We start from the raw sequence: 56,819 nt of genomic DNA, 5'->3' as shown, positions 1-56,819 counted from the left end.
CTCGCCCCCGCCGTCGGGCCCCCCCGCGACCGAGGAGCTGGACGACACGGTCTCCTCGATGCCGACGCCCAGGGCGCGCAGCGCCTCCGCCATCAGCAGGGTGTCCCGGGAGCGCAGCGGGCGGCGCAGCCACCCCGGCTCCGAGGCGAGCGCGGCCAGCACCAGAGCGCGGTTGGTGACCGACTTGGAACCGGGCACGGCGACGGTCGCGTCGACGGCTCCGCTCGCGTGCGGGGCGGGCCAGAGGTCAGGGTGCGCGGGGGTTTCGGTCATGCCCCTCACTTTAGTGGGCCTCGCAGATCACAGACCGAGCAGCCAGCGGCCCCCGCCGATCAGCGAGCACAGGGACACGGCGTGGAAGAGGAACAGCCAGAGTGCCGCCGGCACGTTCGTGAGCCGGGCGAGCTGGTCGGCGTCCGAGTCCGCGGCCTCCCCGTGCCGCCGGCGCGCCTGCAGTTCGAACACCGGGCGCACGCCGCCCAGCAGCAGGAACCACACCGCCGTGTACGCGAAGCCCGCCTGCACCTGCGGTCCGGTCAGCCACGAGACCAGGAGGAAGGCGCCGCCCGTGAGGATCACGGTCAGCGCCCCGTACACGTTCCTGATCATCAGCAGCATCGCCAGCAGCAGGGCTGTCGCCACCCACAGCAGGAGCGTGATCCGGCCGGTCGCCAGCAGCGCCGCCCCGCCCAGGCCCAGCAGGGACGGCGCGGTGTAGCCGGCGGCCGCCGTGAGGATCATGCCGAGGCCGGTCGGCTTGCCCCGGCTCACGGTGAGGCCGCTGGTGTCCGAGTGCAGCCGTATGCCCTGCAGGCGCCGCCCGGTCAGCAGCGCCACCAGTCCGTGGCCGCCCTCGTGCGCGATGGTCACGGCGTTCCGGGACAGCAGCCACAGGGGTCGCGGCGCCGTCGCGGCGAGCGCGGCCAGGGCGGTGACGACGACCAGCCACAGGTCGGGGGAGGGCTGGGTGCCGAGGATTTCGGACAGGACGTCGGCCGACAGGACGTCGGAGGACGGGTCTGCGGGGACGGCCATGTGCGGATCTGCTCCTCGGTGCGGCGGTGGTCGTGGCAGGGTTGGCAAGTATGTGCGGACGTTACGCGGCGAGTCGAAAGCCCGAGGACCTCGTGGACATCTTCGGGATACGGAAGTGGGAGCCCGAGGAGACCCTGGAGCCGGACTGGAACGTCGCCCCCACCAAAGAGGTGTACGCGGTTCTCGACCGTCCCCTGAAAGACGCGGAGTCGTCCCATCCGGTTCGCCAGCTGCGGGTCCTCAGGTGGGGCCTGGTCCCCTCCTGGGCCAAGAACCCCGAGGGCGCCGCCCGGATGATCAACGCCCGGGCCGAGACGGTCCACGAGAAGCCCGCCTTCCGCCGCGCCTTCGCCGCCCGCCGCTGCATCATCCCCGCCGACGGCTACTACGAGTGGGTGACCGGCGCGGACGAGCGGCAGCTGGAGGTCGAGGGCAGGAAGAAGCGGTCCCGCAAGCAGCCGTACTTCGTGCTGCCCGCCGACGGGTCGGTCTTCGCGATGGCCGGGGTGTACGAGTTCTGGCGCGACCCCGGCCTGCCGCCCGAGCACCCGCTGGCGTGGCGGGCCACCTGCTCGGTGATCACCACGGAGGCGGAGCGGGGCCCGCTCGGCGTGGCCCCCGCCGAAGGCCCCCGCTCGCTGGCCGACATCCACCCGCGGATGCCGCTGATGCTGCCGCCCGACCGGTGGGACGCCTGGCTCGACCCGGCCCGCACCGACACCGGCGAGCTGCGCGCCCTGCTCGCCCCGCCGCCGGAGGGCCTCATGCGGGCCTACCCGGTCGGCACGGCCGTCAGCAACGTCCGCAACAACGGGCCCGAACTGCTGACGGAGCTCGACGCTCCGGAAGAAGGCACGCTGTTCTGACGCGTTCCGACGGGTCCGACAGGTTCCGACGGGTTCCGGGGGGCCGGGGTGGAGGATGGGACCCGTGACCACCACCGAGACCATCCCCACCGGCGCCGGGGACGCCCGCATCACCTGGTACGAGGCCGGCGCCGGCGCCCGCTTCACGCTCGCGCTCGGCCACGGAGCCGGCGGCGGTGTCGAAGCCCGCGACCTCCGGGCACTGGCCGCCCGCCTCCCGGAAGCGGGGGCGACCGTCGCACTGGTCGAGCAGCCCTGGCGGGTGGCCGGCCGGAAGCTGGCGCCGGCGCCCCGCACCCTGGACACCGCCTGGCGGGAGCTGTGGCCCGCGCTGCGGGCCCCGGTCTGCCCGTCGTCGCGGGAGGCCGCAGCGCGGGCGCGCGGGTCGCCTGCCGCACGGCGCGCGCACTGGACGCGCACGCCGTGCTCGCGTTGTCGTTCCCGCTGCACCCGCCGGGCAGGCCCGAGAGTTCCCGCGCCGCCGAACTGCTGGACGCGGGCGTGCCCGCGCTCGTCGTGCAGGGCGCCAACGACCCCTTCGGCAGACCGGACGAGTTCCCGGCCGGCGGCCACGAGCTGGTGCCGGTCCCGTGGGCCGACCACGGCTTCGCCGTACCGAAGCGGGCCGCGATCACCCAGGAGGAGGCCCTGGACGTCATCACGGAGGCCGTCGCCGACTGGCTCCGGCGGCTCTGACGGCAGCCCGCCGGCCCCGTGCCCGGCGGCTCCCATGCCGTGCGGGCCCGCGCCCCGGCGGGCCCCCGGCGGCCCCTGTGCCGGGCGGCCCCGGCAACCCGGTGGGGCCGCGCCCCGGCGGCCCCATGCCCAGCGGCCCCATGCCCGGCGGGCCCCTGCCTCGGCGGGCCCCTGCCTCGGCGGGCCCCTGCCTCGGCGGGCCCCTGCCCCGGCGGGCCCCTGCCCCGGCGGGCCCCTGCCCCGGCGGGCCTGCGGCCGGCGGGTCCGTGGCCCGGTGGCCCGGCGGTGCGGCGGTGCGGAGTCCGCGGAGGGGTGGTGTCCGGCCCGTACGCGCGCAGGCGGCGCGCCCGACGCGGGGAAGGCCCGGCGAAGACCTCGGAAAGACCTCGGAAAGACCGGAGAAAGCACCGGCGAAGGCCGGACGAAGACCGGACGAAGGCCAGGCGCAGACCGGGGCGGGTGCGCGCCGCGGCCGACGGGGGCCGAAGGGCAGGGACGAGGGACGTGCGGCGGCCGACGGGCGGGGAAGCGCGGAGACCGGGCGGGGTGCCGCACGCACGAGGCCGCGCGAAGCCGCGCGGTGACCGGGACAGGACCGGGGCAGGACCGGGAGAGGAGGGGGAGAGGAGGGGGGAGAGGAGGGGGAAGAAGGGGCGGGGGAGACGAGGACGCGCGGCGGGGGACGGACCCGGCCGGCGTGACGGAGGTCCGCCCGGCCGGGCGGAGCCTGACGCGGTCTGGCGAGTATCTGCACGGAGCCTGACGAAGTCTGACGACACTCTGGCCGGACTCTGACGGGGACAGCCCGCGGGCCGGGAATGACCCGGGGAGCGGCGCTGTTGCATCCAGCGTCGGTCACATCAGAGTCAGGAGAGGGAGTCCGTCGCATGGGTTCGACCATCTGCCCGAACCGGTCACGCGCCGTGGAGCTTGACTGGACGGTGCTGCCGGCGCCCGCGGCTCCCACGGCCCCGGACGGCGCCGCACCCCTGAGGGCCGCCGCGACCCCTGCGACGCCCGCGCCGGATGCGGCGAATCGGAAGGGACGGTCGACCGATGGTCGACTATTCTCCGATTCGAGCGGGTCCGGACTCGGTCTCGCCGCGGCGCTGGAGGAGGTGGGTCCGGTCACTGGGACCGACACGGGGACCAACGGCCCCGAGGAGACGGACGGCGAGCGCAACGCGCGCTTCGAGCGGGACGCCCTCGGCTACCTCGACCAGATGTACTCGGCGGCCCTGCGGATGACGCGGAACCCGGCCGACGCCGAGGACCTGGTGCAGGAGACGTTCGCGAAGGCCTACGGCTCGTTCCACCAGTTCCGGGAGGGCACCAACCTCAAGGCGTGGCTGTACCGGATCCTCACGAACACGTTCATCAACTCGTACCGCAAGAAGCAGCGCGAACCGCAGCGCAGCGCGGCCGAGGAGATCGAGGACTGGCAGCTGGCCCGCGCCGAGTCGCACATGTCGACCGGTCTGCGGTCCGCGGAGTCCCAGGCGCTGGACCACCTTCCCGACTCCGACGTGAAGGAAGCCCTCCAGGCGATCCCGGAGGAGTTCCGCATAGCGGTCTATCTCGCGGACGTCGAGGGCTTTGCGTACAAGGAGATCGCGGACATCATGGGTACGCCCATCGGCACCGTGATGTCCCGGCTCCACCGTGGGCGCCGGCAGCTGCGCGGCATGCTCGAGGACTACGCCCGCGAACGCGGGCTGGTGCCCGCGGGCGCAGGAGAGTCCATGAACGACGGGAAAGGCTCGGGCTCATGAGCTGCGGAGAGCCGCACGAGACGGACTGCTCGGAGGTCCTGGACCATCTCTACGAGTTCCTCGACCGTGAGATGCCCGACAGCGACTGCACGAAGTTCGAGACGCACTTCGAGGAGTGCTCCCCCTGCCTGGAGAAGTACGGGCTGGAACAGGCCGTGAAGAAGCTGGTCAAGCGGTGCTGCGGCCACGACGACGTGCCGACCGACCTGCGTGCCAAGGTGATGGGCCGGATCGAGCTGATCCGCGCGGGCGAGGCCGTGCCCGACCACGACGTCGCCGCCGGCCCGCCGAAGGACGTACCGGCCGCGGCCCAGGAGTAGCCCGCCGCACACCTGCACCCCTCGGGGCGCCTCCCGCGTGACGACGCGGAGGCGCCCCGCTGTCGTACGCGGCGACGGGAGGCACGCGGGGCAGGAGGCACGCGGGGCGGGAGGCGGAGGGAGCCTTGCCGGTGCCGGGCGGTGTCCGCGGCCCCGGCGGGGGTGGACTTCCGCGGCCCCCGGTCCTCCACGCGGTCCCCGCCCGGCAAGCCCGCGGCAGGGCCGGTCCCGTGCGGCCTCCCGTGCCAGCGGGTGCCGCCGGACCGCGCCCCGGCCCTTCGGAGCCTGCCGGGTGCGCGTCACCCGAAGGTGCTAATCGGGGTCGTCCGGGCTTGGGCGGCGCACCCGCTCGTTAGCCTGGCCAGCCTGTGTGGCACTCGGCCGGCCGAACGGGAGGCGGAAGAGCGGTGGCGGGCATTCCCCTGGCGGCGCGCGGGTACATCGCGGGGGCCGCGGCCTGTGCCGCCGCCTGCGCGGCGCCCGCGTGCGCGCCGGGCTCCGGGACGCCGTGGGGCGCCGTCGCGCTGCTGGCCGCGCTGTACGCGCTGTGCGAGCGGGCCGCCCCCTGGGCGGGGACGTTCTTCCCCGTCCTCCTGGCCGCCGCGCTGCTGCTGCCGCCGCCGCCGCCGCGGCGCTCGCCGCCGTACCCGGAGCGCTGGTCTCGCCCGTAGGGCAGCTCCGTGCGCCGCGGCTCCGGCGGCTGTGGCGGGCCGCCCGGCTCGCCCTCGCCACCTGGACGGCCGCCCAGGCCGCCGCGCTGCTCGGCGGGCCCGCCGCCCTGGGCGGCGGCGCGGCCGCACCCGACCTCCCGTACGCGCTGGTGCCCGCCGGGGGTGCCGTGCTCGGCTTCTGCCTGGTGCTCGCCGCCCTCGACGGCGGTGTCCTCGCCACCGCCGAGCGGGTGCCCGTACGGAACGCCTGGCGCGGACTCCTCGTCCCCTCCCTCGCCCCGCACGCCGTGCAGGGGCTCGTCGGCCTCATGACGGCCGTGCTGTGGCGCAGCCCGTACGGATGGCCCGCCGCGCTCTTCGCGCTGCTGCCGATGTCCGTCTCCTGCTGGGCGTTCGCCCGGTACCACCGGGAGCGCGCCGCCCACCAGGCGACCATCCGCGCCCTCGTGCAGGCCGTCGACCTGAAGGACACCTACACGCGCGGGCACAGCGAACGCGTCGGCCGGGCCTCGGAGCTGATCGGGCGTGAGCTGGGCATGGACGAAGCCCGCCTGGAGACCCTCCGCTTCGCGGGCACCCTGCACGACGTGGGCAAGCTCGGCGTCCCCACGCGGATCCTGCGCAAGGACGGGCCGCTGACCCCGGAGGAGCGCCGGATCATCGAGCTGCACCCCGAGTACGGGCACGAGATGGTGCGCGGCATCGGCTTCCTCGGCGAGGCCCGCGCCGCGATCCTCCACCACCACGAGCGGCTCGACGGCACCGGCTACCCCTACGGGCTGCGCGGCGCGGAGATCCCCGAGCTGGCCCGGGTGGTCGCCGTCGCCGACGCCTTCGACGCCATGACGTCCACCCGCTCCTACAGCAGGTCCCGGCCGGTCCCCGCGGCCCTGGAGGAACTGGCGCGGTGCGCGGGCAGCCAGTTCGACCCCGCCATGGTGCGGGCCCTCGCGAACGCCCTGGCCCGCCACGGCTGGCAGACCGCCGTCACCTCCGACGAACCCGGCTCCCCCCTCGAACCCGCTCGCGGAAACGTCCCGCCTCCCCGGCCCCCGTCAGGCCCCGCACCCCCGCCGGACGCACCGCCGGCGGCGCGGGCCACCGGGCGGACCGCACCGGGGCGGCGGCAGTGAGCAGGCGCGCAGCCGCCCCGGGAGCCGTGCTCGCCGTGCACGGGGCCGCCGCCCTCGCGGGCGGGGGCTGCCTCGGATGGACGCTGTGGCACGGCGTCGCCCGGCCGGGGACCGCGCTGGCCTTCGGGCTGCTGGTCGCGATCGGCGAGCTGGCCAGGCCGCGCGCCCGGCCGCACCGGCGGGAGCCGGCGCCCCTCGCCGCCGCCGGGGCGCTGGCGTACGCCCTCCTCCCCGGGCACGGCGTCGCCCAGGCCGTGACCGTGGTCGCCGCGGGCGTCCTGGTCGGGGCCGTACCCCAGGTGGCGTGCGGCCGCGGGCAGCCCTACGGCGACCAGGCCGCCCGGCGGGTGCTCACCACCGCGTTCGCCGCCGTCTGCTTCCAGCCGCCCGCCTCGTCCGGCGCCCTGCCAGGGCCGACCGGGCACGTGCTCTTCCTGGTGCTCCTGCTGCTGCTCACCGCCCTGTGCGACGCCGTCCTCGCCGCCTACCTCGCCCGCGCCCGCACCGGCCACCCGTACCCGCCGCTGCTCCGCGACGAGCTGCGCGGGCTGCTCGGCATCGGGTCGGCGGTGTGCGCCACCGGCGCGGTGGCGGCGCTCGCCGTGGGCGTCGCCGGGCTGTGGGCGCTCCCCCTGCTGTGCGTGCCGCTGCTCGTCGCACAGCTCGCGTTCGGGCGCTACGCGGCCGTGCGCCGCACCTACCGCGAGACCATCGCCTCCCTGGCCCGGGCCACCGAGGTGGCCGGCTACACCCGGCCGGGCCACGCCCGGCGCGTCGCCGTGCTCAGCCGGGCCGTCGGCCGCGAGCTCGGCCTGTCCGGGGAGGACCTGACCGTGCTGGAGTACGCGGCGCTCATGCACGACATCGGGCAGCTGTCCCTCGTCGACCCCGTGCCGCAGGGGGCCACGGCCCTCCTGCCGGAAGCCGAGCAGCGCCGCATCGCCCTCCTCGGCGGCGCCGTCGTCCGCCGCACCGGTGTCCCCGCCGCCGTCGCCGTGGTCGTGGAGCGGCAGGCCGACCCGTACGGCGAGCAGCCCCTCGCCGCCCGGATCGTCCGCACCGCCAACGCGTACGACGACCTTTCCGGGGAAACCGCCCAGGGAGCCTTCCGTGCCCTGGAGCACCTCCGGCTGGACACGGCCCGGCACCACCACCCCGCGGTCGTGGAGGCGCTCGCCCGGGTCCTCGCCCGGGGCGGCGCGGCGGGCGGTACCGGCGGCGGCGACGGCATGGGAGGAGGTGCCCGCAGTGGTTCCGCGGACGGCGTCACCGGGCGGATTGCGGGGTAACCCATGGGTAATGAGCGGGCGTGCGACCGGGCATGGTTGGATGCCAGCAAGAGGGTGTCCGGGGGCAGAGACCTTCAGTGACCGGTAGGCGGGAATCGTGAGGATCTTCGGGAAGGTACGGCATCGGCCCTCCGCCTCGTGGCGGCAGGCCACCGACCGCGCGTTCACGCTGATCGGGGACGGGCGGTACGAGGACGCGGGCGCGCTGCTGACCCGTGCGGCGGACCTTGAGCCCTGGCTCTCCGAGTCCTGGTTCAACCTCGCCCTGCTGCACAAGTTCCGGCATGACTGGGAGCAGGCCAGGGCCGCGGGGCTGCGCGCCGTCGCGCTGCTGGACAAGGAGACCGGCGCGCCCGACTGGTGGAACGTCGGCATCGCCGCCACCGCCCTCCAGGACTGGCCGCTGGCCCGCCGCGCCTGGCAGGCGTACGGGCTGAAGGTGCCCGACAGGACGGCCCCGGGCGGCGAACCCGTCGGCATGGAGCTCGGCAGCGCCGCCGTGCGGCTGTCGCCGGAGGGCGAGGCCGAGGTCGTGTGGGGCCGCAGGCTCGACCCGGCCCGCATGGAGGTGCTGTCCATCCCGCTGCCGTCGTCCGGGCGCCGCTGGGGCGAGGTCGTGCTGCACGACGGCGTCCCCAACGGGGAGCGCACGACGTCCACCGGCCACAGCTACCCGGTGTTCGACGAGATCGAGCTGTGGGCGCCCTCACCCGTGCCGACCTGGGTGGTCCTGCTGGAGGCGGCCACCGAGGCCGACCGGGACGCCCTGGAGAGGCTCGCCGCCGACGCGGGTTTCGCCGCCGAGGACTGGTCCTCCTCGGTGCGGCTGCTGTGCCGCTCCTGCTCCGAGTCCCGGATGCCCAGCGCCGAGGGCGAGGGCGAGCACCTCGACCCCCACGACCACAGCGAACCGGGGCACCCCGGCCCGCTCGGGCACCGCACGTCGGGTGACCTGTGGGTGCCGGAGCGGGAGTGCGGCATCGCCGCGCCCGCCGGACTGGTGCGGGGCCTCCTCGACGGGTGGGTGGCGGACAGCCCGGACAGCCGCGAGTGGCGGGATCTGGAAGAGGTCTGCTGAGCACCGCCGCCGCAGCTCGCCGCCGCCCCGTACTCTGTACGGGCAGAAAAACCCGGTGACTGACGACGGAAGGCTCGGACGACCGACATGGCTCAGCAGGAGACCGATCAGCAGGGCGGCAGCAGCACCCTGCCCGTGGACGACGAGGGGTACGTCGTCGACACCGAGGACTGCGAGGAGCGTGAGCGGGCGCACCGCGAGCGCGGCACGTCCCGCCCCATCACCGTGGTCGGCAACCCCGTGCTCCACAAGGAGTGCAAGGACGTCACCGAGTTCGACGACGCGCTGGCGCAGCTCGTCGACGACATGTTCGCCAGCCAGCGCACCGCCGAGGGCGTGGGCCTGGCCGCCAACCAGATCGGCGTCGACCTGAAGGTCTTCGTCTACGACTGCCCCGACGACGAGGGCGTGCGGCACGTGGGCGTCGTCTGCAACCCCCGGCTGGTCGAGCTGCCCCCGGAGCGCCGGGTCCTCGACGACTCCAACGAGGGCTGCCTGTCCGTCCCGACGGCGTACGCCTCGCTGGCCCGCCCCGACTACGCCGAGGTCACCGGCCAGGACGTCAAGGGCAACCCGATCAAGGTGCGCGGCACGGGCTACTTCGCCCGCTGCCTCCAGCACGAGACGGACCACCTCTACGGCTACCTCTACATCGACCGCCTGTCGAAGCGGGACCGCAAGGACGCGCTGAAGCAGATGGCGGAGGGCACGCCCCGCTACCCGGTCGTGTCGAACGGCTGAGCCGCCCGCCTGCGCCCGACGCGGGAAGGTCCCCGCTCGCCGTGCTTGCGAGCGGGGCCCTCCGCATGTCCGGACGTGCCGGTCAGAAGTCCTCGTCCAGGTCCACCGAGCCCTCCACGGCCACCTGGTAGGCGGACGGGCGGCGCTCGAAGAAGTTGGTGAGCTCCTGCACGCCCTGGAGCTCCATGAACGCGAACGGGTTCTCCGAGCCGTACACGGGGGCGAAGCCGAGGCGCTGGAGGCGCTGGTCGGCGACGCACTCCAGGTACTGGCGCATCGACGCGGTGTTCATGCCGGGCAGGCCGTCGCCGCACAGGTCGCGGGCGAACTGCAGCTCCGCCTCCACGGCCTCCTTCAGCATGTCGGTGACCTGCTGCCCGAGCGCGTCGTCGAACAGCTCCGGCTCCTCCTTGCGGACCGTGTCGACCACCTCGAACGCGAAGCTCATGTGCATGGTCTCGTCACGGAACACCCAGTTCGTGCCGGTCGCCAGGCCGTGCAGCAGGCCCCGGCTGCGGAACCAGTACACGTAGGCGAAGGCGCCGTAGAAGAACAGCCCCTCGATGCACGCGGCGAAGCAGATCAGGTTCAGCAGGAAGCGGCGGCGGTCGGCCTTGGTCTCCAGCCGGTCCAGCTTCTCCACCGAGTCCATCCACCGGAAGCAGAACTGCGCCTTCTCGCGGATCGACGGGATGTTCTCCACCGCGTCGAACGCCGCCGCGCGCTCGTCCGGATCGGGCAGGTAGGTGTCCAGGAGCGTCAGGTAGAACTGGACGTGGACGGCTTCCTCGAACAGCTGGCGCGAGAGGTACAGGCGCGCCTCGGGCGAGTTGATGTGCTTGTACAGCGTCAGCACCAGGTTGTTCGCCACGATCGAGTCGCCCGTCGCGAAGAACGCGACGAGGCGGCCGATGAGGTGCTGCTCGCCCGGCGTCAGCTTCGCCAGGTCGGCGACGTCGGAGTGGAGGTCGACCTCCTCGACGGTCCAGGTGTTCTTGATGGCGTCCCGGTAGCGCTCGTAGAAGTCCGGGTAGCGCATGGGGCGCAGGGTCAGCTCGAAGCCCGGGTCGAGCAGGTTCCGGGTGCGTTCTGTGGTCACTGGCATGCCTCGCAGGACTCGGGGTTCTCAAGGGAGCAGGCGACGGCGTCGGGGTCGGCGGGGGCCTGCTGCACGGGGATCGGGGTGGCGGACGCGGCGCGGGCGATGCGGGTCGCCGGACGCGAGCGCAGGTAGTACGTCGTCTTCAGGCCCTGCTTCCAGGCGTACGCGTACATCGACGACAGCTTGCCGATGGTCGGCGTCTCCATGAACAGGTTCAGCGACTGCGACTGGTCCAGGAACGGTGTGCGGGCGGCCGCCATGTCGATGAGGCCGCGCTGCGGGATCTCCCACGCGGTGCGGTACAGCGCCCGGATGTCGGCGGGCACCCAGGTGAAGCCCTGCACGGAGCCGTTGGCCTCGCGCAGCGCCTCGCGGGTCTGCGCGTCCCACACGCCGAGCTTCTTCAGGTCGTTCACCAGGTACGAGTTCACCTGGAGGAACTCGCCGGACAGCGTCTCGCGCTTGAACAGGTTGGACACCTGCGGCTCGATGCACTCGTACACGCCGGCGATGGAGGCGATCGTCGCGGTGGGGGCGATGGCCAGCAGCAGCGAGTTGCGCATGCCGGTGGCGGCGATGCGCTCGCGCAGCGCCGCCCACCGCTCCGGCCAGGAGAACTCGACGCCGTAGTGGTCGGGGTGCAGCACACCGCGGGCGGTGCGGGTCCTGTCCCAGGCGGGCAGCGGGCCGTGCCGCTCGGCGAGGTCGGCGGACGCCTCGTACGCGGCGAGCATGATCCGCTCGGCGATCCGGGTCGACAGGGCGCGGGCCTCGGCGGAGTCGAAGGGCAGCCGCAGCTGGAAGAAGACGTCCTGGAGGCCCATGGCGCCCAGGCCCACCGGGCGCCAGCGGGAGTTGGAGCGGGCGGCTTCCCCGGTCGGGTAGAAGTTGATGTCGACGACCCGGTCCAGGAAGGTGACGGCGGTGCGGACGGTCTCGTCCAGCCGCTTCCAGTCCATGTCCCCGTCCGCCACGAAGGCGCCCAGGTTCACGGAGCCGAGGTTGCACACGGCGGTCTCGCCGTCGTCGGTGACCTCCAGGATCTCCGTGCACAGGTTCGAGGAGTGGACGGTGTGGCCGGGCTCCGCGGTCTGGTTGGCGGTGCGGTTGGCGGCGTCCTTGAAGGTCATCCAGCCGTTACCGGTCTGCGCGAGGGTGCGCATCATGCGGCCGTACAGGTCGCGGGCCGGGATCGTCCTGCGGGCCAGGCCCCTGGCCTCGGCCGCTCGGTAGGCGGCGTCGAACTCCTCGCCCCACAGGTCGACCAGCTCGGGCACGTCCGACGGGGAGAACAGCGACCACTCGGCGTCGTCGTTGACGCGGCGCATGAACTCGTCGGGGATCCAGTGCGCCAGGTTCAGGTTGTGGGTGCGCCGGGCGTCCTCGCCGGTGTTGTCGCGCAGCTCCAGGAACTCCTCGATGTCCGCGTGCCAGGTCTCCAGGTAGACGGCGGCGGCGCCCTTGCGGCGGCCGCCCTGGTTGACCGCGGCGACCGAGGCGTCGAGGGTCTTCAGGAACGGCACGATCCCGTTGGAGTGGCCGTTGGTGCCGCGGATCAGCGAACCGCGGGCGCGGATGCGGGAGTACGACAGGCCGATGCCGCCGGCGTGCTTCGACAGCCGGGCCACCTGGTGGTAGCGGTCGTAGATCGAGTCGAGCTCGTCCCGCGGGGAGTCCAGCAGGTAGCAGGACGACATCTGCGGGTGGCGGGTGCCGGAGTTGAACAGCGTGGGGGAGGAGGGCAGGTAGTCGAGCCGGCTCATCAGCCCGTACAGCGCGCAGACCTCCTCCAGCGCGCGGGCGGACTCGTCCTCGGCCAGCCCGCACGCCACGCGCAGCATGAACTGCTGCGGGGTCTCGACGACCTTGCGGGTGATCGGGTGGCGCAGCAGGTAGCGGGAGTACAGCGTGCGCAGCCCGAAGTAGCCGAAGCGGTCGTCGCCCTCCGGGTCGACCGCCGCGTCCAGCCGCTCGCCGTGGAGCCGTACGAAGTCGGCGGTGCGGTCGGCGACGAGCCCCTCGCGGTGGCCGACGGCGACGGACGCGGTGAAGGACACCGCGCCCTGGCCCGCGGCCTCCTCGGCGATGGTGCGGGCCAGCAGCCGGGCGGCGAGCCGGGAGTAGGCCGGGTCCTCGGAGATCAGGCCGGCGGCGGCCTCGGTGGCGAGCTCCCGCAGCTCCGCTTCGTCCGATCCGGCGTGGCGGCCGCGCAGCGCGGCGGCGGCGACCCGGCCGGGGTCGGCGTCGGGGAGGTCCGCGGTGAGGTCGGTCAGGGTCCGCAGGAGCGCGGTCCCGGGCGCGTCGGCTTCGGTGGCGGCAGGGGCCGCTGAGGCCGGATCCGCGGGCGCGATGGTCACGTGGGGCTCTCCCTCGCTCGGCTGGGGCGCCGCGGAGCAGGGGAGCGGGCCGCACCTCCCCGGCCCGGGGCGTGCGTGGCCGCGTCCACCGGCCCATTCCGCGAGGCCCGGACGTCTGGGGCACCCGGGCCGGACGGTCCGGGCGCACTGTCGGCAGGTCATCGGACTGCCGGGTGCACGAATGGGCACCCTTCACACCGTTGCGGGACAGTTCCGGATTCGCACCGGATTCCCCTGCGGCGACAGCGAGGATGAGCATACATGTGGGGGGCGCCTGATGCGGCACCCCCCACATGTAGTGGATACGTGTCAGAGAGTCAGCCCGTAGGTGAGCAGCGGCAGGCCCGGGAGCGGCTCCCAGTCCCGGTGCGGTGTCCGGGTGAAGCCCAGCCTCCGGTACAGCCGGTGGGCCGCGGCCGCCTCCGGCACCACGGACAGCACGAGCCGCTCGCACCCCTCCTCGCGGGCCCGGTCGGCGCACGCCCGGACGAGCGCCTCGCCGACGCCGCGGCCCTGGGCGCCGGCCGCCACGGCGAGCACCCGGAACTCGCCCTCGCCGGGCCGCGCGATGTCGGCCCAGGCCCCGCCGGCCGTCGTGAACGTCACCCCGCCGAGCACGGTGCCGTCGGCGTCGGCGGCGACCAGCACCTCGGCCTCGCGGGCCCGCCGCCCGACGTCCCGGAGCACGTCCAGGTAGTCGTCCTCCTCGCCGTAGGCGAGGAGCCCGCCGTCGAGGTAGGCGCGGGCGCTGATCTCACCGACGGTCCCGTACTCGTGCGGCCGGGCGGGCCTGATCGTGAAGTCCATGGGGCCAGTCTGGCCCAGTCGGCCGCGGCCGCGCGTGCCCCTTACCTGTGATGCGATGCGTATGGCCGTGGTGTCATGACTCCGAAGACCATCAGTTTCCGCCCGGACTCGGACACCCGTCGCGCGCCGGAGGGGCTCGCCGCGCTGCGGGACATGACGGCGTCGTACGGGCGCGGTCGTGCTCGTCGAGCAGATGGCGGCCGTCGGTCCCGCGCGGCTCGGCGACTTCGCCGGACGGGTCGAACCGCAGGAGTGGGATGACATCGAGCGTGCGGTCAAGCTGGTCCTGGGCCTGAGCTGACGTCGCGGCCACGCACGCCGGAAGGCCGCCGCGCCGCCCCGTCGCCGGGGGGTGCGGCGGCCCTCGGACCGTCGTGCCGTGCGGGGCTCAGTGGCCGGCGCCCGCCTTCGTGAGGTCCTTGCGCACGTCGGGGTCGCCCGCGTCGGCCGTGTAGTCGGCGGCGGCCGTCTCGTCGACGCCCTCCGGCGCCTTCAGCGCCCGGAACACGAAGGTCATCGCCACGGTGACCACGACGTTCAGCACGAAGGCCGTCAGACCGATGTAGCCGATCTCGCCGATGCCGGGGATCGCCGCGGAGGAGCCGGCGAAGTGCGCCTGCGTCGGGCTCGACACGTTGTACGCGCTCCACGTGCCGTACACCATGCCGACCGCCCAGCCGGCGATCAGCGCCCAGCGGTGGAACCAGCGGGTGAACAGGCCGCCGACCAGCGCGGGGAAGGTCTGGAGGATCCAGATGCCGCCCAGCAGCTGGAAGTTGATGGCGACGGTCTTGTCCATGGTGAGCACGAACGCCAGCGCGCCCACCTTCACCAGCAGCGACACCACCTTCGACACCTGGGTCTCCTGCTCCGGTGTGGCGTCCGGCTTCAGGAAGTCCCGGTAGATGTTGCGGGTGAAGAGGTTCGCGGCGGCGATGGACATGATGGCGGCGGGCACCAGCGCGCCGATGCCGATCGCGGCGAACGCCACGCCCGCGAACCAGTCGGGGAACATGTTCTCGAACAGCTGCGGGATGGCGAGCTGCCCGTTCTGCACCTGGATCCCCGCGGCGATCGCCATGAAGCCCAGCAGCGCCAGCAGACCCAGCATCACCGAGTACAGCGGCAGGATCGTGGTGTTGCGGCGGATCACGTCGCGGCTGCCGGACGACAGGGTCGCCGTGATCGAGTGCGGGTACATGAAGAGCGCCAGCGCCGAGCCCAGCGCCAGTGTGGCGTACGTCCAGTGGCCCGCCTCGCCGGGGATCAGCCCGCCCTTGCCGGACTCGGCGTACTTGTCGGCCGCCGCGCCGAAGACGGCGTCGAACCCGCCCAGCTTGATGGGGATGTAGACGATCGCCACCGCGATGACGAGGTAGATCAGCGCGTCCTTCACGAAGGCGATGAGCGCCGGGGCGCGCAGGCCCGAGGAGTACGTGTAGGCCGCGAGCACACCGAAGGCGATGAGCAGCGGCAGGTCCTTGATGAACCAGTGCGTCGACTCGCCGCCGCCGACGCCCATCACGTCCAGCACCGCCTGGATGCCGACGAGTTGCAGCGCGATGTACGGCATGGTGGCGAGGATGCCGGTGAGGGCCACCGCCAGCGACAGGCCGCGCGAGCCCCAGCGGCCCCGGACGAAGTCGGAGGTGGTCACGTACCCGTGCTTGTGCGACACCGACCAGAGGCGGGGCAGGAACGTGAAGATCAGGGGGTAGACGAGGATCGTGTACGGCACCGCGAAGAAGCCGGCCGCACCGGCCGCGTAGACGGCGGCCGGCACGGCGACGAAGGTGTACGCCGTGTAGAGGTCGCCGCCGAGCAGGAACCACGTGACCCAGGTACCGAACGACCGCCCGCCGAGGCCCCATTCGTCGAGGGTGTTCTCGTTGGCGGCCCTGCGCCAGCGCGCCGCCATGAAGCCCATGACCGTCACGAGCACGAAGAAGAAGACGAAGACGCCCAGGGCGACGACGTTCACACCGTCCTTCACCGCCCGTCACCGCCCTCGCGGAGGGCGGCCCGCGCCCGCTGGTCCCGGTGCCACAGCTTGTAGGCGACCATCGTGAGCGCGGTGGACACGACGACCCACAGCATCTGGTACCAGTAGAAGAACGGGACGCCGGCGACCACCGGCTCCATGCGCGCGTACGACCCCACCCACAGCATCGCCGCGAACGGCGCCGCCAGGCACAGGGCGATCACCACCCGGACGGGGGTGACCACGGGTGGCTCGCCCTGGCGCGGTCTCACTTCTGACATACGGTTGCACACCGTCCCCTCATGATCAGCCGTGCGATGCGGCGAGGGTACGGGGGCGGCCCGCTCCTGGGAAGCCGTCGAGTGATAACGGTGTGACCATACGTGGTTCCGCCGCGGGCCCGGGTGCCCGGTGGGGCGCCCCGGTGCGGCGTCCGCGTGCCGGAGCGGTCACGCGTCCGCGCGAGCGGGCGGGCCGGTCGGTGGTCCGTGCCGGGCCGGCCGGTGGTTCGAGCCGGGGCGGGTCGGTCGTCCGCGCGTGGGGGCCGGTCGGCCGTCGGTGCGTGCCGGACCCGTCAGTCGTCCGCCGGGCGCTTGAGCCGCGCCACGAACTTGTAGCGGTCGCCGCGGTAGACGGACCGCACCCATTCGACCGGCTTGCCCTGGGCGTCCACGGAGTGCCGGGAGAGCATCAGCATCGGCAGGCCCACGTCCGTGCCGAGCAGGCCCGCCTCCCGCGGTGTCGCCAGCGAGGTCTCGATGGTCTCCTCGGCCTCGGCGAGCCGCACGTCGTAGACCTCGGCCAGCGCCGTGTACAGGGAGGTGTACTTGGCCAGGGAGCGCCGCAGGGCCGGGAAGCGCTTGGCCGACAGGTGGGTGGTCTCGATCGCCATCGGTTCGCCGCTGGCCAGCCGCAGCCGCTCGATGCGCAGGACCCGCCCGCCCGGCTGGATGTCGAGCAGCCCGGCGAGGGTGTCGTCGGCGGTGATGTAGCCGATGTCGAGGAGCTGCGAGGTCGGCTCCAGGCCCTGGGCCCGCATGTCCTCGGTGTACGAGGTGAGCTGCAGCGCCTGGGACACCTTGGGCTTGGCCACGAACGTGCCCTTGCCCTGGATGCGTTCGAGGCGGCCCTCGACGACCAGCTCCTGGAGGGCCTGGCGGACGGTGGTCCTGGAGGTGTCGAACTCGGCGGCGAGGGTGCGCTCCGGCGGCACGGGGGTGCCCGGCGGCATCGTCTCGGTCATCTCCAGCAGGTGGCGCTTGAGCCGGTAGTACTTCGGCACGCGCGCCGCGCGGGGCGTCGTGCCGTTCTCCGGCGCGGTCGCGGAAGACGAGGCCGGGCCCTCAGCCGTCCTCTTCTCGGTCTCCGTACCGCCACTGTGCGCGGCCATGGCCTGCCTTCCCGACTCCTGCACTGCTGCCGTCACCGGCTCCTCCGTCTGTCGCGGCTCACATGGTGGCACGGACCGGTCACGGGTCGTCGCCCCTCCTCAGGTGTCGGTCCGATAACGGACCCAACAGCCCTTCTTATACACCCTTGACACCCCTAAAGGTCTAGGCCAAGCTCCGGGTTACTGGTCTAAACCATTAAAGACCGGCCCAGCCCCATCAGCACTACTCGTCATGCGTCGTACGTGTGTCTCCGCGGTGGGTGGGGGGTTGCAGGCATCCCTGAGGAGGGTCTGACGTGAAGCGCAAGCTCATCGCGGCGATCGGCGTCGCGGGCATGATGGTCGGCGCCGTGGCGTGCGGCAAGGACGACGGGGGCAAGGGCGGCTCGGCGGACGCCGGCGGCGACAAGACCCTCACGGTCTGGGTCATGGACGGCTCCGCCCCCGACGCCTGGATCCAGGAAGTCAACAAGGACTTCGAGGCCAAGCACAAGGGTGTCAAGGTCAAGGTCGAGGTCCAGCAGTGGAACGGCATCCAGGAGAAGGTCACCACGGCCCTCTCCGAGGACACCCCGCCGGACGTCCTGGAGCTCGGCAACACGCAGACCGCCGGCTACGCCGTCACGGGCGGCCTCGCCGACCTCACCGAGGACAAGGCGAAGCTCGGCTACGACGGCTGGAACAAGGGCATGCTGGCCTCCAGTGAGCTCGACGGCAAGCTGTACTCCGCCCCCTGGTACGCCGCCAGCCGCGTGGTCATCTACGACAAGGCCCTCTTCGCCAAGGCCGGCGTGACCCCGCCGAAGACCCGTGACGAGTGGATCGCCGGCCTGAAGAAGATCAAGGAGTCGGACCCCGGCGTCCAGCCGATCTACCTCCCCGGCCAGAGCTGGTACGTCTTCGCCGGCTTCCTGTGGGACGAGGGCGGCGACCTCGCCGTCAAGGACGGCGACAAGTGGAAGGGCACCCTCTCCACCCCCGAGGCCGCCGCCGCCGTGAACTTCTACAAGGAGCTCCAGTCGTACTCGACCGCTCCGCAGGACAAGGACGAGGCCACCCCGCAGCAGTCCACCGACATCGTCCCCAAGGGCGGCGTCGCGTCCTGGATCGGCCTCGGCTGGGAGGCCGGCGGCGCCATCGAGGCGCTGAAGAAGGCCGGCAAGACCGCTGACTTCGGCTACTTCCCGATCCCGGGCAAGACCGCCGACAAGCCCGGCTCCGTCTTCTTCGGCGGCTCCAACCTCGCCATCGCCGAGCGCTCCCCGAACAAGGACCTCGCCAAGGAGTGGCTGGCCCTCGCCGCCGGCAAGGAGCACATGGCCACGTACGCCGAGGCCACCGGCGGCGCCCTGCTCCCGAACAACGACGCCGCCCAGTTCACGCCCGAGGCGGGCTCCTTCGCCGAGGCCATGGCCCAGGCCGCGTCCGTCGGCAGGATCACCCCGGTCACGCCGGGCTGGGCCAACGTCGAGACCGCGCCCAACCCGATCAAGGACTACATGACCAAGGTCCTGAAGGGCGAGGACCCGAAGAAGGCCGGCGAGGAAGCCGACAAGGTGATCACCGAGCGGATCAACCAGCAGTAACACCACCCCGGCACCCGGGGGCGCGGCCGACCCCGATCCGGCCGCGCCCCCGGGCCGCAGCAGTGACCGCCCGGCCCGGCGGCCCCGCCGACGTCGACGGCGGCCGCCGGCCAGGGCCGTACCCGTCGGGCACGGGAGCCCCAGAACCGCGAGGAAGAAGACCATGACCGTGGACTCCCAGGGGGCGGCGACCACCGCCCCTCAGGACGCGCCCGGGAGGGCGGCGCAGACCCAGGGCGGGACGCCGCCACCGCCCGCGGACCCCAAGGACGTCCGGCAGCCTTCCCGCGGCAGGCGCTCCCTGCCCACCGGACTGCTGCCGTACCTGCTGATCGCCCCGGCCGTCCTGGCCATGGCCGTCCTGCTGGTCTATCCGCTCGTCCGGAACGTGATCCTCTCCTTCCAGCAGGTCAACCGGAAGGAACTGATCACCCGGCAGCCGGAGTGGATCGGCTTCGAGAACTACACCGAGCTGCTCGGCGACCCGGACTTCTGGACCGTCGTCGTCCGCAGCCTCGTCTTCACCGCGGCCAACGTGGTCCTGATCATGGGCATCGGCACCCTGATCGGCCTCCTGCTGAACCGGCTCGGCAAGAAGATGCGGCTGGTGCTGTCCCTGGCCCTGATGCTGGCCTGGGCCATGCCGATCGTCGCCTCCGTCACCGTCTTCCGCTGGCTCTTCGACGAGCAGTTCGGCGTCGTCAACTGGCTGATGCGGACGCTCGGCTTCGCCGGCTACGAGCAGCACAACTGGTTCGAGACCGGCTTCTCCACCCTCACCATCGTCACCGCCCTGGTGGTCTGGGGCTCCATCCCGTTCGTCGCGCTCAACATGTACGCCGGCCTGACCACCGTCGGCACCGAGCTGTACGAGGCCGCCAGGATGGACGGCGCGAACGGCTGGCGCACCTTCTGGTCCGTGGTCTTCCCGAACCTGAAGCCGTTCTTCCTGATCACCACGTTCCTGGAGATCATCTGGGTCTTCAAGGCGTTCGCGCAGGTCTACGCCATGAACCTGGGCGGCCCCGACCGCGGCTCCGAGACCCTCCCCGTGTACGCGTACATCGAGGGCCAGGGCCAGGCCCACTACGGCCTCGCCGCGGCCATCTCCGTGCTCACCATCGTGATGCTGATCGCCGCCATGTCCTTCTACTTCCGTCTGATCCTGAAGCAGGAGGAGGAGCAGTGACCACCGCCACCAGCACCCCCGCCGCCGGCGCCCCCGCCCAGAAGCTGCGCCGCAAGCCGGTGCGCCCCGGGACCGTCCTCGCCAACGTGACGGCCCTCGCCCTCGCCGCGCTCTTCGCCTTCCCCGTGTACTGGATGTTCAGCTCCTCGCTGAAGCCCCAGTCGGAGATCCTCACCAAGGACCCGGTCTTCCTCTTCACCCCGACGTTCGAGAACTACCCCACCGCGACCGGCGTGGACCTGTTCTGGACGTACGTGGTCAACAGCCTCACCGTCACCGTCGGCGCGGTGCTGCTCGCCCTCGTCGTCGCGCTCGCCGCGAGCTTCGCCGTCGCCCGCATGAGGTTCCGCGGGCGCAAGGGGCTCGTCCTCGCAGTCATGATGGCCCAGATGGCCCCCTGGGAGGTCATGGTCATCGTGATGTACATGATCGCCCGCGACGGCGACATGCTGAACAGCATCCCGCTGCTGACCGCCGTCTACTTCGTCATGGTGCTGCCCTTCACCATCTGGACCCTGCGCGGCTTCATCGCCGCCGTCCCGGTGGAGCTGGAGGAGGCCGCCCAGATCGACGGCTGCACCCGCGGCCAGGCGTTCCGCAAGGTGATCTTCCCGCTGCTGGCGCCCGGCCTCATGTCGACCTCGCTCTTCGGCTTCATCACCGCCTGGAACGAGTTCGCCATGGTGCTGATCCTGAACAAGGACAAGGAGGCGCAGACGCTTCCCCTCTGGCTGACCCAGTTCCAGACCGCCTTCGGCAACGACTGGGGCGCCACCATGGCCGCCTCCACGCTCTTCGCGCTGCCGGTCCTCATCGTCTTCCTCTTCCTCCAGCGACGCGCCGTCGGCGGCATGACCGCCGGCGCAGTGAAGGGATGAACGCGTCCATGACCGCACCCGCACGCGGCGCCACCGACACCCTCACCCGCGACGCCCTCACCGTCCTCCAGCCCGGCTTCACCGGCACCACGCCGCCCGACTGGCTGCTGCGCCGGGTCGGCGAGGGCCTCGCCTCCGTCGGACTCTTCGGCCGCAACATCACCTCCCCCGAGCAGCTCGCCGCGCTCACCGCCCGGCTGCGGGCCGAGCGCGACGACCTCCTCGTCGCCATCGACGAGGAGGGCGGCGACGTCACCCGCCTGGAGGTCCGCGAGGGCTCCTCGTTCCCTGGGAACCTCGCCCTCGGCACCGTCGACGACCCCGCCCTCACCCGCGCCGTCGCCCACGAGCTGGGCCGCCGGCTCGCCGCCTGCGGCGTCGACTTCAACTGGGCGCCCTCCGCCGACGTCAACTCCGACCCGGACAACCCCGTGATCGGCGTCCGGTCCTTCGGCGCCGACCCCGAGCTGGCCGCGCGGCACACCGTGGCGTACGTCGAGGGCCTCCAGGCCGCCGGCGTCGTCGCGTGCGTCAAGCACTTCCCCGGGCACGGCGACACGAACGTGGACTCGCACCTCGCGACCCCCCGGATCGATGTGGACCTGGACACACTGCACGCCCGTGAGCTGGTGCCTTTCCGCGCCGCCATCGCCGCGGGTTCCAAATCGGTGATGAGCGCGCATATCCTGCTGCCCGCGCTCGACCCCGACCGCCCCGCCACCCTCAGCCCGCGGATCCTCACCGGACTGCTGCGCCGGGAGCTGGGCTTCGACGGCCTCATCGTCACGGACGGCATGGAGATGCAGGCCATCTCCGGCACGTACGGGATCGAGCGCGGCTCCGTCCTCGCGATCGCGGCGGGCGCCGACGCCCTGTGCGTCGGCGGCGGCCTCGCCGACGAGGAGACCGTACTGCGCCTGCGCGACGCGCTGGTGGCCGCGGTACGGAGCGGTGACCTGCCCGAGGAGCGACTGGCCGACGCGGCCGCGCGCGTGCGCGAGCTGGCGTCCTGGACCAGGGCGCACCGGGTGAGGGGGCGCAGACGGGGCCGGGCGCGGCGGTGCAGGAGGGGACCGCGCCCGGTACCGACATCGGACTCGTGGCGGCGCGGCGGGCCCTCAGGGTGACGCCGGGGGAGAAGCCGTACGAGCCGGCCGGGCCGGGAGCCGGTGCGCCGTACGTGGCGTCCTTCGCCCCGGTCGCGAACATCGCCGTCGGCGACGAGACCCCGTGGGGCCTCGCCGGCGAGCTGGAGCGGCTGCTGCCGGGCACCCTGACGGGGACGTACGGCCCGGCGGCGGCAGCGGAGGACGTGCTGCGGGCGGCGGGGGAGCGCCGGATCGTGGCCGTCGTGCGCGACGCGCACCGTCACGCCTGGATGAGGGAGGCGCTGGACGGGCTGCTCGCCGCCCGCCCCGACACGGTCGTGGTGGAGATGGGCCTGAACCAGGCTCCGCCGCGCGGGGCGCTGCACATCGCGACGCACGGGGCGGCGCGGGTGTGCGGCACGGCGGCGGCGGAGGTCATCGCCGGCCGCTGAGCGCGCACGACAGCACGGGAGCCGGGCACCTGGGGTGCCCGGCTCCCGTGCGTCGCGGTGTCGTGGCGCCCGCTCTACAGCCCCTGCCAGGACGGCTTGCCGGCGTAGGCGTGGCGGAAGTAGCCGGCGAGCTTCAGCTTCGACGCGGCGGGCTCGTCGACGACGACCGTGGCATGCGGGTGCAGCTGGAGCGCGGACGCGGGCACCAGCGCGGACACCGGGCCCTCCACGGTCTGCGCGACGGCCTCCGCCTTGCCCTCCCCGGTGGCCAGCAGCACCAGGTGGCGGGCCTCCAGGATGGTGCCGATGCCCTGGGTGATGACGTGGTGGGGGACCTGCGCGATGTCCCCGTCGAAGAACCGGGCGTTGTCGATCCGGGTCTGCTCGGTGAGCGTCTTGATGCGGGTGCGCGAGGCGAGCGACGAGCAGGGCTCGTTGAAGCCGATGTGCCCGTCGGTGCCGATGCCGAGGATCTGGAGGTCCACGCCGCCGGCCTCGGCCAGCGCCCGGTCGTACGCGTGGCACGCCGCCTGCACGTCCGCCGCGGAGCCGTCGGGCCCCATGAAGGCGTCCGGGGCGAGCCCCAGGGGTTCCACGACCTGGCGCAGCACGGTGGAGCGGTACGACTCGGGGTGCCCGGCCGGCAGCCCGACGTACTCGTCCAGCTGGGCTATCCGGGCACGGGAGACGTCGACCGCGCCGGAGCGGACCCGGGCGGTGAGGGCGTCGTAGATGGGCAGCGGGGTCGAGCCGGTGGCCACGCCGAGCAGGGCGTCGGGCTTGCGGCGCAGGAGGTCCGCGATGGCTCCCGCGATGAGTTCGCCGCCTGCCGTGGCGTCCGGGACGATGACAACTTCCACGCTGGGCCTGCCGATCTGGAGAGTGGTGGTGGTCGGTCGGTCGCTCTGGTGGTATAGACCAATCTGGGGACCAATCTAGCAGAGCGTGCGGTTGGCGGACCCGGGTCATCACTGGTCGACTGGGACCCATGAACGAGGAACGGGGCCGCATGATGGCCGCCGAGATCGCGGAGCAGCCCGCGGCGCTCCGCCGCATCCTGGACCGGGCCGCACCGGAGATCCGCGCGACGGCCCGGCGCATCGCCGAGCGGCGGCCGCGCTTCGTGCTGCTGACCGCCCGGGGCACCTCCGACAACGCCGCCCTGTACGCGAAGTACCTGCTGGAGATCCGGGCCGGCCTGCCCTGCGGGCTGTCGTCCATGTCGACCACCACCGCGTACGGCGCGAGGCAGGACCTGACGGACGTGCTGGTGATCACGGTCAGCCAGTCCGGCGGCTCCCCCGACCTGGTCGCGTCCACGCAGGCGGCGCGGGAGGCCGGGGCGATCACCCTGTCCGTGACCAACAACCCGGACTCGCCCCTCGCGGCGGTCACCGAGCACCACATCGACATCCTGGCGGGACCCGAGCGGGCCCTGCCGGCGACGAAGACCTACACGTCGTCGCTGCTCGCCCTGTACCTCCTCGTCGAGGGACTGCGGGGCGGCGACGGCGCGGACGCGCAGGCCCTGCCGGAGCTGGCCGCCCGGATCCTGGCGCGCAGGGAGGAGGTCCGCACGCTCGCCGCCCGCTACCGCTTCGCCCAGCGGATGGTGCTCACCTCCCGCGGCTACGGCTACCCGACGGCGAAGGAGGCCGCGCTGAAGCTGATGGAGACCAGCTACATCCCGGCCCTGTCGTACTCCGGCGCGGACCTGCTGCACGGCCCCCTCGCCATGGTCGACAACGTGTCCCCGGTCATCGCGGTGGTGGCGGCGGGTCGCGGCGGTGAGGCCCTGCAGCCCGTCCTGGACCGGCTGCGGGCCCGCGGGGCCGACCTCTTCGTGGTCGGCCCGCAGGCCCAGGTGCGCGAGGCGTCGGCGGGTTTCGTGCTCCCCGTGGACGGGCTGCCGGAGGAGCTCCAGCCGATCCTGGAGATCCTGCCCCTCCAGATGCTCGCGTACGAGATCACCCTCGCCCGGGGCCAGGACCCGGACGCTCCCCGGGCCCTGGCCAAGGTGACGGAGACCCGCTGAGGCGGAGGACCGGGGGGCGGGGACCCGCTGAGACGGGGCGCTGGGCGCGCCGGGCGCCGTCGGGGCGGGGCCGCTGAGCGTGCCGGCGGCAGGCCCCGGGGCGCAGCGGCCGACGCGGTCGGGCCCGGAAAGACCCGCGGGCCGCGGCGCCGGTGCGGGACCCTCAACCCGCATTCGGCACCGCAGCCCGGAGTTGCTCCGGCCGTCGGGTGTGCGGTCCCACGGCCGTGGTGAGGAACCGGTCAGTCAGGGCAGAGAGCCCGGTCCCTCGGTCCACCCTCCTGTGCGGGGAGGATGGAGGTCTTCTGTTCTACCGGACATTGTGGACTAGACCACTGAGGGCTGTCCATCCGTCCGCGCCCGTCCCGGTCCATCCTCCACCAAGGACCGGCAAAGCACCAGGTTCCCGCACCCGGGTACGCTCGCAGCGTGCCGTCCATGAACGATCTCGTACGCCAGCACACCGCCCTCAGCGAGTCCGACCTCGAGTGGCTCCACCTGCTGGTGTCGGAGTGGCAGCTGCTCTCCGACCTCTCCTTCGCCGACCTGGTGCTGTGGGTGCCCACCCGGGACGGCACGCGGTACGTCTCCGTCGCCCAGATGCGCCCCAACACCGGGCCCACGTCCTACCAGGACGACATGGTCGGCCACCTGGTGCCGCGCGGCCGCCGCCCGCTGCTGGACGCCGCCCTGGACGAAGGCCGCATCGTACGCGAAGGCGACCCGGAGTGGCGCGAGGAGGTTCCCGTACGGGTGGAGTCCATCCCCGTACGCCGCGAGGGCCGCGTCCTCGGCGTGATCGCCCGCAACACCAACCTGCTCACCGTCCGCACCCCCTCCCGGCTGGAGCTCACCTACCTCCAGTCCGCCTCCGACCTCGCCCAGATGATCGCCATGGGGTCCTTCCCGTTCCCGCAGGAGCAGGTCGACATGGACGCCTCGCCGCGCGCCGGCGACGGCCTGATCAGGCTGGACGCGGACGGCGTCGTCCAGTACGCGTCACCGAACGCCCTGTCCGCCTACCACCGCCTCGGCCTCGCGGCCGACCTCGTCGGGCAGCACCTGGGGCAGACCACCGCCGAGCTCGCGCCCTCCCGCGGCCCCGTCGACGAGGCCCTCGTCAAACTGGCCAGCGGCTATGCCCCCCGGGAGACGGAGGTCGAGGGCAACGGCGGCGTCATCCAGCTCCGGGTCATCCCGCTGGCGCCCAAGGGCACCCGCATCGGCTCCCTCGTGCTGCTCCGCGACGTCACGGAACTGCGCCGCCGCGAACGGGAGTTGATCACCAAGGACGCCACCATCCGGGAGATCCACCACCGGGTGAAGAACAACCTCCAGACGGTGGCCGCGCTGCTGCGCCTCCAGGCCCGGCGCATGGACTCCGAGCGCGGCCGGGAGGCCCTCAACGAGGCCGTGCGGCGCGTCGGCTCCATCGCCATCGTCCACGAGACGCTCTCCCAGAACCTGGACGAGCGCGTCGAGTTCGACGACATCGCCGACCGCGTCATCTCGATGGTGGCGGAGATCTCACCCGGCAAGGTCACCTGCCGGCGCGCCGGCCGCTTCGGCATCCTGGACGCCGAGGTGGCCACGCCGCTGTCGATGGTGCTCACCGAGATCCTGCAGAACGCCCTGGAGCACGCCTTCGCGCCGGGCGAGCACGGCACGGTCGACGTCACGGCGGTGCGCGGGGACAGCCGCCTCCCGGGCGCCCGGCTGCTCATCACCGTCCAGGACGACGGCCGGGGCCTGCCCGAGGGCTTCGACCCGCAGCGCGCGGGCAACCTGGGCCTGCAGATCGTCCGGACCCTGGTGGAAGGGGAGTTGGGCGGGAGCTTCGACATGCGCCCGGTCCCCGAGGGCGGCACCCGCGTGGTGCTCGACGTGCCCGTGCGGCCCCAGCGGTGAGGCGCGCGGGCAGGCGGTGACAGCAGCGAGCCCCGGACCGTTTCGTCGCGGTCCGGGGCTCGAATGCTGTGGGTTACTGCTGCGCGCTGCTGTTCGGGAGGCGCGGTGGCGGTGCTCAGGCGCTCGCGTTGCGGGCCCGGTTGCGGGCGGCGCGGCGCTTCATCGCGCGGCGCTCGTCCTCGCTGAGGCCACCCCAGACGCCGGAGTCCTGACCGGTCTCAAGCGCCCACTGCAGGCACTGCTCCATCACGGGGCAGCGTCGGCAGACGGCCTTGGCTTCCTCGATCTGCAGCAGCGCAGGACCGGTGTTGCCGATGGGGAAGAACAGCTCGGGGTCTTCCTCACGACAAACGGCGTTGTGACGCCAGTCCATGGCTGCTACCTCTCCTTGGTGTTGCATGCAAGTTGCTTGTGAATGTGAACGCTTTCACGAATCCCCCCGCAAGGGAAGGGCCGACATCCCAGAAGTGACTGGGAGTGGGTCCTGAGATGAGGAGGGGTTCTGGCTCTCTCTGGAGGCCGGTGTTGCGGGCCGTCCCGATCGCCACGTAGAGACTCGCAAACCTCGACGGCGGATACAACCCCTTCCGAGAAGTTTTTTTGGATTCCTCGGTGTCGGCTCCGTCACAGCCGTACTTCTTAGGGGTGGACCCCAGCCCATACGTTCGAGATAAAGGGCCAACGGCCCTTCCACTCACACAATCACACCCAGTGCACGGCGAACGCCTGTGAACTTCACGCTCGTACGCAGCCCCAGGTGGTCTCCATCCATCTGGAACGGCAGCGGCACCTTCGAATGCAAGGTGAACTCGGTTTCGTCATGCAGCGACACCGCGTGCCTGCCCTGCGGGCCGCGCTCCGGTGTCGACGTGAGCAGCTGCGTCGCGTACCGGGCGACCGCCGGCGCGGACAGCGTGCTCAGCGCCAGCACGTCGAGCGCCGTGTCGAAGGAGGCCTCCGGTGCCGCGTACACCGGACGGTTGCCGAGGTACGTCCACGGGGCGGTGTTGCAGATGAGCGACAGGACCAGGTCGTCGACCGGGGCGTGGCCCGGCCGCTCCAGGGTGATCGTGCCGCGTCTGCGGTGCGGGTCGCCGAGGAGCTGGCGGACCACCTGGCGCAGGTACAGCGCGTGCGTCGACCGCTTGCCCAGCTCCCGCTGGCGCTCCACCCGGCCCACGACACCCGCGTCGAAGCCGAGGCCGGCGCAGAACGTGAACCACCGGGCGGGCACCCCCTCGTCCTCGCTGCCGGGCGAGCCCTCCGCCAGGCCGAGCCCCACGGTGCGGCTGCGGCGCTCGCGCAGCGCGTCCAGGATCGCGCCGGTCGCCTCCACGGCGTCGTTCGGCAGTCCGAGGGCGCGGGCGAAGACGTTCGTGGACCCACCCGGCACCACGGCCAGCCGCGGCAGCCGGTCCGGGTCGGGGCCCCCGTGCAGCAGACCGTTCACGACCTCGTTGACGGTGCCGTCACCGCCCAGGGCCACGACCAGGTCGACGTCCTGGGACTCGGCGGCCCGGCGGGCCAGGTCGCGGGCGTGCCCCCGGTACTCGGTGGTCGCCGCCTCCAGTTTGACCTCGCTGGCCAGCGCGTGGATCAGCACGTCCCGGGTGCGGGCACTCGTGGTGGTGGCTGCCGGGTTGACCACGAGAAGTGCACGCATGACCGCCAGGGTACCTACCGCGGGGTACCGCGCCCAGGGGGCCCCAGACGCCGGGCTACCCTGCAAGGGTGAGTACCGAGCCGAACCCCGCCTCCCCGTCCGCGCCGCGCCCCACCGCCGTGACGGCCGCCGCGGCCGTGGCGGGCCTGGAGGCGCTCGCCCTCATCGCCGGTGGACTGTACGTCCTGGTCAGCACCCTGACAGGGCGGCCCGACGGGGTGGTGCAGGCCGTGTCGGGCGGGCTCACCCTGATCGTGCTGGGCGTCATCCCCCTCCTGGCCGCCCGCGGCCTGCTGCAGCTGCGCCGCTGGAGCCGCGGCCCGGCGATCATCATGCAGATCATGGCGCTGCCGGTGGCGGGGACGCTGATCCAGGCCACGGGCGCCGCCGTGCCGGCCGGAGTGGTGCTGGGAGCGGCGGCGCTCGCGGCGCTCGCCCTGCTCCTGAACCCGGCCACCACCCGCGCCCTCGGCATCATCCCGCCGGACGGGGCCTGACACCTGCGGGGCGCCGGCCCGGCCCGCCGGCCCCGGCAGGGCGGAGCGGGGGCGGTACGGGGGGCGTTGCGGCCCCCCGTGTCACTCCTCCACCAGCAGCCTCTCGCGGAGCTGGGCCAGCGTGCGGGCCAGCAGCCGCGACACGTGCATCTGGGAGATGCCGACTTCCTGGGCGATCTGCGACTGGGTCATGTTGCCGAAGAAGCGGAGCAGCAGGATGCGCTTCTCCCGCGGGGGCAGGTCCTCCAGCAGCGGCTTGAGGGACTCCCGGTACTCCACGCCCTCCAGCGCCTCGTCCTCCGCGCCGAGCGTGTCCGCGACCGCCGGGGCCTCGTCGTCCGTGTCGGGGACGTCCAGGGACAGCGTCGAGTACGCGTTCGCCGACTCCAGGCCCTCCAGGACCTCCTCCTCGGAGATGCCCAGCTTCTCCGCGAGCTCGTGGACCGTGGGGGAGCGGCCGTGCAGCTGCGACAGCTCCGCCGTCGCCGACGTCAGGGACAGGCGCAGCTCCTGCAGCCGGCGCGGCACCCGCACCGCCCAGCCCTTGTCGCGGAAGTGGCGCTTGATCTCGCCGACCACCGTGGGGGTGGCGTACGTGGAGAACTCCACGCCCCGCTCCGGGTCGAACCGGTCCACCGACTTGATCAGGCCGATCGTGGCGACCTGCGTCAGGTCGTCCAACGGCTCCCCCCGGTTGCGGAACCGGCGGGCGAGGTGCTCGACCAGCGGCAGGTGCATGCGCACCAGCTGGTTGCGCAGCTCCGCCCGCTCCGGCGAACCGTCCGGCAGCTGCCGGAGCCGGACGAACATCGCCCGCGCGCCGCTGCGGTCCTGGCCGTCCGCCTGCTGCGTCCGGGTCCCGCCCGGCCGCCGACCGTGCCCGTTCTCGCTTCCGCTCTCACTCATCTGCGCCGCCCGCTTCGCCCGCGCCTGGTAGGGCGCCTCCGCAAGACCGTCCTCCGGATGCGGCCGCGCCTGCTGCTCCGGGATGCCCGGGGCGCCCTCCGCCGCGCGGGGCGCCCTGGGGCCGCGCTCCTCGTTCCGCACCGGACCGCCCCCGTCCCTCACGCCGGCCCGGGACCCGCGCCGCGCTGTTTGTACAGGCTGATCGAGACCGTGTTGTCCTCGGCGACCGACGAGTCCACCTTGCCGGCCAGGGCCGACAGGACCGTCCACGCGAACGTGTCCCGTTCCGGCGCCCGCCCGTCGGTCGTCGGCGCCGACACCGTGACCTCCAGGGAGTCGTCGATGAGCCGGAACACGCAGCTGAGCACCGAGCCGGCCACGGCCTGCTGCAACAGGATCGCGCAGGCCTCGTCGACCGCGATGCGCAGGTCCTCGATCTCGTCGAGGGTGAAGTCCAAACGCGCCGCCAGGCCGGCCGTGGCCGTACGCAGCACGGACAGGTAGGCACCCGCAGCGGGCAGCCGGACTTCCACGAAGTCCTGGGTCCCGGGCTCGCCTGCGATCTGGGACACCCTCACCTCCAAGGTGGCACAAACTCTTTCGGGGTCCGGGGGAAGCGAGATCTCCCCGGAACCGTGCGGTACGCAGGAGTGCGTAGTCGCCGTGACGCTATCGCGATCCATGGTGCCGTGTCGCCGGGGCCCCTGGTCCCAGCGCCTGTCACTCATGGTAAGCACATGGGTACGTACAGTGGCTAGAGGTTTGCGGGGTCCAATCCGGAGCATCCGGCGGAGGGTTGACGTACCCATACCTCACCCCGTCGAACCGTCCCGTCCCAGGGCCGCGCACTCCGGTCCGCCTGTCCCCGCACCCGGCTCCGGGCCGCCCGTCACCACCGCCGCCAGCGCCGTGCCCGGAGCGAAGGCGCCTTCCTGGGCGAGGCGTACCAGCCCGTACAGCATTTTGGCGACATATAGGCGCTCGATGGCGAGCCCATGCCGCGCCCCGAAGTCCTCGGCGAACGCCTCCAGCTCCGGCGTCGTGCGGCCGAAGCCGCCGAAGTGGAAGCGGCCGTCCAGGCTCCACGCGCCCGCCGGCCCTCCGAAGGCCCGGTCCTGGAGCCGCCGCACCTCCCCGCCGAGGAAGTCGCCCCTGAGCACCGGGAACCCCAGCGCCCGCTGGTCCGGTCCCAGACCGGCCGCGAGGCCCGCCAGTGTGCCGCCCGTCCCGCAGGCCACCGCCACGACGTCCGCCCGGCCCCGCAGCTCCCGGCCGAGCTCCACGCAGCCGCCCACCGCGAGCTCGTTGCTGCCGCCCTCCGGCACCACCGCGGTGCCCTCCGGTGCGTCCCGCAGCAGCCGGGCCCGCACCTGCGGGTCGTCCTTCGCCCGGTAGGTGGCCCGGTCCACGAACACCAGCCGCATCCCGTCGGCCGCGCACCGCGCCAGCGACGGGTTCAGCGGCCGGTCCGCGAGCTCCTGGCCCCGGACGACCCCGATGGTGGGCACGCCCAGCAGGCGCCCGGCCGCGGCCGCGGCCCGCAGGTGGTTGGAGTAGGCGCCGCCGAACGTGAGCAGGGGGCGCCCGCCAGCGCGGCCAGGTTCGGGGCCAGCTTGCGCCACTTGTTGCCCACCAGCTCCGGGTGGATCAGGTCGTCGCGCTTGAGCAGCAGCCGCAGCCCGCGGCCGGTGAACCGGTCGTCCTCGACCTCCTGGACGGGCGACGGCAGCCGCGCCCCGGACACCCCGAGCGCCCGGAGCGCTGCGGGGGCCGCGGGCGTACGCGTGTCGTCCATCCGCCCATTGTCCCCCGCGCCTCGCCGCCGCGGCCGAGGGCGGCACGTGCGCCGGCCCGCCCGCCGCGGCGGTCGCTCCCTGCATGCCGCGTCGCGCCAGCCCCGCGGCCGCGCCCCGGCCGTACCGCCGCCGCCCGGCCAGCGGCGCCCTCGGGGCTCCAGGGGCGCCGCGCCCGCACCGCCGGTCGTGCACCGGCCCACGGTGCTCAGGGTGCCGAGTCCGCGCGGCCGCCCGCGCAGGGGCTCGCGGCCCGCCGGTGCCGCGTCACCGCCGCCGGTCGTGCACCGGCCCGCGGTGTCCGGACCGTCGGGCGGCCTGCGCGCTCGGCCGCGCGCCCGGCCGCGCGCCCGGCCGCGCGGGGCCCCGCTGCTCCGGCGTGACGGGCGACGCGGGCGGCACCGGCCTGCGGTGCGGGGCCCGGTCCGGACTCCCGCCGGCGGCCTGCGCCCCTGCCGGGCCTTCTCTGGCCACGCCCCCGGGGCGACCGCGGGGCGTCCCGTACCGCCGCCGGTGCCGGCGGCTCAGCCGCCCCGCCCGCCGCGCGGGAGCGGCGGTCACTTCAGGCGTTCCGCCACCCGCGCGCGCATCCCGTCCATCGTGAAGCCGCGGGGGTCCACCTTCCCCGGCTGCCACTCCAGGTGGCCGATCACCGAGCGTGCCGTCCAGCCGTGCCGGCGGCACACGGCGGCCGCGGCCCGCGCGATGGCGTCCAGCTGGGCCGCCGGCCACGGATCGTCGCCGTTCCCGAGGTTCTCGCACTCGAACCCGTAGAAGCGGCGGTTGCCGTCCGTGTTCGCCTCGTTGACCGGCGGCAGCCCCCGCTCGGCGACCACCGCCCGCAGGACGTCGTCGTCGCCGGGTCCGGCGTGGTTCGCCCGGCCGTACCCCACCAGGTGGACCCGGCCGTCCTTGGTGATCACACCGTGGCACAGCGGGCCCGGCAGGTCCGGCCGGCCGTCGCGGCAGATCTCCACCGTGCGCGCCGCCCCGCGGGTCGCCGTGTGGTGGATCATCACGCCGTGGACGGGCCCCCACGGGCCGGCGTGGTTCCGGTTGCGGGTCCGCCAGCCGTCGACCTCGACGACCGTCAGGCCCTCGGTGCGTAGTGCCTTCAGGAAAGTACCTGCGGAAAGGGGAGTGGCCATGGCGGAAGCGTGCCCTCCGCGAAACCGCCCGCCCGGGCCGTTCGAAAGGTTCCGGACAACGCGATCACTTCCCGCCGGACCCTGCCGCCCGATCCGCCGTGCAGCCCTGAGCGCACCCGCAGGGCGTTCGAAGAACGGCCCGCGCTGCCCCGGCATATGGTCATCCAGTCCCACTCATTTGTGTAATGGCACCCTCACGCCACGTGCTGAAAGCATCCTTCCGGCAGGTCACCTGATGATCGAGAGGGAAAGTCCATGTCGGTTGGTTCGGTTGGTTCGGTCGGCGACGAGGTGCGGGCCGAACAGGCGCCACCGCAGCAGAGCCTCGGCACCGCGGCGGCACGGAACCTGGCCACCACCACCAAGTCGGTCCCCCAGATGCAGGAGATCACCTCGCGGTGGCTCCTGAAGATGCTCCCCTGGGTGCAGGTCCAGGGCGGTGCGTACCGGGTCAACCGGCGCCTCGCGTACGCCATCGGGGACGGCCGCGTCACCTTCGTCCAGACCGGTGAGCGGGTCGAGGTCATCCCCGCCGAGCTGCGCGAACTGCCGGCCCTGCGCGGGTACGACGACGAGGCCGCCCTCACCGAGCTCGCCGGCCGGTGCGCCCAGCGCACGTTCGGGCCCGGCCAGGTCGTCACCGAGGCCGGCGCCCCCAAGGACCGCGTCTACCTCCTCGCCCACGGCAAGGTCGAGAAGATCGGCACCGGGCCGTACGGCGACGAGGCCGTGATCGACGTGCTCGCCGACGGCGCGTACTTCGGCGACACCGCCCTCGTCGACGGCGACGGCACCTGGGAGTACTCCCACCGGGCCGCCACCTCCTGCACGGTGCTGGAGCTCACCCGCGCCGACGTCCTCCACCTCGCGGAGCGGGCCGAGGGCCTGTCCGCCCACCTCGCCGGCGTCGCCGCCCTGCCGCACCAGCGGACCAACCAGCACGGCGAGAAGGAGATCGACCTGGCCGCGGGGCACAGCGGCGAGCCGGTCATCCCGCACACCTTCGTCGACTACGACCCCGCGCCCCGCGAGTACGAGCTCAGCGTCGCCCAGACCGTGCTGAAGGTGCACACCCGCGTCGCGGACCTCTACAACAAGCCGATGAACCAGACCGAGCAGCAGCTGCGGCTCACCGTCGAGGCGCTGCGGGAGCGCCAGGAGCACGAACTGGTCAACAACCCCGAGTTCGGCCTGCTGGCCAACTGCGACTACGGCCAGCGGCTCCAGCCCCACGACGGAGTGCCGAGCCCGGACGACATGGACGAGCTGCTCTCCCGGCGGCGCGGCAGCAAGCTGTTCCTCGCCCACCCCAAGGCCATCGCCGCCTTCGGCCGCGAGTGCAACAGGCGCGGACTGGTCCCCGAGACCATCGACATGGGCGGCCACCGCATCCCGACCTGGCGCGGCGTGCCCCTCTTCCCGTGCGACAAGATCCCGATCAGCGACGCCCGCACCACGTCCATCCTGTGCATGCGCACCGGCGAGGCCGACCAGGGCGTCGTCGGCCTCCACCAGACGGGACTGCCGGACGAGATCGAGCCCAGCCTGTCGTGCCGGTTCATGGGCATCGACGAGCAGGCGATCATCTCGTACCTCGTCACGGCCTACTTCTCCGCCGCGATCCTGGTGCCCGACGCGCTCGGCGTGCTGGAGAACGTCGAGATCGACCGCTGGCGGTGAGACCGGGTACGGGCGGGGGCGCCCTGCACCGTCGCCCCCGCCCGTACCCCTGCCCGCACCCGACCGCGGCCGACCGGTGCGTACGAGCCACGGCCGAGGGGAAGCCCGAGGGGAAGACACGAGCCGGAGGAGGAGACCGTGACGATGACCAGTCCGGACAGGGCCGGGGCGCGGCGGGACGGCGAGGGCGGCCCGGACGCGGCGGCGCTCCTCGGCCGCACCCGCGCCGCCGTCGACCCCGTGCTGCGCACCGCCGTCGACTCGCTGCCGGGGCCGCTGCGGCGCGTCGCCGCCTACCACTTCGGGTGGGAGCACGCGGACGGCGCGCCGGCCGACGGGCGGGCGGGCAAGGCGATCCGGCCGGCCCTCGTGCTGGCCGCGGCCGACGCCCTGGGCGGGGACCCGGCCGACGCGGTGCGGGCGGCCGCCGCCGTCGAACTGGCGCACAACTTCACGCTCCTCCACGACGACATCGTCGACGAGGACCCCACCCGCAGGAACCGGGCCACCGCCTGGTCCGTCTTCGGCGTCCCGGACGCCCTCGTCACCGGCGACGCCATGCTCGCGCTCGCCCTGCGGGTCCTCGCCGACGACGGGCACGAGCAGGCCGGAGCCGCCTCGGCGCGGCTCGCCACGTGCGTGATCGAGCTGTGCGCGGGCCAGCAGGCCGACTGCGCCTTCGAGGACCGCGCCCCGCTGGACGTGTCCCTGGACGAGTGCCTGAGGATGGCCGAGGCCAAGACGGGCGCCCTGCTCGGCTGCGCCTGTGCCATGGGCGCGCTGTACGCGGGGGCCGGCGAGGCGGAGGTGGCCGCCATGGACACCTTCGGGCGTGAGGCGGGACTGGCGTTCCAGCTCATCGACGACCTGATCGGCATCTGGGGCGATCCGGAGCTGACCGGGAAGCCCGCGGGGGCGGACCTCGCCGCCCACAAGAAGTCGCTGCCGGTCGTCGCGGCGCTGACCTCCGGCACGGCGGACGGCGAGGAGCTCGCCGCGCTGTACCGGGGGCCGCTGCTGGAGGAGAAGGACGTCCGGCGCGCGGCGGACGCGGTGGAGCGCGCGGGCGGCCGGGACTGGGCGCAGGCGGAGGCGGGCGACCGCATGGCGCGCGCCCTGGACCAGCTCAGCCTCGCCGTGCCGGACCTGGCGGCGGCGGGCGACCTGCTGGCGCTCGCGGAGTTCGTGACCCGCCGTACGGGCTGACCAGCCGGGGCCCCGGCCCCCGCCCGCCCGGCCGTGCGACACGGCGCGAGCGTGAGGAGCGGGAGCAGGACCGCGGCCCCCGCCCGCCCGGCCGTGCGGGCGCGGGCGGCTCGGCCGGGGCGGGCGGGGGCTTCCGGGGTGCTTCCAAGGCGCTTGGCGGGGTGCTTCCGTGCGGCGGTGCGGGCCCGGATGGACGCCGGTGCCGCGGGCATTCGCGGGCGGCGGGCGCACGCCCGGGGGCCCTGCGGGCCGGACGCGGGTCGGCTTGGCGGGGGTGGGCACATGCCCGGCCCCACCGGGCCGGGCGCGGGTCGGCTGTCCGGCTCTGCGGGGGCGGGCAGGTGGCGGGGGTGGCGGCGCGACGAGATCAACGAGCCGGTCCTCACGGCGTACCCGCAGATCTACGGCTCGGGGACGCCCGTGCGCGGCGGCGCCGCGCCCTCCGTGGCCGACTCCGCCCCGGAGGACGTCCACGCCTTCGGCAGCGGGGTGCTCGTCCGCGCGTACCACCCGCAGGCGCCGGCCGTCGTCGCAGTGCGGCGGCCCACCCTGGAAGCATGGGCGACGTACCGCTGCGGACCGTCCGCGGCCCGCAGGCCGAGCGGGAACCCGCCTGTCCGGCTGCGGGCAGCCCGTCGGTACGGCCATCAGACGACACAAGGTGCTCGGTGCCTGGGTGCCGCGCTGGGAGCCGCTTACCTGCTCCGACGCCGGCCGCGCCCTCTTCGGGAGGACGCCGGGCGAAGCCGAGGTCAGGGCGCACGCCGAGCGCCGCCGGAGGCGCCGCGGCAGGCGCGACGGACGAGCATCCCGGAACGAGCCGGGCAACAGCACCAAGATCGGCTGAAGTCCGGCCGCGGGGGTGTCCGGCTGCGCGCCGGAGCCAGTCATACCGCTACAGTCCGCGCCATGTCATCGGAAGTCTCTGACTCGACGGACGTCTGGACCGGTTGGTACCGGGACCGCCGGGGCGCGGAAGCGATCGTCCTCACGGCGGACGGACGGACCGTCACCACCCGTATCAGGGGTGCGGAGTACACGGGCGGCAGCCTCGCCGCCCTGCGGGCGACGGACGGCAACGGCGGCCTCCCGCTGGCCGGTTGCGTACTGGAGTGGGACCTGCCGCTTCCAGTCGTCCTGGACCATGGGACCCAACAGGGCACGCTCAGCTGCCTGTTGAGCATCGGCGAAGCGCTGTCCGACGGCTCACCCGAGAGAGTGGACCTGCAACTCACGCTGCACTGCGGCGGAGCGGCGTACGAGTCCGGCGTCACCGCCGGCGACTTCGAGCAGGCCCTCGGGCGCATCCTGCGCCAACTCCCGCCCGGGGCGCGGTTCGCCCGCGGACTGCTGGAGGCCGCCTGACCCCACGCCCGGACGACCGGGCGGGGACCTCCACGCGGGGCGCGGTCCCCGCTGCGGCGGTCGCGGCCCGGGACGGTCGGGGCCTTCCCTGCGGTGCGGTCCCCGCGGGGCCTTGCCTTCCCTGCGGGGCGGTCACTGCGGGGCCTTCCCCGCGGTGCGGCGGCCGCGGCCCGAGACGGTCGGGGCGTTCCCGCGGTGCGGTCCCCGCGGTGCGGCGGCCGCGTCATGCGGCCTCCACTCGGATGCGTACACCTCTGGGCGCGGCCGCCCAAGGCCGGGCGGCTGCCGCCGGGGGCCGGGCGGCTGCCGCCGGGGCCGGGCGGCTGCCGCCGGGGCCGGGCGGCTGCCGCCGGGGCCGCGCCCGGTGCGGCGCGGCCCCTCGCGGTCAGGGCACCCGCCGGACGCACCGGTCCGACGGGGCACCCCGAGGGTCAGGAGGCCTTCGCCGAGGCTGCTGCCGCCAGGCCGTAGCGCCACAGGTAGTCCACGCGCCGGCGCTCCTGCTGGTTCGGGACGGCGTTCTGGCAGGACGGGCCCGGGCCGCCGCCCGACATCAGCTCGCTGCACGGCCCCGAGTAGCGGTCCGGCAGCCCGAGGACGTGCCCGGTCTCGTGCGCGGTCACCCGGGTCGAGTTGTAGATCTGGTTCTGCCGGTAGTCCAGGAAGATGTACCCCCGGCCGTGCCCGTCGGTGCTGGCGTACGAGCCGCGCGAGTCGTTGCCCTCGTAGTAGCGGAAGTCCGGGTTGCTGCCCTCCTGGAGCTTCACGTTGCTGACCGAGCTGTTCCAGATCTGCGTGGAGCGGGCTATCTGCGTGCGGAAACCGGGCGCGTTCGCGGCCGAGTAGACCACCGTGACCGCCTGCGCGCCCGGGTTCGCGGCCCGCTTCTTCGCGACCGACTCCATGACGGCCTCGAAGAACGCCCGGTTGGCCTTCGCGTTCTCGGCGGAACCTGCGTACGCGGCGTAGCCCGCGGCGGCGGGCGCGGCGGCGGGCGTGGCCGCGGTGGCCGACGCGGCAGGCAGCGCCGCGCAGGCGGCGGCGACGCCGAGCGCGGCGGCCAGCACGGACCTCAGATACGGGGTGGGGGTTTCATGGGGGGCTCCTTCACCTGTCCGTCCGGACGGCTGGGTGGGCGCGTCCGGCTGCGACAGAGTGTCGGGCAGGCCCCGGGCGGTGCGGAATGATGCCAAGCGGCGATAGCACAGACGCATCGCCACCTCAACTCCCTTGAGACTGACCGGAAATGGCGGGGCGGGTGCGTCTGGTGCGGCGGGCCGGGACCGCCCTACGCTCAGGGCATGGAGCTGGAGGTGAGGCACCTGCGGGCGCTGTGCGCCATCGCCGACACGGGCAGCCTGCACAAGGCCGCCCGCCACCTCGGGATGACGCAGCCGTCCCTCACCACCCAGCTCCGGCGCATCGAGAACGCCCTCGGCGGGGCCCTCTTCACCCGAGGCCGCACCGGCTGCCGCCCCACCCCGCTCGGCCGCACCGTCCTCGGCCGCGCCCGGCCGCTCGTCGCGCAGATGGCGCTGCTGGTCACCGAGACGCGCGCGGCCGCCGCCCGCGCCGACGGCACCCGGCTGCGCGTCGGCTCCACGGCGAGCCGCGCCCTCGCCGGCTGGCTGCGCAGGCTGCGGCAGCGGCTCCCCGGCACCGACGTCGCCCTGCACATGGACGTCTCGGCCGGCGCCCTGCTCCTGGCCGTCGCCGCGGGCCAGCTCGACGTGGCGTTCGTACACGAGGTGGAGGGCTGCCCGCTGCGCGTCCCGCACGGCCTGCGGGGGCGCGTCCTCGTCGAGCGGGAGCCGCAGTTCGTGTCCATGGCCGCCGACCACCCGGCCGCCGCCGCCCAGGTCGTCGACCTCGCGGACCTGGCGCAGGACCGCTGGATGGTCGACCCCAGCGTCGACGGCGAATGGGACGGCCTGCGCCGGGTCCTCGGCGCCGCAGGGATCGATCCGCCCCTGATGTGCGCCGACTACCACACGGCGGCCTCGCTCATCGTCGTCGGCGAGGCCGTCGCCCCCTGCCAGCCGACGTCCGGCCCCCGCGACGACATGGCCATCCGGCCGCTGCACGGCGACCCGCTGGCCGTCCGGTTGCTGCTCTACCACCGGGCGCCCGACGGGCAGCGGCAGACGTACGACACGGCGTACGCCGAACTGGCCGCCGCCTACCGCGAGGCCGCCCTGCGGGCCGCGCCGTACCGGCAGTGGCTGCTGCGCCACGGAAGCCCGCTGCTGTGCGGCTGACCCACCGCCCGAGGTGGCGCCCCGCCGCCGGTCGGCGGCGTCCGGCATCCACCCGGCCCGCGCCTCGCCCGGCAGGTGGTCGCCGCACGGCACCCGCAGCAGCGTCCCCGGGCGCCGCCGACGGCCGGCGCCTCCCGGCCCTCCACGCTGACCCGCCGCCCCTGTCGGCGACCGGGGGCAGGAGGCCTGCACTCGCCCGCCGCGCGGCACGGGGCCGGTGGCGAGCGGTACGGCCTCCACGGCCCGGGCGGCGCGGGAGCGGACGCCACCGCCCGCCCGGCGGTCCGCGCCCCGTCCGGCCCGTACCTGCGGGCGGCGGCCCGGCCCGGCGCAGCCACCACACGATCGGCCCCGCCACGCTGCCCGGTACCCGATCCGACCTGGCCTTACGATCCGGTCGTGGCAGTGGAACTCACGGACGAACTGATCGAACTGGAGCGCGCGGCCTGGGCGGAACAGCAGGCAGGCGCCCTCACGGTGGAGACGGCGGCGAAGGTGCAGGCGGCCATCACCGCCCACGCCCAGGCCACCGGCCAGAACCGCTACGACGTCGAAACGGCCCTCAAGAAGGCCGTCCGCCACCCCGCCCCCGCACCGGACGCCGACTGACCTCCCGCCGGCGCCCCCGGGCTATGCACCGCGGGGCCGCCACGGGTGTCGAGCATCCATGGGGCGGTGCTCTCGGGCAGGGGGCACGGCTTCAGCGGCGTGGAGCCGCCGGCCAGGAGGCTCGCTCCTGCCGATTTGATCAGGGTCGGAAAATGCGTGCAGTCTCTGCCGTCCCGAGTTAAAGTGCGGCAGAACTCACACCAGAGGACCATCATGCTCGGAAAGTTCAAACGTACGCGTCACGTCGACGGCGATTTCCTCACGCGCGCAATTGAAGATGCTGTGCTGGACCAGCTCCGAAAAGGTTTGGATCCTGAGCGCGTCGGCGACCTGATCTCCACTGCGGTCCCCGATGTGATTAACGAATTGGCGCCTCAGTTGGCTGCCGCGATGATAAAGGACAAGCGAACGCTCCGAGCGAATAAGCGCATAGATCGTCGGTTCGATCGGAGACTCCAGAAGAAGTGGGGTAAAGCCCTCGATCTTTACTGGGTCCTTCATTCGGTGTGTGCCGAATTGGGTGAGAGGGAGGCACACAAGAAGAGGGAGAGCCTGGCGCCCGCTCAGGAGCACACGCTGGAAGCCCTTACGGGTCTTCATGTCACCGCTTGTCGCATAGCAGGCGAGGTTCTTACCCTTCTCTCGCATGGGCATCCAAGGGGCGCCATGGCGCGATGCCGCACGCTTCATGAGACGGCTGTCATCGCTTGCGTGATTGCAGACGCAGCCGCCGACCCTGACCATCATGACCTCGCCGAACGATTTCTTGATCACGAAATCGTTGGATTGAGGCGTGACGCTCTCCAGTTCCAAAGGGATCACGCAACTCTTGGCGAGGAGCCGCTTGAGCAGGCGTACGTTGACGAGCTCGAAAAGCGATACGCTGAAGTGCTCGCGAAATATGGGCAGAGCTTCAAGCGTGATTACGGATGGGCCAAGAGATTTTCACCGGATGATAACCTGCGCAAGCTGGAGGAGAAAACCTCCCTGAGCCATGTGCGCCCCTATTATCAATGGGCAAGCAGTGAGGTGCATTGTGGTGCCAGGGGGCTCGGCCAGAACTTCATAGAATACCGAGGGCTTGTCCTGCGGGATGCTGGAAAGGCTAATGTAGGGCTTATCGATCCGGCGATCATGGCGCTCAACTCGTTGATTCAGGTTACGTTCTCTCTTGCGGTTAGCGGAGCTCCGGAAGGTCCAGATATTGAGGCGCTTCTTTGCGTGCGGGCGATTGAGGAAATCAGGTCGGCTTGTTCGCGCGCCTTTGAGGATGCGCAAGTCGAAATTGATCGTGCCGAGGAGAGAATTGTGAAGCGCATGCAGAGGAAGAATGTCAGCCACTGACTGGCAGCGTCTGCTTGCCATGGGCTTTGCGTCGGCTGGGTGTGCCTGCTCTGCTGAGAACGGGATCGCCGCCCCACCAGGAGGCAGGCTCAATTGGTGACGGGCCGCCCTGGCAACTAGTCGCGCCGCAGTTGACGCTTCTAATGCCAGCCGTCGAGGGAGACCTCCGGGCCTCCCGTGAGGTATCGGTGAAGGGCGCTTGAAGTGGTGTCGACGAAATTCTCGGGTACTGCGTCGGCGTCAACCCACAGGACCTGGGAGTGCTTGCGGGGTTCGCGGTTCTCGGGTTCGCCGGTCCATTCGTGGGCGGCGAAGACGACGGTGAGGAAGCCGTTGGGGGCCTCGACGCCCCAGGCACCGTGGATGACGTGGGCGACCTTGAGAGACTCGGGCTTCACGGTCAGACCGGTCTCTTCGTAGAGCTCGCGGACAGCCGTCTCGGTGATCGGCTCGCCAGGTTCGCTCTTGCCGACGGGAAGGTCCCACATTCCCTGGGCGAACTTCGCGTTCTCGCTGCGCTGGAGGAGGATGACGCGGTTGGTGGCCTTGTCGTGGACGATGACCGCGGCGACCAGCAGGGTCATGGATTCGAGCGCCGGCTTGAGGGCCTTCGGCTGGTCGTCGGTCTGCTGGGCCACGGTGTTCCCTTCGTCGGGCGGGTTGTTGGGCATGTTAGGCGAGGGCCTCGCGGGCGCGGCGAGCGAGATCAGCGGCACCGGGCACTTTGCGCCTCTGGTAGACCGCGAGAGTGGAGCGGATCGAGGTGATCGCCTTGCGGGTGCGGTCGGAGGTCATGCCCTCCATGAGGACCAGGGCCTGGGTCCAGGCGGCAACGGCCTCGTCGGCGCGTGCCTGGGCGGCGAGGCTGTCGCCGAGGTCTGCGTGGGTGAGGGCGTGGACGCGCTTGTACTTCTCCGGGTCCCAGCGGGTGAGGGCGTCTCGGTGCTGCTGTTCGGTGCCGATGTGGTCGGCGAGGTCAGTCAGGGTGCGGGCGGTGTGGCTGGCCACGGTGCCCGCGGCGGGGCCGCTCACACGGGAGTAGCTGGGCTGAGGGCCGTCGTCCCGTAGGAGGGCGTCTTCGGCGGCGAGCAGGGCGCGCGCAGCCGATGGGTGCTCGTTGGTGGCGGCGTAGGCGCGGGCGTGGGTGATGTGAAGGAGGGCCTCGGTCTGGCCGTCGACGTGGCCGAGGCCGCGCTTCAGGGCGCCTTCGACGAGGTCGACGCAGTGGTGGGGCTGTTTGAGGCTGAGGGCCTGGTGGGCGAGGGCGCGCATCATCCAGGAGGCGTGGCCGTAGGGGTCGGCTTCGCAGGCGAGCTTGTAGCCGACCTGGTAGTAGCGCTGGGCGGCGCCTTCCTCGCCGAGGTCGTGGTGCTTCCACCCCGCGAGGTAGGCGAGTTCGGCGACGGCACCAAAGGCCGCCCGACGTAAGGCTTCGCTGGGGAAGCGTCCGCGGAGCATGGGGGCGGCTGTGTCGGCGAGGTACGCGGTGACGGTGGTCAGGCCGTGCCCGCCGCCGAGGCGCTCGTCGGCGGCGCTGAAGGCCGCGGTGATCTGCCGTACGACGTCCACGTCCTCTGCCCCGACCACGGACGTGCCGGTGCGGGCGCGGAGCATGCGGGCAGTGGCTTCGTGGTCGTATCCGAGCGGCATGGCGACGCCGGCGGTGGTGAAGGCCGCGATGGCGAGGAAGCGGCGGCGCTCGACGTCGGCACGGCCCAGGTCGGTGGCGGCGAGGACAGGGTCGGATGCCGTCGGTGCTTCGTCATCGCTGGCCTGGAGGCCGATCTCGGTCTGGGTGACCATGCGCCTCGCTCGGCGGGACAGCGCCTCGGCCAGGTACTGGCCTACCCGGCCCGACGGGGCGCGGGTGCCGTTCACCCAGTGCGAGATGGCCGACTTGTTGGTCTGGAGGATCTCGCCGTTCTCGGCGGCGATGCGCCGCACGTCTCTGGCGAGGGCCTCGTAGGTGCAGTCGACCGCCGCGATGACGTCGCGCAGACGGGAGTTGGGTTCTCTCTGCGCCGCCACGATCGCCTCCGCCCTGGAGCTGTAAACCGCGTATACCGCTTCAACTGCACTCCACCGTACCCACTGAGCGTGACCACCGGTTCACTTATCAGCAGCCGCCCGGAACGGCACGACCGTGATCCAGGCTCCCCCTTGGTCCGGGCGGCACCCCGAAGTTCCGTACGCCCACACCGGGCTCGGGCATTCCTGTGCCCGAACCCGGCCGATCAGAGACGGAGACACGGTGACCACCATCGACACCACGGCCATCACGGTCGAGCTGCCCGAGGCGTTCGACCCGCGCTGGAGCCGCCTGCCCGGCATCCAGGTCGACGGCCGGCGCATCACGATCGACCCGGCCGAGTACTTCTTCCGCTTCGAGTCGAACACCTGGCTCGTCGCCGACTGGGAGCTGGTCAAGGCCCAGCTCCTGGAAGTGGACGAGACGACCGAGAGCGCGGTCGAGCAGCTCGCGCTCGACTTCATCAAGCAGCACAGCGAGTCCACCTCCGACGCCGCCCGCGTCGTGGCCACCGCGTACGAGGTGTACGCCTACCTCTTCCGCGACGAGCACCTGGCCGGCCTCGGCCTCCCGCAGATCACCGCCGACCACCTGCGGATGCTCCGCGAGGCCGCCACGCTCATGGCGCTCAACAAGGTCGAGCTCGACGGGCACATCTCCAACGTCGGCCCGTGCTGGTTCTTCCCCGCCGCCACCTCCGTCGTCTTCGACCTGGACGACGAGATGGGCGGCATGCTCGATGAGGTCTACCACGGCGGCTGGTTCAACGAGCACCGCCGGATCGAGTCCATCAAGGCCCACGCCGCGCTCGGCGGCCGGCTCGTGCACGGCTGCCAGTCCGTGCCGGACCAGTCCGGCGGCGTGGTCGCGCCCTACGGTGCCTCGATGGCGAACTTCCGCGACGACCTCGCCGCGTTCAAGGCGGGCTGGATCGAGCAGGTCTACGCCCACCGCGTGAACCCCGTCGCGTAACCCCACCCGATCAGGCTCCGGGGCGGGTCGGCATCTCCCGCCCGCCCCGGACGCCACCACCCCTCCCCGGAGCACTCACGTGACCACGAACCCCAGCGCCGAACTCCTCGACAACCTGCTCACCGCGACCGGCCAGGCCACCGCCGTACGGGAGGAGGTACGCGTGTGGTCCATGTCCGGCGTCGAGCGCGTCACCTTCCCCGACGATGCCACCGCCATCTTCAAGTACGCCAAGAAGCCCTTCGACAGCGAGGACCAGGCCCTCCGCCTGGCCCACACCCTCGGCGTACCCGTCCCCCAGGTCCACGCCTCCGCCGTCCTGGACGGCTGGCTCGGCATGCTCATGGAGGACCTCGGACCGTCCGTCCGCGAGGCCGACGACCTCGACGGCGTCGCCGCAGCCGTGATCCTGCACAGCACCCGTACGGCTCCTCCCTTGCCCGTCCTCGACCAGGAGCGGCTGCGCACGCTGCCGGCCCGGGCGCTGGAGCACCTCGAACGGCTGCGCAAGGCCGAGCGGTGGCAGGACGCCTACGACGTCGAGGACGCGCTCGACCGGATCGCCCAGGCCGCCAAGGCCCGCTCGGCCGGAGCGACGCTGGAGCCGTTCGGTTGGGTGCACTCCGAGTTTCACCCCACCAGCCTCCACATCAGTGAGCGGGGGTGGCGGCTGCTCGACTTCGCCCGCGCCTTCACCGGCCCCGGCCTGCTCGACCTCGCCAGCTGGCACGGCACCATCGATCCGTCGCACCCCGTGCGCCTGCGCGTCTTCCTGGAGCAGTACGTCACCGCTGGCGGCACCCCCGACGCCCTCGCCCCGCGCGGCGGGCTCACCGTCGAGAACTGGGCCCTGGGATGGCACCGCATGTGGGCCGTCGAGTGGTTCATGGAGCAGGCCGTCCGCTGGATCAACGACCCGGCCACCGACCCCGCCTATATCAAGGCCGTCCGCCGCCACCTCACCGATGTCCTCCACCTCCTGGAGATCTGACGTGCTAGCCCAGGCATCCCCCTGGCACGCCCACGCCCTCCAGCGCACCGCCGCCGGACTCGCCGAACCCCTGGCCGTACCCGCCCGGATGGAATGGACCACCAGACCCGGCCAAGGCCCCGGAGCAGAGATCCTGGGCCCCGACCTACGCGGCAAGCGACTCCTGGAAGTCGGCTGCGGCCCCGGCCACAACGCCGCCCACCTCGCCACCCGCCACGGGGCTCACGTCACCGGCATCGACCTGGTCGGCCTCCAGATCCGCCGCGCCCGCTCCCACTACGGGCGGCTGAACAACCTCACCTTCGTCGCCGGCCACGCCCTGCACTACCTGCATGCCTCCGACGAGCAGTTCGACGCGGTCTACTCCGTCTTCGGCGCCGTCGGCCTCGTCGCCCCCGAGCTCCTGTTGCCGGCCATTGCGCAGCGCCTCATGCCCGGACGAGTGCTCGCCTTCTCCGTCCCCCACCCGCAGCGTGGCGGCCGAAGCCCTTCAGGCGACGACCGGCCCCGCCGCGACTTCGTCACCCTCCCCGACCGCTCCCGGCTCCCCATCGCCCGATGGGAGTTCTCCACGGGCCGCTGGAAGAAGCACCTCAGCCGGGCGGGCTTCTGGCTCACCTCTGCCCAGGAGTTCCACGACCCCCGCATGGGCCACTGGCCCACCACCCTGCTGATCCGCGCCCGCAAGCTCTGACAGCCCCCGTCCGGCTTCCCCCCGGAGGAACCGATGCGCCCGCCCTACCTGCTTCTCGACATCGACGGCGTCCTCATACCCTTCCCCGACGAGCACGGCTCGACCCCGGCCACGCACGCCTGCCACGACGTCGTCCCCGCCGGCCGCAGCGCCCACAACCCGGTCACCGTCTGGCTCAACCCCGACCACAGCCGCCTGCTCATGGACGTCATCCGCACCGGCCTGGTCGCCCCGGTCTGGTGCACCAGCTGGCGACAGGACGCCACCACCCTCATCGGCCCGCTTCTGGGCCTCCCGGACCTGCCGTACGTCGACTTGCCGCGCCCTCAGATCACCACCAGCCACCCCAACGGCTATCTCTGGAAGCGCGACCACGTCGACGCCTGGCTGGGCGACGCCCCCGCCGTCTGGATCGACGACGACTTCACCAGCCTCGACCATGAATGGGCCGCAGCCCGCACCATCCGAGGTGCGGCAACCCTCCTGATCCAGCCTGATCCCCGTGCCGGTCTGTGCGCTGGGCACCTGGCCACGGTCCGGGCATGGGCGGGGCGGCTCGTCATGCTCGGCGAGGGCGGCTGACGAAGATCCGCAGTGTCTTTCCGACCGTGTCGTCTCCCGTGCGCCTCCCAGAAGGCCCAGAAACACGGAACGGCCCGACCCGCGGGGTGCGGGTCGGGCCGTTCTCGCCTGCGGGGACCGCAGGGGCGGGATCTCGGAAGGTCAGGCCTTCTTCGTCTCCCAGAAGATCCGGTCGATCTCGGCGATGAGCTCCAGGGCCTTCTCGCCGGTCTTCGGGTCCGTCGACGCCTTGGCGGCCGACAGGGCCTTCAGGGTGTCGTTGACCAGGGAGTGGAGCTCCGGGTACTTCTCGAAGTGCGGAGGCTTGAAGTAGTCGCTCCACAGCACCGAGACATGGTGCTTGGCCAGTTCGGCGCGCTGCTCCTTGATGACCGTCGCGCGCGCCTGGTAGTGCGGGTCGTCGTTGGCGGCCATCTTCTCCTGGACGGCCTTGACCGACTCGGCCTCGATACGGGCCTGGGCCGGGTCGTAGACGCCGCAGGGAAGGTCGCAGTGCGCGCTGACCTTCACCTTGGGGGCAAACAGGCGGGAGAGCATGAAGCTGTCCTTCCTCGTGATCGTCTTCTCAGGTGGGACATTACTCGGTGAGAGACGGGTTTACGCGAGTGCCCCCGGGGGCTTAGGACAAAAGTCCAGGGTGATCATGGGGCTCGTGGAGGAACCGGACGACGTGACACCAGGGAGGTGCGCATGGCGCTGGAGGACGAGCGGTCGGCGCGGAGGCCCTTGCTGCCCTTCGGGGTCGCCGAGGTGGGCGGCCCCTCCATGGCCCCGGCGCTGCGGCACGGGGACCTGCTGGTCGTGCGGTACGGGGCGGCGCTGCGGCCCGGCGCGGTGGTGGTGCTGCGTCATCCGCTCCAGCAGGACCTGCTGATCGTCAAGCGGCTCGCGGAGCGGCGGGACGGCGGCTGGTGGGTGCTGGGCGACAACCCCGCGGCCGAGGGGGTCGACAGCCGGGTGTTCGGGGTGGTGCCCGACGAACTGCTGCTGGGGCGGGCGCTGCTGCGGTACCGGCGGATCCGGGTGGGCCGTCAGCGCTCCCCGCTCGCCGTGCTGGGCTGGCTCGCCTCGCTGCCGGTGCGGCCCGTGCCGGCGCTCTCCAGGCGCTTGCGGGCGCGGTAGGCCGCCACGTTCGCCCGGGTCGCGCAGCGGTCGGAGCAGTAGCGGCGGGAGCGGTTGGTGGACGTGTCGAGGTAGGCGTTGCGGCAGGGGGGCGCCTGGCACAGGCCGAGCCGGTCGGCGCCGAACTCGGTGAGGTGGAAGGCCAGGCCCATGGCGGCGATCGCCGCGTACCCGGCGGTCGCGTTCGAGGGGTGCTCGGCCAGGTGGAGGTGCCAGCGGGGGCGGCCCTCGTCGTCCAGGAGGTCGTGGCCGGAGATCTGCGGGCTGACGGGGAACTCCAGCAGCAGGGAGTTCAGCAGGTCCACCGCGCGGGCGTGGTCGCCGGCGTCGGCGGAGGCGAACACCGCGCGCAGCCGGCCCCGCACCGCGCGGAAGCGGGTCACGTCGGCGTCCGTCACCCGCCGGGACATCTGCGTCATGTCCCCGAAGAGCGCGCGGACCGCCTCCGCTGAGGTCAGCGTGTCCGTGCTGCGTGCCGGCTCCTCGGTGTTCACCAGGCGCACGGCATAGTCGGAGTAATAGGCCAGTTCCACTTGTAGTCCTTACCGGAGCGGGTTAGGGTGCCACACGTCAAGCGTAAGGGATGCGCTCGCTATCAGGGTGTTACGGAGGGTGTCATGGGCGAAGCCGTCGCGACCACCGACTGGACGGCCTGGCAGGACAGCTGGGACCGGCAACAGGAGTGGTACATGCCGGACCGGGAGGAGCGCTTCCGCGTCATGCTCGACATGGTCGAGGCGTGCGTGGGGACCGCTCCCCGGGTGCTCGACCTCGCCTGCGGCACGGGGAGTATCACGAAGCGGCTGCTCGAACGGTTCCCGGACGCCACCAGCGTGGGAGTCGACCTCGACCCCGCCCTTCTGGCCATCGCGGAAGGGTACTTCGCCGGTGACGGCCGGGTCCGGTTCGTACGGGCCGACCTCACCGACCCCGGGTGGACCGGGCTGCTGCCGGACGGGCCGTACGACGCCGTGCTCACCGCCACCGCCCTGCACTGGCTCCGCGTCGGGCCGCTGGCCGCCCTGTACGGGCAGCTCGCCGGCGTCGTCAGGGAAGGCGGGGTGTTCATGAACGCCGACCACATGATCGATGAGACCACGCCCCGCATCAACGCGGCGGAGCGCGCCCACCGGCACGCCGCGATGGACCGGGCCAAGGCCGCGGGCGTGCCCGACTGGGCGGAGTGGTGGCGGCTGGCCGCCGAGGACCCGGTGCTCGCCGCGCCGACCGCCGAGCGGTTCGCGATCTACGGCGAGCACGCGGACGGCGAGACCCCCTCGATGCAGTGGCACACCCGCACCCTGCTGGACGCGGGCTTCGCGGAGGCCAGGACGGTGTGGGCGTCGCCGTCGGACGCCCTGGTCCTCGCCCTGCGGTAGGCGGGCGCGGCGCAGCACGCGGAGAGGGGCGGTACGGGTGCCGGGCACCTGTACCGCCCCTCTCGCCGCCGTCACAGGACCTTGGACAGGAACGCCTTCGTCCGCTCGTGCTGCGGGTCGGTGAGGACGTCGCGCGGGTTGCCCGACTCCACGACCACGCCGCCGTCCATGAAGACCAGCGAGTCGCCGACCTCCCGGGCGAAGCCCATCTCGTGGGTCACGACGACCATCGTCATGCCCGACTCGGCCAGGTCCCGCATGACGTCGAGGACGTCACCGACCAGCTCCGGGTCCAGCGCCGACGTCGGCTCGTCGAACAGCATCAGCTTCGGCTCCATCGCGAGCGCGCGGGCGATCGCCACGCGCTGCTGCTGGCCGCCGGAGAGCTGCGAGGGGTAGTGGTGGGCCCGCTCGGCCAGCCCGACCCGGTTCAGCAGCTCCAGCGCACGCTCCCGCGCGCTGGACCGGGACTCGCCCTTGACCTGGACCGGCGCCTCCATGACGTTCTCGACGGCCGTCATGTGCGGGAACAGGTTGAAGCGCTGGAACACCATGCCGATGTCCCGCCGCTTCAGCGCGACCTCGCTGTCCTTGAGCTCGTAGAGCTTGTCGCCCTTCTGGCGGTAGCCGACGAGCTCGCCGTCGACGTAGAGCCGTCCGGCGCTGATCTGCTCCAGGTGGTTGATGCAGCGCAGGAAGGTCGACTTGCCGGAGCCGGACGGGCCGATGAGGCAGAACACCTCGCCCCGCTGCACCTCCAGGTCGATGCCCTTGAGGATGTGTGCGGCGCCGAAGGACTTGTGGACGCCCTCGGCCTTCACCATGGCGGTCATGCCTTGACTCCCTGACGGCTGGAGAAGGACAGCAGGTTCTTCTTGACCTTCTGCCACGGGGTGGGCGGCAGCGTGCGGGAGGAGCCGCGCGCGTAGTACCGCTCCAGGTAGTACTGCCCGACGCTGAGGATCGACGTCATCAGCAGGTACCAGGTGGCCGCGAGGAACAGCATCTCCACCGGGGCGCCGGACGTCTGGCCGATGTCCTGCGCGTTGCGCAGCAGTTCGTAGTACTGCACCGCGGCCACCAGGGAGGTCGTCTTCAGCATGTTGATGACCTCGTTGCCCGTGGGGGGCACGATGACGCGCATGGCCTGCGGGATGACGATGCGGCGCAGCGTCTTGCTGTGGCTCATGCCGAGCGCGTGGGAGGCCTCGGTCTGGCCCTCGTCGACCGCGAGGAGGCCCGCGCGGCAGATCTCGGCCATGTAGGCGGCCTCGTTCAGGCCCAGGCCCAGGAGCGCCGTCAGGAACGGCGTCATGAAGTCGGACCACTCGTCCTTGTAGAACGGCCCGAGGTTGATGTACTCGAAGACCAGGCCCAGGTTGAACCAGACGAAGAGCTGGACGAGGACCGGGGTGCCCCGGAAGAACCAGATGTAGAACCAGGCGATCGACGACGTCACCGGGTTCTTCGACAGCCGCATGACGGCGAGGAGGATGCCGCCGACGATGCCGATGGCCATGGAAAGGACGGTCAGCAGGAGGGTCTGGCCGACGCCCTCGAGGATGCGGTCGTCGAAGAAGTACTCGGGGATCGCGTCCCAGTTGATCTTGCCTTGGGCGAACGCGTACACGATCGCCGCGAGCAGCGCGATGGCGACGACGGCGGCGATGTACCGGCCGTAGTGGCGAACGGGGATCGCCTTGATCGCCTCCGGGCCGGAGGGCGGGGTGGCGCCCTCCGGGCCCTTCTTCTCGATGTCGATTGTCACGGGTGGTGCCTCTCAGTGGCCTGTGCTGCGGGTGCCGGGCCCTGACTCAGGAACCGCCGTTGATCTTCGCCTCGGTCACGGCGCCCTCGGCGACGCCCCACTTGTCGAGGACCTTCTTGTACTCGCCGTTGGCGATGATGGCGTCCATGGCGGCCTTGATCGCGTCCCGCAGCTGGGCGTTGTCCTTGGCGAGCGCGATGCCGTACGGAGCGGCCTCCACCTGGTCGCCGACGATCTGGAAGTCGTTGCCGCCGCCGGAGGTCTTCACCGTGTACGCGGCGACCGGGAAGTCGGAGGAGCCGGCGTCGGCGCCGCCCGCGCGCAGGCGGGTCTGGGCCTGCTGGTCGGTGTCGAAGGCCTCGATGGTGATCGCGTCCTTCTTGTCCTTCGTGCACTTCTCCGACTGGTCCTTGGCCAGGTCCTCGGAGACGGTGCCGCGCTGGACGACGATCTTCTTGCCGCAGAGGTCGTCCCAGCCCTTGATGCCCTTGTCGTCGCCCTTCTTGGTGTAGATCGAGACACCGGCGTTGAAGTAGTCGACGAAGTCGACGCCCTCACCGACCTTCTTGCCGGTCTCCGAGTCGATGCCCTCCTGGCGGTCCTTGGTGTCCGTCATGGCGGACATCGCCATGTCGTAGCGCTTGGCGCGCAGACCCGTGATCAGGGTGTCGAAGGTGCCGTTCTCGAACTCGAACTTCACGCCGAGCTGCTTGCCCATGGCGTCGGCGAGATCGGGGTCGATACCCACGGTCTTGCCGTCCTTGTCCTTGAATTCGACCGGGGCGTACGCGATGTCCGATCCGACCTTGATGACGCCCTTGTCGCGGATGGCCTGGGGCAGCTTGTCGGCGAGCGGGGCGCCCGAGGTCGCCGCGCCCTTCGTCTCCTTGTCGGAGGCACCGCTGCCGGCGGTCTGGTCGCCGCACGCGGTGAGCAGCATGGCGCCGGCGACCGCGGTCGCTGCGAGCGCGGCGGTCCGGGACGTCCGCACCGTCCGGGTCTTCGCGGCGATCGAGCGGCGGGTGGTGCTTGCGGTCATGGTCGGGTTCCTCCGGCGGGTGAAAGGAATGCCAATAGGTCGGGCACACACCTTCGAGTGTCGCGACCTCGTGTGATTACGGCATCTTGCCATTCGGACCACCCGTAACAAGGGCTCACGCATGTCAAAATCGGGTAACGGGTGACACCCGAACCTCAACATCCCGGCCCACCAAGGCCGCACCTTCTGCGGGGGAGGGGCTGGTCAGCCGAAAATCCTCCGGTTGATCTCGCCATCCGGACGTGATTGCGGCCGCAATCCGGAAGTACTGCGGACTTGTCCAGATATTCGCCTATGAGTCATGTCACCGCGCTGCGGCGCTCCGTGTGCGGCCCGCGGCCCGCGGACGACTCCCCGGCGACTCCGTCGCGTGACGGAGGGTGACCAGAACGCGTGGAGGCGGTCGCGGCCGGGCCCTCACCGGCACTCCGCGGCGGCGGGTGCTCCTGTGGGCGGGGGTCCGCTCCTGTGGGCGGGATCGCGTGAAACCTACTCGTCGGTAGTGCCCTTCGTCGGGTAAGAAGGATCCTTACACCCCTCATCCGGGGCTCAGGGCGCGTTGTGCGGCGCGCCCGCGCGTCCGTACCCACCCCTGCCGGGCGGTCCAACCACCTGGAGCAGGGCGCGGACGCGGTGCCCGCCCACCCCTCCTCAACCAGGAGTGGCAACCCTCAAACGATGAAGACTTAAGGGGTCAACCCAATATGGCAGCGGAGATCGTCAACCCTCACAGCGACAGCGATACCGGCAGTGGTACGCCGATCGCTCCGTCGGACGAGCCCTTCGACCCGGCATTCGCCCTCCACCGGGGCGGCAAGATGGCGGTGCAGTCCACCGTCCCCGTCCGGAACAAGGACGACCTGTCCCTCGCGTACACGCCCGGCGTGGCCAAGGTGTGCAGCGCCATCGCCGAGCGGCCCGAGCTGGTCCACGACTACACCTGGAAGTCGCAGGTCGTCGCGGTCGTCACGGACGGCACTGCGGTTCTGGGCCTCGGGGACATCGGGCCCGAGGCCTCCCTCCCGGTGATGGAGGGCAAGGCCATCCTCTTCAAGCAGTTCGGCGGCGTGGACGCGGTGCCCATCGCGCTCGCCACGACCGACACCGACGAGATCGTCGACACCGTCGTCCGCCTCGCGCCGTCCTTCGGCGGCGTGAACCTGGAGGACATCTCGGCGCCGCGCTGCTTCGAGATCGAGCGCCGGCTCCAGGAGCGCCTGGACATCCCGGTCTTCCACGACGACCAGCACGGCACGGCCATCGTGACGCTGGCCGCCCTGCGCAACGCCGCGAAGCTCACCGGGCGCGGTCTCGGCGACCTGCGCGCGGTGATCTCGGGCGCGGGCGCGGCGGGTGTCGCCATCGCCAAGTTCCTGCTGGAGGCCGGAATCGGCGACGTGGCGGTCGCGGACCGCAAGGGCGTCGTCAGCCGGGACCGCGAGGACCTGACCCCGGTCAAGCGGGAGCTCGCCGAGCTCACCAACAAGGCGGGCCTGTCCGGCTCGCTGGAGTCGGCCCTCGCCGGCGCCGACGTCTTCATCGGCGTCTCCGGCGGTACGGTCCCGGAGCCGGCGGTCGCCTCGATGGCGCCCGACGCGTTCGTCTTCGCCATGGCGAACCCGAACCCGGAGGTCCACCCGGACATCGCCCACAAGTACGCGGCGGTCGTGGCCACCGGCCGGTCCGACTTCCCGAACCAGATCAACAACGTGCTGGCGTTCCCCGGCATCTTCGCCGGCGCCCTCCAGGTCCGGGCCTCCCGCATCACCGAGGGCATGAAGATCGCCGCCGCGAACGCGCTGGCGGACGTGGTGGGCGACGACCTGGCCGCCGACTACGTGATCCCCTCCCCGTTCGACGAGCGCGTCGCCCCGGCGGTCACGGCGGCCGTCGCCGCCGCGGCCCGCGCGGAGGGCGTCGCCCGCCGCTGAGGCCGCCCCGGCCGGCCGGCGCACCTCACGCCGGCCCGCCGACGCGCCCCGCGCACCGCACCACCACGGGCCGTGCCGCGCCCCACCCGGGGCCGCGGCACGGCCCGTCGCGTTGCGCCTCAGCCTGCGCCGCGGGGCCGGGCACGGGCCGCCGGCGCACCCGGGGGCGGCGGCGCCGTGTGCGGGGCCCGGCGCGGCCCGTACGGGGTCCGGCGCACATACGGCGCCACGCGCGGGGCGGCCGTCCGAACCCGCGACGGCGACCGTCGCGCACGGGACGACCCGCCGCCCCTCCGCGAACGCCGGGCGCGTACGGGCCGGCCGGAGCCCCTGCGGGAGCGGCGGCCGCGCACGGGACGGCCTTGAGCCGCCGCGTGCCGTACGGGGCCGGCCGCGGCGCCGGTGGCGGCGGGCTCGTACCGGAGCAGCGCACGGAGCCCCCGCGGGGCGGCCAGCGGCTGCCAGGGCAGGCGGCCCGCAGCCCTCACGGGGGCGCCCGGCAGGCGCGGCCGGCCCTGCCGGGCGCCGGCCGCGTACGGCACGGCTCGGAACCCCGGCGCGGCGCCCGGAGCGCTCGCGGGGGCGGCCCGCGCCCAGCAGGCGGCAGCCCCGTACCGGCAGCAGACGCGGGCGGCGCGGCGCGGGTACGGGCACGCCCGAGCCGCCTGCGGACCCCCGCACGGCAGGGGCCGTGCAGGGCCCCGGCGGGCTGGCGTCATGCGGGAGTCGGGCGGGTGTCGCCTCCCCGTCATCTGCGGCTGCTCTGATGCGCACGCCCACCCCACCCCCCAACCCCCGGGAGGCGCGCGTGAACCTGGTCGTCAACGGAGACGCCGAGAGCGGGCCCGGCGGCACGCCGGAACCCGTCGGGAACGTGACCGGCTGGCAGATCCTGCAAGGGGCGCCCGCACTCGTCGCGTACAGCCACGGCGGCGGCTACCCCACCGCGAGGGACCCCGGACCGGTCCGGCGCGGCAGCCGGTTCTTCTCCGGCGGCAACGCCCCGCGGACCGCCCTGCTCCAGGACGTCGCCCTGCCCGCCGACGGTCCCGCCGGCTCCGCGGCCGTCGACGCCGGCGGCGTCCGGTACTCCGTCACCGCGTGGCTCGGCGGGTACGCCGCCCAGGAGGACGGCGCCAGGCTGTCCGTGGAGTTCCGGGACGGCCGCGGCACGCCGCTGGCGCTCACCGTCCTCGGGCCCGTCACCGCCGGGGAGCGCCGCGGCCGCACCGGCCTGCTGGAACGCTCCGGCGAGGCCGCGGTGCCGCCCGGCTCCCGCACCGCGCGCGTGCTGCTCGTGTTCACCCGCGCCGGCGGCACCTCCAACGACGGGTACGCCGACGGGATCGCCCTCACCCTCACCCCCGGGAGCGCCCTGTGAGCCTCAACCGACGCGACCTCCTCAAGGCCGCGGCCGCCGCCGGGGCGCTCAGCGCCGCCTGGCCGCTCAGCGGCGGCCTGTCACCCGCGCAGGCCCGCGAGGCCGCCGAGGCGCTGGGCGCCGACTACGACCCCGCCCCGTTCACCCTCGGCGTCGGCTCCGGTGATCCGCAGCCCACCGGGGTCGTCCTGTGGACACGCCTCGCCCCCGACCCGTTCGCCGACGCCGGCGAGCAGGGGCTGCCCGAGGTCGTCGAGGTGGGCTGGGTCGTCGCCGAGGACCCCGCCCTCGGCAGGGTCGTCGCCCGCGGGACGCTCCCCGCCTCCGCGACGCTCGGGCACAGCGTCCACGTCCCCGTGCAGGGCCTCGCCCCCGGCCGGACCTACTGGTACGCCTTCAGCGCCCTCGGCGCCACCAGCCGCGTCGGCAGGACGAGGACGGCGCCCGTCGGGCCCGTGCCCCGCGTCCGGTTCGCCTCCGCCAACTGCCAGCACTTCCCCTCCGGCCACTACGCCGCCCACCGCGCCATCGCCCGGGAGGACCTCGACTTCGTCATCCACCTCGGCGACTACGTGTACGAAGGCGGGCCGAGCGGCTCCTCGCTGCGCGACCACACCGCCCCCGACCCGCTGACCGTCGGCGACTACCGCAGGCGCCACGCCCTCTACAAGGGCGACCGGTCGCTGCGCGAGGCCCACGCCGCCCACCCGTGGTTCCTCACCTGGGACGACCACGAGGTGGTCAACGACTACAGCAGCGCCGGCACGGGCGCCCCGTTCCTGCAGCGCCGCGCCGCCGCGTACCAGGCGTGGTACGAGCACATGCCGCACCGGGACGGCGGCAGCGCGGAGTCGGCCCTGCCCGACCCCGTCCTCCACCGGCGCAGGACCTGGGGCGACCTGCTGGAGCTGACCGTCCTGGACCTGCGCTCGTACCGCTCCGCGCAGAACCTCCCCGACGGCACCATCCTGGGCGCCGAGCAGAAGGAGTGGCTGAAACAGGGCGTCAGCGGGGCCCCCGACTCGTGGCACGTGTGGGCGAACTCCATCATGCTGAGCCAGCTGCGCGGCCGGCCCGGCGGGTCCTACATGTTCACCGACCAGTGGGACGGGTACCTCGCGGAGCGCAGGGAGGTCCTCGGCCACGTGCACGGCAGCGGCATGGAGGACCTCGTCGTCCTCACCGGCGACTGGCACTCCGCCTTCGTCGACGACCTCCGGCCGGACTTCGACGACCCGTCGTCGCCCGTCATCGGCACCGAGTTCACCGCCCACTCGGTGTCGTCCTCGGCCTACTCCGCCGACTGGAACGCCGCCAACGGGCCCCTCATGGGCCGCGCCAACCCCCATCTGAAGTACTTCGAGGGCAACCGCTACGGCTACGACGTGTACGAGGTCACCCCGGAGCGGTTCACCACCCGCATGCGGGTGGTCGCGGACCGGCGGGACCCGCTGTCGCCGGTCACCACCCTCACGTCCTTCCACGTGGACCGCGGGCGGGCGGGCTCCTACGAGGACCCGGCCACGAAGGGCTCACCCGCCCAGTGGCGCAGGGACTGACGGGACGCGTGTCACACCGGTGTGCGGTTCCGCCGCACACCGGCGCGCCCTATGGTCAGGGCCATGTTCGCTGCCTACGCCGCCCGAATCGACCGTGACCGGCCCCTCGACGGACTGGAGCTCGGTGAGCGCCCGGAGCCCGAGGTGCGCCCCGGCTGGACGACCGTCACCGTCAAGGCCGCCTCCCTCAACCACCACGACCTGTGGTCCCTGCGGGGAGTGGGCCTCGCCGAGGACAAGCTGCCGATGATCCTCGGCTGCGACGCCGCCGGCCTGGACGAGGACGGCAACGAGGTCGTCATCCACTCCGTCATCGGCCAGACCGGGCACGGCGTCGGCCCGCGCGAGCCCCGCTCCATCCTCACCGAGCGCTACCAGGGCACCTTCGCCGAGCGGGTCGCCGTGCCCGCCTGGAACGTGCTGCCGAAGCCGAGGGAGCTGAGCTTCGCGGAGGCCGCCTGCCTGCCGACCGCCTGGCTCACCGCGTACCGGATGCTCTTCACCAACGCGGGCGTGCGGCCCGGCGACT

The 56,819-nt window shown here is 72.8% G+C and carries 51 protein-coding genes, 4 pseudogenes and 1 riboswitch (2 of these 56 cut by a window edge); of the genes and pseudogenes, 32 read left to right on the top strand and 23 right to left on the bottom strand.

Features of this window, described 5'->3' with window-relative positions:
• Positions 1–273, bottom strand: partial view of a 3-phosphoshikimate 1-carboxyvinyltransferase gene (aroA, locus tag L6E17_RS07910; protein WP_236240041.1) — the start only. 1,074 nt of this gene lie to the left of the window's left edge; only the first 273 of its 1,347 coding nucleotides appear in the window; it begins with the start codon at positions 271–273; its stop codon lies off the left edge, out of view.
• Positions 274–300: 27 nt separating this feature from the next.
• A complete protein-coding gene (locus L6E17_RS07905) occupies positions 301–1,035 on the bottom strand; it encodes a M50 family metallopeptidase (RefSeq protein ID WP_236240040.1) in 735 nt (244 codons plus the stop codon).
• A 50-nt stretch (positions 1,036–1,085) separates the two neighbouring features.
• On the opposite strand from L6E17_RS07905, the gene L6E17_RS07900 reads away from it, so the two are divergent.
• The 8 genes and pseudogenes from L6E17_RS07900 to def all read left to right on the top strand — a co-directional run bounded on the left by L6E17_RS07900 (position 1,086) and on the right by def (position 9,601).
• Entirely contained in the window at positions 1,086–1,901 is an 816-nt protein-coding gene (locus L6E17_RS07900; RefSeq protein WP_236240039.1) for an SOS response-associated peptidase, read from the top strand.
• Between the two features lie 55 nt (positions 1,902–1,956).
• Positions 1,957–2,597, top strand: a pseudogene (locus tag L6E17_RS07895) (alpha/beta family hydrolase).
• A 1,118-nt stretch (positions 2,598–3,715) separates the two neighbouring features.
• Positions 3,716–4,369 carry a sigma-70 family RNA polymerase sigma factor gene (locus tag L6E17_RS07890; RefSeq protein ID WP_236240038.1) on the top strand — a complete coding sequence of 218 codons (654 nt, stop codon included), beginning with the start codon at positions 3,716–3,718 and terminating at the stop codon, positions 4,367–4,369.
• Entirely contained in the window at positions 4,366–4,689 is a 324-nt protein-coding gene (gene rsrA, locus L6E17_RS07885; RefSeq protein WP_236240037.1) for a mycothiol system anti-sigma-R factor, read from the top strand. The genes L6E17_RS07890 and rsrA overlap by 4 nt, the downstream gene beginning before the upstream one ends.
• A gap of 407 nt (positions 4,690–5,096) precedes the next feature.
• Positions 5,097–6,493, top strand: a pseudogene (locus tag L6E17_RS07880) (HD-GYP domain-containing protein).
• Positions 6,490–7,782, top strand: coding sequence for an HD-GYP domain-containing protein (locus L6E17_RS07875; protein ID WP_374109013.1), 1,293 nt, complete (start codon positions 6,490–6,492; stop codon positions 7,780–7,782). The pseudogene L6E17_RS07880 and the gene L6E17_RS07875 overlap by 4 nt, the downstream one beginning before the upstream one ends.
• 97 nt (positions 7,783–7,879) lie before the next feature.
• A complete protein-coding gene (locus tag L6E17_RS07870; RefSeq protein WP_236240036.1) occupies positions 7,880–8,860 on the top strand; it encodes a hypothetical protein in 981 nt (326 codons plus the stop codon).
• An 87-nt stretch (positions 8,861–8,947) separates the two neighbouring features.
• Positions 8,948–9,601: a peptide deformylase gene (gene def / locus L6E17_RS07865; protein ID WP_236240035.1), complete on the top strand. Its 654-nt coding sequence runs from the start codon at positions 8,948–8,950 to the stop codon at positions 9,599–9,601.
• An 82-nt stretch (positions 9,602–9,683) separates the two neighbouring features.
• On the opposite strand, the gene L6E17_RS07860 is transcribed toward def, so the two are convergent.
• The 3 genes from L6E17_RS07860 to L6E17_RS07850 form a co-directional block, all read right to left on the bottom strand.
• Positions 9,684–10,706 (bottom strand): ribonucleotide-diphosphate reductase subunit beta, encoded by a 1,023-nt coding sequence (locus L6E17_RS07860; RefSeq protein WP_236240034.1) that lies wholly within the window; start codon positions 10,704–10,706, stop codon positions 9,684–9,686.
• The gene (locus L6E17_RS07855; RefSeq protein WP_236240033.1) at positions 10,697–13,060 is read right to left on the bottom strand and encodes a ribonucleoside-diphosphate reductase subunit alpha; all 2,364 of its coding nucleotides are present in this window, start codon (positions 13,058–13,060) and stop codon (positions 10,697–10,699) included. The genes L6E17_RS07860 and L6E17_RS07855 overlap by 10 nt, the downstream gene beginning before the upstream one ends.
• Positions 13,061–13,194: 134 nt before the next feature.
• Positions 13,195–13,365: riboswitch (cobalamin riboswitch) on the bottom strand.
• Between the two features lie 4 nt (positions 13,366–13,369).
• A complete protein-coding gene (locus L6E17_RS07850) occupies positions 13,370–13,867 on the bottom strand; it encodes a GNAT family N-acetyltransferase (RefSeq protein ID WP_236240032.1) in 498 nt (165 codons plus the stop codon).
• A 178-nt stretch (positions 13,868–14,045) separates the two neighbouring features.
• Here L6E17_RS07850 and L6E17_RS07845 point away from each other — a divergent pair, with 178 nt between their 5' ends.
• Positions 14,046–14,168: a type II toxin-antitoxin system PemK/MazF family toxin gene (locus L6E17_RS07845; RefSeq protein ID WP_236240031.1), complete on the top strand. Its 123-nt coding sequence runs from the start codon at positions 14,046–14,048 to the stop codon at positions 14,166–14,168.
• A gap of 87 nt (positions 14,169–14,255) precedes the next feature.
• Here L6E17_RS07845 and mctP read toward each other — a convergent pair whose 3' ends face one another.
• The 3 genes from mctP to L6E17_RS07830 form a co-directional block, all read right to left on the bottom strand.
• A complete protein-coding gene (gene mctP, locus L6E17_RS07840) occupies positions 14,256–15,860 on the bottom strand; it encodes a monocarboxylate uptake permease MctP (RefSeq protein ID WP_236240030.1) in 1,605 nt (534 codons plus the stop codon).
• A complete protein-coding gene (locus tag L6E17_RS07835; protein WP_236240029.1) occupies positions 15,857–16,129 on the bottom strand; it encodes a DUF3311 domain-containing protein in 273 nt (90 codons plus the stop codon). The genes mctP and L6E17_RS07835 overlap by 4 nt, the downstream gene beginning before the upstream one ends.
• Positions 16,130–16,422: 293 nt before the next feature.
• On the bottom strand, positions 16,423–17,310 hold the full coding sequence (locus L6E17_RS07830) for a GntR family transcriptional regulator (protein WP_374109012.1): 888 nt from the start codon (positions 17,308–17,310) through the stop codon (positions 16,423–16,425).
• 224 nt (positions 17,311–17,534) lie between these two features.
• Between L6E17_RS07830 and L6E17_RS07825 the strand changes: the two genes are divergently transcribed.
• From L6E17_RS07825 to L6E17_RS07810, 4 genes and pseudogenes are all read left to right on the top strand, one after another.
• The gene (locus tag L6E17_RS07825; RefSeq protein ID WP_236240028.1) at positions 17,535–18,824 is read left to right on the top strand and encodes an extracellular solute-binding protein; all 1,290 of its coding nucleotides are present in this window, start codon (positions 17,535–17,537) and stop codon (positions 18,822–18,824) included.
• Between the two features lie 163 nt (positions 18,825–18,987).
• Positions 18,988–20,013, top strand: a complete 1,026-nt coding sequence (locus L6E17_RS07820) for a carbohydrate ABC transporter permease (protein WP_236240027.1) — start codon at positions 18,988–18,990, stop codon at positions 20,011–20,013.
• A 44-nt stretch (positions 20,014–20,057) separates the two neighbouring features.
• A complete protein-coding gene (locus L6E17_RS07815) occupies positions 20,058–20,891 on the top strand; it encodes a carbohydrate ABC transporter permease (protein ID WP_268984985.1) in 834 nt (277 codons plus the stop codon).
• 8 nt (positions 20,892–20,899) lie between these two features.
• Positions 20,900–22,431 (top strand): annotated as a pseudogene (locus L6E17_RS07810) (glycoside hydrolase family 3 protein).
• Positions 22,432–22,505: 74 nt separating this feature from the next.
• Here L6E17_RS07810 and nagB read toward each other — a convergent pair.
• Complete coding sequence (nagB, locus tag L6E17_RS07805) at positions 22,506–23,291, bottom strand: glucosamine-6-phosphate deaminase (protein ID WP_236240026.1); 786 nt, start codon at positions 23,289–23,291, stop codon at positions 22,506–22,508.
• A gap of 128 nt (positions 23,292–23,419) precedes the next feature.
• On the opposite strand from nagB, the gene L6E17_RS07800 reads away from it, so the two are divergent.
• Together L6E17_RS07800 and L6E17_RS07795 are read left to right on the top strand one after the other, a co-directional pair.
• Positions 23,420–24,466 (top strand): SIS domain-containing protein, encoded by a 1,047-nt coding sequence (locus L6E17_RS07800; protein WP_236240025.1) that lies wholly within the window; start codon positions 23,420–23,422, stop codon positions 24,464–24,466.
• 438 nt (positions 24,467–24,904) lie between these two features.
• Positions 24,905–26,374: a sensor histidine kinase gene (locus L6E17_RS07795; protein ID WP_236240024.1), complete on the top strand. Its 1,470-nt coding sequence runs from the start codon at positions 24,905–24,907 to the stop codon at positions 26,372–26,374.
• 115 nt (positions 26,375–26,489) lie between these two features.
• On the opposite strand, the gene L6E17_RS07790 is transcribed toward L6E17_RS07795, so the two are convergent.
• Together L6E17_RS07790 and L6E17_RS07785 are read right to left on the bottom strand one after the other, a co-directional pair.
• Positions 26,490–26,747, bottom strand: a complete 258-nt coding sequence (locus tag L6E17_RS07790; protein ID WP_071269594.1) for a WhiB family transcriptional regulator — start codon at positions 26,745–26,747, stop codon at positions 26,490–26,492.
• A gap of 321 nt (positions 26,748–27,068) precedes the next feature.
• A complete protein-coding gene (locus tag L6E17_RS07785) occupies positions 27,069–28,037 on the bottom strand; it encodes a diacylglycerol kinase family protein (protein ID WP_236240023.1) in 969 nt (322 codons plus the stop codon).
• A gap of 68 nt (positions 28,038–28,105) precedes the next feature.
• On the opposite strand from L6E17_RS07785, the gene L6E17_RS07780 reads away from it, so the two are divergent.
• A complete protein-coding gene (locus tag L6E17_RS07780; protein WP_236240022.1) occupies positions 28,106–28,534 on the top strand; it encodes a hypothetical protein in 429 nt (142 codons plus the stop codon).
• Between the two features lie 81 nt (positions 28,535–28,615).
• On the opposite strand, the gene L6E17_RS07775 is transcribed toward L6E17_RS07780, so the two are convergent.
• The 4 genes and pseudogenes from L6E17_RS07775 to L6E17_RS07760 all read right to left on the bottom strand — a co-directional run bounded on the left by L6E17_RS07775 (position 28,616) and on the right by L6E17_RS07760 (position 32,381).
• The gene (locus L6E17_RS07775) at positions 28,616–29,602 is read right to left on the bottom strand and encodes an RNA polymerase sigma factor SigF (protein WP_374109011.1); all 987 of its coding nucleotides are present in this window, start codon (positions 29,600–29,602) and stop codon (positions 28,616–28,618) included.
• Positions 29,599–30,012 carry an anti-sigma regulatory factor gene (locus L6E17_RS07770; protein ID WP_071270557.1) on the bottom strand — a complete coding sequence of 138 codons (414 nt, stop codon included), beginning with the start codon at positions 30,010–30,012 and terminating at the stop codon, positions 29,599–29,601. Before L6E17_RS07770 ends, L6E17_RS07775 begins: the two co-directional genes overlap by 4 nt.
• Positions 30,013–30,252: 240 nt before the next feature.
• Positions 30,253–31,235: pseudogene (locus tag L6E17_RS07765) on the bottom strand (1-aminocyclopropane-1-carboxylate deaminase/D-cysteine desulfhydrase).
• A 555-nt stretch (positions 31,236–31,790) separates the two neighbouring features.
• Positions 31,791–32,381: an N-acetylmuramoyl-L-alanine amidase gene (locus L6E17_RS07760; RefSeq protein WP_236240020.1), complete on the bottom strand. Its 591-nt coding sequence runs from the start codon at positions 32,379–32,381 to the stop codon at positions 31,791–31,793.
• 255 nt (positions 32,382–32,636) lie between these two features.
• Between L6E17_RS07760 and L6E17_RS07755 the strand changes: the two genes are divergently transcribed.
• The 3 genes from L6E17_RS07755 to L6E17_RS07745 all read left to right on the top strand — a co-directional run bounded on the left by L6E17_RS07755 (position 32,637) and on the right by L6E17_RS07745 (position 36,632).
• Positions 32,637–34,061 carry a family 2B encapsulin nanocompartment shell protein gene (locus tag L6E17_RS07755; protein WP_236240019.1) on the top strand — a complete coding sequence of 475 codons (1,425 nt, stop codon included), beginning with the start codon at positions 32,637–32,639 and terminating at the stop codon, positions 34,059–34,061.
• Positions 34,062–34,205: 144 nt separating this feature from the next.
• Complete coding sequence (locus L6E17_RS07750) at positions 34,206–35,267, top strand: family 2 encapsulin nanocompartment cargo protein polyprenyl transferase (protein WP_236240396.1); 1,062 nt, start codon at positions 34,206–34,208, stop codon at positions 35,265–35,267.
• A gap of 909 nt (positions 35,268–36,176) precedes the next feature.
• Complete coding sequence (locus L6E17_RS07745) at positions 36,177–36,632, top strand: DUF6304 family protein (protein ID WP_236240018.1); 456 nt, start codon at positions 36,177–36,179, stop codon at positions 36,630–36,632.
• A gap of 431 nt (positions 36,633–37,063) precedes the next feature.
• Here L6E17_RS07745 and snpA read toward each other — a convergent pair whose 3' ends face one another.
• A complete protein-coding gene (gene snpA, locus L6E17_RS07740; protein ID WP_236240395.1) occupies positions 37,064–37,708 on the bottom strand; it encodes a snapalysin in 645 nt (214 codons plus the stop codon).
• A gap of 225 nt (positions 37,709–37,933) precedes the next feature.
• On the opposite strand from snpA, the gene L6E17_RS07735 reads away from it, so the two are divergent.
• From L6E17_RS07735 to L6E17_RS07725, 3 genes are all read left to right on the top strand, one after another.
• Complete coding sequence (locus tag L6E17_RS07735) at positions 37,934–38,890, top strand: LysR family transcriptional regulator (protein WP_236240017.1); 957 nt, start codon at positions 37,934–37,936, stop codon at positions 38,888–38,890.
• Between the two features lie 399 nt (positions 38,891–39,289).
• Complete coding sequence (locus tag L6E17_RS07730; RefSeq protein ID WP_236240016.1) at positions 39,290–39,499, top strand: hypothetical protein; 210 nt, start codon at positions 39,290–39,292, stop codon at positions 39,497–39,499.
• 213 nt (positions 39,500–39,712) lie between these two features.
• Positions 39,713–40,843 carry a DUF5677 domain-containing protein gene (locus tag L6E17_RS07725; protein WP_236240015.1) on the top strand — a complete coding sequence of 377 codons (1,131 nt, stop codon included), beginning with the start codon at positions 39,713–39,715 and terminating at the stop codon, positions 40,841–40,843.
• A 140-nt stretch (positions 40,844–40,983) separates the two neighbouring features.
• Here the strand turns inward: L6E17_RS07725 and L6E17_RS07720 are convergent, their stop codons facing one another.
• Both L6E17_RS07720 and L6E17_RS07715 read right to left on the bottom strand, forming a co-directional pair.
• Positions 40,984–41,514: an NUDIX domain-containing protein gene (locus tag L6E17_RS07720; RefSeq protein ID WP_236240014.1), complete on the bottom strand. Its 531-nt coding sequence runs from the start codon at positions 41,512–41,514 to the stop codon at positions 40,984–40,986.
• A gap of 1 nt (position 41,515) precedes the next feature.
• Entirely contained in the window at positions 41,516–42,871 is a 1,356-nt protein-coding gene (locus L6E17_RS07715) for a tetratricopeptide repeat protein (protein WP_236240013.1), read from the bottom strand.
• A 223-nt stretch (positions 42,872–43,094) separates the two neighbouring features.
• On the opposite strand from L6E17_RS07715, the gene L6E17_RS07710 reads away from it, so the two are divergent.
• From L6E17_RS07710 to L6E17_RS07695, 4 genes are all read left to right on the top strand, one after another.
• Complete coding sequence (locus L6E17_RS07710) at positions 43,095–43,844, top strand: hypothetical protein (protein WP_236240012.1); 750 nt, start codon at positions 43,095–43,097, stop codon at positions 43,842–43,844.
• Between the two features lie 79 nt (positions 43,845–43,923).
• The gene (locus tag L6E17_RS07705) at positions 43,924–44,835 is read left to right on the top strand and encodes a phosphotransferase (protein ID WP_236240011.1); all 912 of its coding nucleotides are present in this window, start codon (positions 43,924–43,926) and stop codon (positions 44,833–44,835) included.
• Position 44,836: 1 nt separating this feature from the next.
• On the top strand, positions 44,837–45,529 hold the full coding sequence (locus L6E17_RS07700; RefSeq protein WP_236240010.1) for a bifunctional 2-polyprenyl-6-hydroxyphenol methylase/3-demethylubiquinol 3-O-methyltransferase UbiG: 693 nt from the start codon (positions 44,837–44,839) through the stop codon (positions 45,527–45,529).
• A 33-nt stretch (positions 45,530–45,562) separates the two neighbouring features.
• On the top strand, positions 45,563–46,111 hold the full coding sequence (locus tag L6E17_RS07695; RefSeq protein WP_236240009.1) for an HAD domain-containing protein: 549 nt from the start codon (positions 45,563–45,565) through the stop codon (positions 46,109–46,111).
• Between the two features lie 141 nt (positions 46,112–46,252).
• Here L6E17_RS07695 and sodN read toward each other — a convergent pair whose 3' ends face one another.
• Positions 46,253–46,648, bottom strand: coding sequence for a superoxide dismutase, Ni (gene sodN, locus L6E17_RS07690; protein ID WP_236240008.1), 396 nt, complete (start codon positions 46,646–46,648; stop codon positions 46,253–46,255).
• A gap of 153 nt (positions 46,649–46,801) precedes the next feature.
• Here sodN and sodX point away from each other — a divergent pair, with 153 nt between their 5' ends.
• Entirely contained in the window at positions 46,802–47,233 is a 432-nt protein-coding gene (gene sodX, locus L6E17_RS07685; RefSeq protein ID WP_236240007.1) for a nickel-type superoxide dismutase maturation protease, read from the top strand.
• On the opposite strand, the gene L6E17_RS07680 is transcribed toward sodX, so the two are convergent.
• Positions 47,143–47,766, bottom strand: a complete 624-nt coding sequence (locus L6E17_RS07680; protein ID WP_236240006.1) for a CGNR zinc finger domain-containing protein — start codon at positions 47,764–47,766, stop codon at positions 47,143–47,145. The genes sodX and L6E17_RS07680 overlap by 91 nt on opposite strands.
• 84 nt (positions 47,767–47,850) lie before the next feature.
• Between L6E17_RS07680 and L6E17_RS07675 the strand changes: the two genes are divergently transcribed.
• Positions 47,851–48,612, top strand: a complete 762-nt coding sequence (locus tag L6E17_RS07675; protein ID WP_236240005.1) for a trans-aconitate 2-methyltransferase — start codon at positions 47,851–47,853, stop codon at positions 48,610–48,612.
• 71 nt (positions 48,613–48,683) lie between these two features.
• Here L6E17_RS07675 and L6E17_RS07670 read toward each other — a convergent pair whose 3' ends face one another.
• Genes L6E17_RS07670 through L6E17_RS07660 form a run of 3 tightly spaced genes read right to left on the bottom strand, consistent with a single transcriptional unit; the run spans position 48,684 to position 51,419 of the window.
• Complete coding sequence (locus L6E17_RS07670) at positions 48,684–49,445, bottom strand: amino acid ABC transporter ATP-binding protein (protein ID WP_308315842.1); 762 nt, start codon at positions 49,443–49,445, stop codon at positions 48,684–48,686.
• Positions 49,442–50,380 (bottom strand): amino acid ABC transporter permease, encoded by a 939-nt coding sequence (locus L6E17_RS07665; RefSeq protein WP_236240004.1) that lies wholly within the window; start codon positions 50,378–50,380, stop codon positions 49,442–49,444. Before L6E17_RS07665 ends, L6E17_RS07670 begins: the two co-directional genes overlap by 4 nt.
• A 46-nt stretch (positions 50,381–50,426) precedes the next feature.
• Positions 50,427–51,419, bottom strand: coding sequence for an ABC transporter substrate-binding protein (locus L6E17_RS07660; RefSeq protein ID WP_236240003.1), 993 nt, complete (start codon positions 51,417–51,419; stop codon positions 50,427–50,429).
• A gap of 704 nt (positions 51,420–52,123) precedes the next feature.
• Here L6E17_RS07660 and L6E17_RS07655 point away from each other — a divergent pair.
• From L6E17_RS07655 to L6E17_RS07640, 4 genes are all read left to right on the top strand, one after another.
• Entirely contained in the window at positions 52,124–53,350 is a 1,227-nt protein-coding gene (locus L6E17_RS07655) for an NADP-dependent malic enzyme (protein ID WP_071270620.1), read from the top strand.
• Positions 53,351–54,158: 808 nt separating this feature from the next.
• Positions 54,159–54,731, top strand: coding sequence for a phosphoesterase (locus L6E17_RS07650; RefSeq protein WP_236240002.1), 573 nt, complete (start codon positions 54,159–54,161; stop codon positions 54,729–54,731).
• Positions 54,728–56,290, top strand: coding sequence for an alkaline phosphatase (locus L6E17_RS07645; protein WP_236240001.1), 1,563 nt, complete (start codon positions 54,728–54,730; stop codon positions 56,288–56,290). The genes L6E17_RS07650 and L6E17_RS07645 overlap by 4 nt, the downstream gene beginning before the upstream one ends.
• Positions 56,291–56,353: 63 nt before the next feature.
• A protein-coding gene (locus L6E17_RS07640; RefSeq protein ID WP_236240000.1) for a zinc-binding dehydrogenase crosses the window boundary here: on the top strand, positions 56,354–56,819 show its start. Its footprint extends 500 nt past the window's final position; only the first 466 of its 966 coding nucleotides appear in the window; its start codon is at positions 56,354–56,356; the stop codon falls past the right edge of the window.

Source organism: Streptomyces sp. CC228A (assembly GCF_021390935.1).
Classification (GTDB): domain Bacteria; phylum Actinomycetota; class Actinomycetes; order Streptomycetales; family Streptomycetaceae; genus Streptomyces.
This window is presented reverse-complemented; position numbering and strand designations above follow the sequence as displayed.

Coding starts and splice junctions, on each gene's coding strand:
- L6E17_RS07905 (WP_236240040.1), bottom strand. CDS start 1,035: ATGGCCGTCCCCGCAGACCCGTCCTCCGACGTCCTGTCGGCCGACGTC.
- L6E17_RS07900 (WP_236240039.1), top strand. CDS start 1,086: ATGTGCGGACGTTACGCGGCGAGTCGAAAGCCCGAGGACCTCGTGGAC.
- rsrA (WP_236240037.1), top strand. CDS start 4,366: ATGAGCTGCGGAGAGCCGCACGAGACGGACTGCTCGGAGGTCCTGGAC.
- def (WP_236240035.1), top strand. CDS start 8,948: ATGGCTCAGCAGGAGACCGATCAGCAGGGCGGCAGCAGCACCCTGCCC.
- L6E17_RS07860 (WP_236240034.1), bottom strand. CDS start 10,706: ATGCCAGTGACCACAGAACGCACCCGGAACCTGCTCGACCCGGGCTTC.
- L6E17_RS07850 (WP_236240032.1), bottom strand. CDS start 13,867: ATGGACTTCACGATCAGGCCCGCCCGGCCGCACGAGTACGGGACCGTC.
- L6E17_RS07835 (WP_236240029.1), bottom strand. CDS start 16,129: ATGTCAGAAGTGAGACCGCGCCAGGGCGAGCCACCCGTGGTCACCCCC.
- L6E17_RS07820 (WP_236240027.1), top strand. CDS start 18,988: ATGACCGTGGACTCCCAGGGGGCGGCGACCACCGCCCCTCAGGACGCG.
- L6E17_RS07800 (WP_236240025.1), top strand. CDS start 23,420: ATGAACGAGGAACGGGGCCGCATGATGGCCGCCGAGATCGCGGAGCAG.
- L6E17_RS07795 (WP_236240024.1), top strand. CDS start 24,905: ATGAACGATCTCGTACGCCAGCACACCGCCCTCAGCGAGTCCGACCTC.
- L6E17_RS07790 (WP_071269594.1), bottom strand. CDS start 26,747: ATGGACTGGCGTCACAACGCCGTTTGTCGTGAGGAAGACCCCGAGCTG.
- L6E17_RS07785 (WP_236240023.1), bottom strand. CDS start 28,037: ATGCGTGCACTTCTCGTGGTCAACCCGGCAGCCACCACCACGAGTGCC.
- L6E17_RS07760 (WP_236240020.1), bottom strand. CDS start 32,381: ATGGCCACTCCCCTTTCCGCAGGTACTTTCCTGAAGGCACTACGCACC.
- L6E17_RS07755 (WP_236240019.1), top strand. CDS start 32,637: ATGTCGGTTGGTTCGGTTGGTTCGGTCGGCGACGAGGTGCGGGCCGAA.
- L6E17_RS07750 (WP_236240396.1), top strand. CDS start 34,206: ATGACCAGTCCGGACAGGGCCGGGGCGCGGCGGGACGGCGAGGGCGGC.
- L6E17_RS07745 (WP_236240018.1), top strand. CDS start 36,177: ATGTCATCGGAAGTCTCTGACTCGACGGACGTCTGGACCGGTTGGTAC.
- L6E17_RS07735 (WP_236240017.1), top strand. CDS start 37,934: ATGGAGCTGGAGGTGAGGCACCTGCGGGCGCTGTGCGCCATCGCCGAC.
- L6E17_RS07725 (WP_236240015.1), top strand. CDS start 39,713: ATGCTCGGAAAGTTCAAACGTACGCGTCACGTCGACGGCGATTTCCTC.
- L6E17_RS07720 (WP_236240014.1), bottom strand. CDS start 41,514: ATGCCCAACAACCCGCCCGACGAAGGGAACACCGTGGCCCAGCAGACC.
- L6E17_RS07695 (WP_236240009.1), top strand. CDS start 45,563: ATGCGCCCGCCCTACCTGCTTCTCGACATCGACGGCGTCCTCATACCC.
- sodN (WP_236240008.1), bottom strand. CDS start 46,648: ATGCTCTCCCGCCTGTTTGCCCCCAAGGTGAAGGTCAGCGCGCACTGC.
- sodX (WP_236240007.1), top strand. CDS start 46,802: ATGGCGCTGGAGGACGAGCGGTCGGCGCGGAGGCCCTTGCTGCCCTTC.
- L6E17_RS07675 (WP_236240005.1), top strand. CDS start 47,851: ATGGGCGAAGCCGTCGCGACCACCGACTGGACGGCCTGGCAGGACAGC.
- L6E17_RS07670 (WP_308315842.1), bottom strand. CDS start 49,445: ATGACCGCCATGGTGAAGGCCGAGGGCGTCCACAAGTCCTTCGGCGCC.
- L6E17_RS07660 (WP_236240003.1), bottom strand. CDS start 51,419: ATGACCGCAAGCACCACCCGCCGCTCGATCGCCGCGAAGACCCGGACG.
- L6E17_RS07655 (WP_071270620.1), top strand. CDS start 52,124: ATGGCAGCGGAGATCGTCAACCCTCACAGCGACAGCGATACCGGCAGT.